This is a genomic window from Duganella hordei, assembly GCF_040369125.1.
GTDB lineage: Bacteria > Pseudomonadota > Gammaproteobacteria > Burkholderiales > Burkholderiaceae_D > Rugamonas > Rugamonas hordei.
Genome location: NZ_BPWI01000013.1, coordinates 1 through 57,671, shown reverse-complemented (window position 1 = coordinate 57,671; position 57,671 = coordinate 1). Strand labels below are relative to the sequence as shown.

42 protein-coding genes (1 of these 42 running past the window's edge) are annotated in these 57,671 nt (G+C 66.4%); 18 read left to right on the top strand and 24 right to left on the bottom strand.

Annotated features, from left to right (window positions below):
• Window positions 1-824: the final stretch of a putative bifunctional diguanylate cyclase/phosphodiesterase gene (locus ABWW33_RS24585; protein ID WP_353404127.1), read on the top strand. Its footprint begins 1,504 nt before the window's first position; the window shows 824 of its 2,328 coding nt (coding positions 1,505-2,328); its start codon lies beyond the left edge, outside the window; it ends in the stop codon at window positions 822-824.
• Window positions 825-864: 40 nt separating this feature from the next.
• Window positions 865-2,364 (top strand): methyl-accepting chemotaxis protein, encoded by a 1,500-nt coding sequence (locus ABWW33_RS24580; RefSeq protein ID WP_176655417.1) that lies wholly within the window; start codon window positions 865-867, stop codon window positions 2,362-2,364.
• On the opposite strand, the gene ABWW33_RS24575 is transcribed toward ABWW33_RS24580, so the two are convergent.
• The gene (locus ABWW33_RS24575) at window positions 2,329-3,837 is read right to left on the bottom strand and encodes a flavin-containing monooxygenase (RefSeq protein ID WP_353404125.1); all 1,509 of its coding nucleotides are present in this window, start codon (window positions 3,835-3,837) and stop codon (window positions 2,329-2,331) included. The genes ABWW33_RS24580 and ABWW33_RS24575 overlap by 36 nt on opposite strands.
• 45 nt (window positions 3,838-3,882) lie before the next feature.
• Entirely contained in the window at window positions 3,883-4,761 is an 879-nt protein-coding gene (locus ABWW33_RS24570; RefSeq protein ID WP_353404124.1) for a head GIN domain-containing protein, read from the bottom strand.
• A 127-nt stretch (window positions 4,762-4,888) separates the two neighbouring features.
• Between ABWW33_RS24570 and ABWW33_RS24565 the strand changes: the two genes are divergently transcribed.
• Complete coding sequence (locus tag ABWW33_RS24565; protein ID WP_353404123.1) at window positions 4,889-5,254, top strand: nucleotide pyrophosphohydrolase; 366 nt, start codon at window positions 4,889-4,891, stop codon at window positions 5,252-5,254.
• On the opposite strand, the gene ABWW33_RS24560 is transcribed toward ABWW33_RS24565, so the two are convergent.
• The 8 genes from ABWW33_RS24560 to ABWW33_RS24525 all read right to left on the bottom strand — a co-directional run bounded on the left by ABWW33_RS24560 (window position 5,251) and on the right by ABWW33_RS24525 (window position 16,352).
• On the bottom strand, window positions 5,251-6,174 hold the full coding sequence (locus tag ABWW33_RS24560; protein WP_353404122.1) for an alpha/beta hydrolase family protein: 924 nt from the start codon (window positions 6,172-6,174) through the stop codon (window positions 5,251-5,253). The two genes, ABWW33_RS24565 and ABWW33_RS24560, sit on opposite strands and share 4 nt — an antisense overlap.
• 135 nt (window positions 6,175-6,309) lie before the next feature.
• A complete protein-coding gene (locus ABWW33_RS24555) occupies window positions 6,310-8,769 on the bottom strand; it encodes a TonB-dependent receptor plug domain-containing protein (protein ID WP_353404121.1) in 2,460 nt (819 codons plus the stop codon).
• Window positions 8,770-8,833: 64 nt separating this feature from the next.
• Complete coding sequence (locus ABWW33_RS24550; protein WP_176655410.1) at window positions 8,834-9,364, bottom strand: RidA family protein; 531 nt, start codon at window positions 9,362-9,364, stop codon at window positions 8,834-8,836.
• Between the two features lie 13 nt (window positions 9,365-9,377).
• On the bottom strand, window positions 9,378-9,800 hold the full coding sequence (locus tag ABWW33_RS24545; protein ID WP_353404120.1) for a c-type cytochrome: 423 nt from the start codon (window positions 9,798-9,800) through the stop codon (window positions 9,378-9,380).
• Window positions 9,797-11,404 carry a flavin monoamine oxidase family protein gene (locus ABWW33_RS24540; protein WP_176655408.1) on the bottom strand — a complete coding sequence of 536 codons (1,608 nt, stop codon included), beginning with the start codon at window positions 11,402-11,404 and terminating at the stop codon, window positions 9,797-9,799. Before ABWW33_RS24540 ends, ABWW33_RS24545 begins: the two co-directional genes overlap by 4 nt.
• 389 nt (window positions 11,405-11,793) lie before the next feature.
• Window positions 11,794-13,665 (bottom strand): TnsB C-terminal domain-containing protein, encoded by a 1,872-nt coding sequence (locus tag ABWW33_RS24535; protein WP_353404119.1) that lies wholly within the window; start codon window positions 13,663-13,665, stop codon window positions 11,794-11,796.
• A complete protein-coding gene (locus tag ABWW33_RS24530; RefSeq protein WP_353404118.1) occupies window positions 13,665-13,811 on the bottom strand; it encodes a hypothetical protein in 147 nt (48 codons plus the stop codon). Before ABWW33_RS24530 ends, ABWW33_RS24535 begins: the two co-directional genes overlap by 1 nt.
• A 264-nt stretch (window positions 13,812-14,075) precedes the next feature.
• Window positions 14,076-16,352: a DEAD/DEAH box helicase gene (locus tag ABWW33_RS24525; protein WP_353404117.1), complete on the bottom strand. Its 2,277-nt coding sequence runs from the start codon at window positions 16,350-16,352 to the stop codon at window positions 14,076-14,078.
• A gap of 176 nt (window positions 16,353-16,528) precedes the next feature.
• Between ABWW33_RS24525 and ABWW33_RS24520 the strand changes: the two genes are divergently transcribed.
• On the top strand, window positions 16,529-17,512 hold the full coding sequence (locus ABWW33_RS24520) for an alpha/beta fold hydrolase (protein WP_353404116.1): 984 nt from the start codon (window positions 16,529-16,531) through the stop codon (window positions 17,510-17,512).
• Between the two features lie 104 nt (window positions 17,513-17,616).
• Here the strand turns inward: ABWW33_RS24520 and ABWW33_RS24515 are convergent, their stop codons facing one another.
• The 3 genes from ABWW33_RS24515 to ABWW33_RS24505 all read right to left on the bottom strand — a co-directional run bounded on the left by ABWW33_RS24515 (window position 17,617) and on the right by ABWW33_RS24505 (window position 19,141).
• Window positions 17,617-17,865 (bottom strand): hypothetical protein, encoded by a 249-nt coding sequence (locus ABWW33_RS24515; RefSeq protein WP_353404115.1) that lies wholly within the window; start codon window positions 17,863-17,865, stop codon window positions 17,617-17,619.
• A gap of 49 nt (window positions 17,866-17,914) precedes the next feature.
• Window positions 17,915-18,190 (bottom strand): hypothetical protein, encoded by a 276-nt coding sequence (locus ABWW33_RS24510; RefSeq protein ID WP_353404114.1) that lies wholly within the window; start codon window positions 18,188-18,190, stop codon window positions 17,915-17,917.
• A gap of 144 nt (window positions 18,191-18,334) precedes the next feature.
• A complete protein-coding gene (locus ABWW33_RS24505; protein WP_353404113.1) occupies window positions 18,335-19,141 on the bottom strand; it encodes an SDR family oxidoreductase in 807 nt (268 codons plus the stop codon).
• A 76-nt stretch (window positions 19,142-19,217) separates the two neighbouring features.
• Here ABWW33_RS24505 and ABWW33_RS24500 point away from each other — a divergent pair, with 76 nt between their 5' ends.
• From ABWW33_RS24500 to ABWW33_RS24485, 4 genes are all read left to right on the top strand, one after another.
• Window positions 19,218-20,840, top strand: coding sequence for a M28 family peptidase (locus ABWW33_RS24500; protein WP_353404112.1), 1,623 nt, complete (start codon window positions 19,218-19,220; stop codon window positions 20,838-20,840).
• 100 nt (window positions 20,841-20,940) lie between these two features.
• Window positions 20,941-24,399 carry a DUF6701 domain-containing protein gene (locus ABWW33_RS24495; protein WP_353404111.1) on the top strand — a complete coding sequence of 1,153 codons (3,459 nt, stop codon included), beginning with the start codon at window positions 20,941-20,943 and terminating at the stop codon, window positions 24,397-24,399.
• Between the two features lie 90 nt (window positions 24,400-24,489).
• A complete protein-coding gene (locus tag ABWW33_RS24490) occupies window positions 24,490-25,188 on the top strand; it encodes a dienelactone hydrolase family protein (protein ID WP_176655398.1) in 699 nt (232 codons plus the stop codon).
• A gap of 23 nt (window positions 25,189-25,211) precedes the next feature.
• Window positions 25,212-25,661, top strand: coding sequence for a thioesterase family protein (locus ABWW33_RS24485; RefSeq protein WP_176655397.1), 450 nt, complete (start codon window positions 25,212-25,214; stop codon window positions 25,659-25,661).
• Window positions 25,662-25,669: 8 nt separating this feature from the next.
• Here the strand turns inward: ABWW33_RS24485 and ABWW33_RS24480 are convergent, their stop codons facing one another.
• Window positions 25,670-26,158, bottom strand: a complete 489-nt coding sequence (locus ABWW33_RS24480; protein ID WP_176655396.1) for a DUF3016 domain-containing protein — start codon at window positions 26,156-26,158, stop codon at window positions 25,670-25,672.
• 259 nt (window positions 26,159-26,417) lie between these two features.
• On the opposite strand from ABWW33_RS24480, the gene ABWW33_RS24475 reads away from it, so the two are divergent.
• Window positions 26,418-28,340, top strand: coding sequence for a PhoX family protein (locus tag ABWW33_RS24475; RefSeq protein ID WP_353404110.1), 1,923 nt, complete (start codon window positions 26,418-26,420; stop codon window positions 28,338-28,340).
• A gap of 30 nt (window positions 28,341-28,370) precedes the next feature.
• Here ABWW33_RS24475 and ABWW33_RS24470 read toward each other — a convergent pair whose 3' ends face one another.
• A complete protein-coding gene (locus ABWW33_RS24470) occupies window positions 28,371-29,390 on the bottom strand; it encodes a PDDEXK nuclease domain-containing protein (RefSeq protein ID WP_353404109.1) in 1,020 nt (339 codons plus the stop codon).
• Between the two features lie 368 nt (window positions 29,391-29,758).
• Between ABWW33_RS24470 and ABWW33_RS24465 the strand changes: the two genes are divergently transcribed.
• The gene (locus tag ABWW33_RS24465; RefSeq protein ID WP_176655393.1) at window positions 29,759-31,264 is read left to right on the top strand and encodes a DUF3369 domain-containing protein; all 1,506 of its coding nucleotides are present in this window, start codon (window positions 29,759-29,761) and stop codon (window positions 31,262-31,264) included.
• Here ABWW33_RS24465 and ABWW33_RS24460 read toward each other — a convergent pair whose 3' ends face one another.
• From ABWW33_RS24460 to ABWW33_RS24450, 3 genes are all read right to left on the bottom strand, one after another.
• The gene (locus ABWW33_RS24460; protein ID WP_353404108.1) at window positions 31,265-33,208 is read right to left on the bottom strand and encodes a GAF domain-containing sensor histidine kinase; all 1,944 of its coding nucleotides are present in this window, start codon (window positions 33,206-33,208) and stop codon (window positions 31,265-31,267) included.
• A gap of 118 nt (window positions 33,209-33,326) precedes the next feature.
• The gene (locus ABWW33_RS24455; RefSeq protein WP_353404107.1) at window positions 33,327-33,875 is read right to left on the bottom strand and encodes an FxDxF family PEP-CTERM protein; all 549 of its coding nucleotides are present in this window, start codon (window positions 33,873-33,875) and stop codon (window positions 33,327-33,329) included.
• Between the two features lie 169 nt (window positions 33,876-34,044).
• On the bottom strand, window positions 34,045-34,545 hold the full coding sequence (locus ABWW33_RS24450; protein WP_353404106.1) for a hypothetical protein: 501 nt from the start codon (window positions 34,543-34,545) through the stop codon (window positions 34,045-34,047).
• Window positions 34,546-34,623: 78 nt separating this feature from the next.
• Here ABWW33_RS24450 and ABWW33_RS24445 point away from each other — a divergent pair, with 78 nt between their 5' ends.
• Both ABWW33_RS24445 and ABWW33_RS24440 read left to right on the top strand, forming a co-directional pair.
• Window positions 34,624-35,730 (top strand): porin, encoded by a 1,107-nt coding sequence (locus tag ABWW33_RS24445; protein ID WP_353404105.1) that lies wholly within the window; start codon window positions 34,624-34,626, stop codon window positions 35,728-35,730.
• A 524-nt stretch (window positions 35,731-36,254) separates the two neighbouring features.
• Window positions 36,255-36,647, top strand: coding sequence for a hypothetical protein (locus tag ABWW33_RS24440; RefSeq protein WP_176655388.1), 393 nt, complete (start codon window positions 36,255-36,257; stop codon window positions 36,645-36,647).
• 27 nt (window positions 36,648-36,674) lie between these two features.
• Here ABWW33_RS24440 and ABWW33_RS24435 read toward each other — a convergent pair whose 3' ends face one another.
• Entirely contained in the window at window positions 36,675-39,728 is a 3,054-nt protein-coding gene (locus ABWW33_RS24435; protein WP_353404104.1) for a CHASE domain-containing protein, read from the bottom strand.
• A complete protein-coding gene (gene queC, locus ABWW33_RS24430; protein WP_353404102.1) occupies window positions 39,729-40,436 on the bottom strand; it encodes a 7-cyano-7-deazaguanine synthase QueC in 708 nt (235 codons plus the stop codon).
• Window positions 40,437-40,524: 88 nt separating this feature from the next.
• Here queC and ABWW33_RS24425 point away from each other — a divergent pair, with 88 nt between their 5' ends.
• The 4 genes from ABWW33_RS24425 (at window position 40,525) to ABWW33_RS24410 (ending at window position 48,754) form a co-directional block, all read left to right on the top strand.
• Complete coding sequence (locus ABWW33_RS24425) at window positions 40,525-42,393, top strand: autotransporter assembly complex protein TamA (RefSeq protein ID WP_444551015.1); 1,869 nt, start codon at window positions 40,525-40,527, stop codon at window positions 42,391-42,393.
• Window positions 42,393-46,961 (top strand): translocation/assembly module TamB domain-containing protein, encoded by a 4,569-nt coding sequence (locus tag ABWW33_RS24420; protein WP_353404100.1) that lies wholly within the window; start codon window positions 42,393-42,395, stop codon window positions 46,959-46,961. Before ABWW33_RS24425 ends, ABWW33_RS24420 begins: the two co-directional genes overlap by 1 nt.
• A 260-nt stretch (window positions 46,962-47,221) precedes the next feature.
• Entirely contained in the window at window positions 47,222-47,968 is a 747-nt protein-coding gene (locus ABWW33_RS24415; RefSeq protein WP_218088001.1) for a spondin domain-containing protein, read from the top strand.
• A 9-nt stretch (window positions 47,969-47,977) separates the two neighbouring features.
• Window positions 47,978-48,754 (top strand): spondin domain-containing protein, encoded by a 777-nt coding sequence (locus tag ABWW33_RS24410; protein ID WP_176655383.1) that lies wholly within the window; start codon window positions 47,978-47,980, stop codon window positions 48,752-48,754.
• 12 nt (window positions 48,755-48,766) lie between these two features.
• Here the strand turns inward: ABWW33_RS24410 and ABWW33_RS24405 are convergent, their stop codons facing one another.
• Window positions 48,767-51,226 (bottom strand): S9 family peptidase, encoded by a 2,460-nt coding sequence (locus tag ABWW33_RS24405; RefSeq protein ID WP_176655382.1) that lies wholly within the window; start codon window positions 51,224-51,226, stop codon window positions 48,767-48,769.
• 148 nt (window positions 51,227-51,374) lie between these two features.
• Between ABWW33_RS24405 and ABWW33_RS24400 the strand changes: the two genes are divergently transcribed.
• Window positions 51,375-51,908 carry a CcdC protein domain-containing protein gene (locus ABWW33_RS24400; RefSeq protein ID WP_176655381.1) on the top strand — a complete coding sequence of 178 codons (534 nt, stop codon included), beginning with the start codon at window positions 51,375-51,377 and terminating at the stop codon, window positions 51,906-51,908.
• Window positions 51,909-52,006: 98 nt separating this feature from the next.
• The gene (locus ABWW33_RS24395) at window positions 52,007-52,561 is read left to right on the top strand and encodes a hypothetical protein (protein ID WP_176655380.1); all 555 of its coding nucleotides are present in this window, start codon (window positions 52,007-52,009) and stop codon (window positions 52,559-52,561) included.
• Here the strand turns inward: ABWW33_RS24395 and ABWW33_RS24390 are convergent.
• Genes ABWW33_RS24390 through ABWW33_RS24380 form a run of 3 tightly spaced genes read right to left on the bottom strand, consistent with a single transcriptional unit; the run spans window position 52,558 to window position 57,574 of the window.
• Entirely contained in the window at window positions 52,558-55,389 is a 2,832-nt protein-coding gene (locus tag ABWW33_RS24390) for an ATP-binding protein (RefSeq protein WP_353404099.1), read from the bottom strand. The two genes, ABWW33_RS24395 and ABWW33_RS24390, sit on opposite strands and share 4 nt — an antisense overlap.
• Window positions 55,390-55,392: 3 nt before the next feature.
• A complete protein-coding gene (locus ABWW33_RS24385; RefSeq protein ID WP_353404098.1) occupies window positions 55,393-56,208 on the bottom strand; it encodes a hypothetical protein in 816 nt (271 codons plus the stop codon).
• Window positions 56,201-57,574 (bottom strand): hypothetical protein, encoded by a 1,374-nt coding sequence (locus tag ABWW33_RS24380; protein ID WP_176655378.1) that lies wholly within the window; start codon window positions 57,572-57,574, stop codon window positions 56,201-56,203. Before ABWW33_RS24380 ends, ABWW33_RS24385 begins: the two co-directional genes overlap by 8 nt.
• Between the last annotated feature and the right edge of the window lie 97 nt (window positions 57,575-57,671).

Sequence of the window (57,671 nt, the reverse complement as noted above, 5' to 3'; positions counted from 1 at the left end):
ACGGCATCGCCTTCTTCGAGACCGCGATGCAGGCCGAGGTCGAACGGCGGCTGACCATGGAGCGCGACCTGGCGGCGGCGCTGGCGGCCGGCGGGCTGCAGATGCACGTGCAGGCCCAGGTCGACCGCGACGGCCGCGCCGTCGGCGGCGAGCTGCTGATGCGCTGGCAGCGGGCCGGCGGCGTCATGGTGCCGCCCAGTGTGTTCATCCCGGTGGCCGAGGAGTCGGGGCTGATCGTCGAACTGGGCGCGTGGGCGCTGCGCCAGGCCTGCGAGGCGGTGCTGGCGCTGCAGCGGGCCGGCCTGGCGATGCCGCTGTCGGTCAACGTCAGCCCGACGCAGTTCCGCCAAGCCGATTTCGTCGAGCTGGTGCAGCGCACGCTGGCCGAGACGGGCGTGCCGGCGGAGCTGCTGGTGCTGGAGGTGACCGAGGGCCTGCTGATCGACAAGATGGACGACACCATCGCCCGCATGCACCGGCTGGCGGCGCTCGGCCTGCGCTTTTCCATCGACGATTTCGGCACCGGCTATTCGAGCCTGGCCTACCTGAAAAAAATGCCGCTGTATGAGCTGAAGATAGACCGCAGCTTCATCATGGACACGCCCGAAGACGCCAACAGCCGCGCGCTGGTGCAGTCCATCCTGGCGATGGCCGGCCACCTGGGCCTGCGGGTGGTGGCCGAGGGCGTGGAGACGCAGGCCCAGGCCGACTTCCTGATCGCCCACGCCTGCAACTGCATGCAGGGCTATCTGTACGCGCGGCCGATGCCGCTGGCGGCGCTGATCGAACGATTGCAAGGCAACACGGCCGTGGCTGCCGCATAAGCCACTCACCACCACCACTCACTCATGGGGGAGTAAGCAAATGAAACTGAGCGTAGTACAAAAAATGACCGCACTGGGCGGCGCAGCGCTGGCCGGCATCGCGCTGCTGGCGGGCCTGAGCCAGTACCAGATGAACGAAGTCTACGAGGCCGCCAATTTCTCGACCGTCAATACGGTGCCCAGCCTGGTGGTGCTCGACAAGCTGCGCGACAGCTTCCTGCGCATGCGCGTCCGCGTCAGCCAGCACGTGCTCAACACCGACGAAAAGAAACTGGCGGAAATCGACGGCCAGGTCGCCGACATGCGCAAGGGCGTCGACGAGAACCTGAAAAAATACGAGGCGCTGCTGGCCGACGACAAGGACAAGGCGATCCTGGCGCGCGAGAGGGAATCCTGGGCCAAGGTGCAGCCGCAGATCGAGGCGGTGCTGGTCGAGTCGCGCCTCAACCACAACGACAAGGCGCGCGTGCTGCTCGAGCAGGCGCGCCCGGAAATCCAGCTGATGCAGGCGGCCATCGACAGCCACTTCGACTACAACGTCGACCTGGGCAAACAGGGCGCCGACGCGGCGGTGGCGCTGAAGCAGAAGGCGATGCGCAGCTCTATCATCATCTCGGTCTGCACGCTGGTGGTGGTGGCGCTGATCGCCGTGTTCATCACGCGCGTGCTGCTGCGCCAGCTGGGCGGCGAACCGGATTACGCTGCCGATATCGTCAACCGCGTGGCCTCCGGCGACCTGACGGTGCAGGTGCGCATCAAGCAGGGCGACACCAGCAGCCTTCTGGCGGCGATGAACACCATGGTCGGCAACCTGTCGCGCGTGGTCAGCGAGGTCAATGACGGCGCCGAGGCGCTGGCCAGCGCCTCGGAGGAAGTCAGCGCCACCGCGCAGTCGCTGTCGCAGGGCGCCAGCGAGCAGGCGGCGGCGGCCGAGGAATCGAGCGCCGCCATCGAGCAGATGTCGGCCTCGATCGCGCAGAACACGGAGAACGCCAAGGTCACCGACGGCATGGCCGGCAAGGCCGCGCAGGAAGCGGGCGAAGGCGGCGAGGCGGTGCGCTCGACGGTGGTGGCGATGCGCGAGATCGCCAAGAAGATCGGCATCATCGACGACATCGCCTACCAGACCAATCTGCTGGCGCTGAACGCGGCGATCGAGGCGGCGCGCGCCGGCGAGCATGGCAAGGGCTTCGCCGTGGTGGCGGCCGAGGTGCGCAAGCTGGCCGAGCGCAGCCAGGTGGCGGCGCAGGAGATCGAGCAGGTGGCCAGCGGCAGCGTCAACCTGGCCGAGAAGGCCGGCGCGCTGCTCGACACCATGCTGCCGAACATCAAGCGCACGTCGGACCTGGTGCAGGAGATCACGGCCGCGTCGGAGGAACAATCGACCGGCGCGGGCCAGATCAATTCCGCCATGAGCCAGTTGAGCCAGACCACCCAGATGAACGCCTCCAGCTCCGAACAGCTGGCCGCCACCGCCGAGGAGATGAGCGGCCAGGCCGAACAGCTACAGAGCTCGATGTCCTTCTTCAAGGTGCGCTGACGTGGCCAGGTAGGCCGGCGCGTCGAAGCGGCGCGTGATGCGCCGGTACTCGAAGGTGAAGCCCGGCCACAGCGCGCTGTTCCTGCCGCCGCTGGCGAGATACCAGCTGCGGCAGCCGGAGGCCCACGCCGTGCCCTTGAAGCGCGCCTGCAGCCGCTGGTTGTATTGGCGGCACACGTCGTCGCGCACCTCCAGCGCGCGCCAGCCCGCGCGCCGCCGCGCCAGCACCGCCTCGACGGCGTAGCGCACGCCCGATTCGATCATGTAGATCATCGAGTTGTGGCCCAGCCCCGTATTGGGGCCGGCGATCATGTACATATTGGGGAAGCCGGGCACGGTGGCGCCCTTGTAGGCGGCCAGCCCGCCGCGCGCGGCGTCGGCCAGCAGCGCGCCGCCGCGCCCGCGCACCGCCACCGCGCCCAGCGCATGCTCGACATCGAAACCGGTGGCGAAGATGATGGCGTCCACGGCGCGCTCGACGCCGTCGGCGCCGGCGATGCCGCGCGGCCGCACCGCGGCGATGCCGCAGGTGTGCAGGCCGACGTTGGCGCGCGCCAGCGCCGGATAGTAGTCGTTCGACAGCAGCATGCGCTTGCACCCCGGCCGGTAGGACGGCGCCAGCCTGGCGCGCAGCGCCGCGTCGTGCGGCAGCTGCCTGCGCAGGTGGCGGCGTCCCAGCCGCGCCGCCACGCCGGCCAGCCACGACGGTCCGGCAAAGACCAGGTAGCGCGACTCGTACTGCACATAGGTCAGCAGGCGATACAGCTTGCGCAGCGGCGGCAGGCGCCGCAGCAGCCAGCGCTCGGCGGCCGTGATGGCGCGGTCGGGGCGCGGCAACACCCATGGCGCGGTGCGCTGGTACAGGTCCAGTTGCGCCACCAGCGGCGCGATCTCCGGCACGAACTGGATCGCGCTGGCGCCGGTGCCGATCACCGCCACCCGCTTGCCGCGCAGGTCGTAGCCATGGTCCCACCGCGCCGAGTGGAACACCTTGCCGGCAAAGCTGTCCAGGCCCGGCAGGGCCGGCAGCGCGGCGCGCGACAGGCCGCCGGTGGCCAGCATCAGGTTGCGCGCGCTCAGTTCTCCGCGCGCGGTGCGCAGGCGCCAGCGGCCGCGCGCCTCGTCGTAGTCGGCCGCCAGCAGGCCGTGGCCCAGCCGCAAATGCGGCGCCAGGCCGTAGCGGCGGACGATGTCTTCCGCATAGGCCAGCAGCTCCGGCTGGCGCGGAAACTTGCGCGACCAGTCGGCGTTCTGCGCGAACGAGAAGGAATACAGATGGCTGGGGATGTCGCAGGCGGCGCCCGGGTAGCTGTTGACGCGCCAGGTGCCGCCGAACTCGGCGTTCTGCTCGAGGATGACGAAGTCGGCGATGCCCCGCTCCCTGAGCTTGATGCCCATGCAGAGGCCGGCGTAGCCGCTGCCGACTATCGCCACTTCGACGTCGGCGCCGTGGTCCGATTGATCGCTGTCCATCGGCCCACTTTACAAGCCGGGCCCTCCAGCGTCAACCGGCCGGGTTTATTGCATCACGCTGACGCGCTTGCCGCTGACGCTGCGCTGCGACGGGTTGCCGTACACGGTGACGTGGCCGGAGCCGGTGCTGTCGGCCACCAGCGACTGGCTGACAGTGGCCGACACGCTGCCCGAGCCGTGGGTGCTCAGTTCCGCGCTCTGGCTGGTCAGGCCGGCCAGGTCGGCGCTGCCCGAGCCGTACAGGCGCACGTTCATGGTCCGCACGTTGCCGCTGGCGTTGACGCCGCCGGAGCCGTGCAGGTCCAGGCTCAGCGAGTCGCCGCGCAGCCGGCCCAGGTCCAGCCGGCCGGAGCCGTTCAGGCTGGCGACGGCCGAACCGATTTCCAGGCCGGCCGCGTTGACGCTGCCGGAACCGTTCAGGCGCGCCTCCAGCTGGCTGACCGCGCCGGCCAGCTGCACCTGGCGCGAGCCGTTCTGGCTCAGGTTCAGCGCGCCGCCATTCAGGCCGCTGACCGCCAGCCGCCCGGAACCGTTGGAGCTGATCTGGCGCAGCTGCGGCGTGGTGTAGATCACCCGCAGCGGATTGCTGGAGCGGATGTTGCCCTCGACCCACACCCGCAGCGTGCCGCCGCTGGCGTCGGTCTTCAGCATCGGCAGCAGGTTGCTGTCGCCCTCGACCTGCAGCGACGGGGCGGAACCAACGCGCACTTCGACCTGCATCGGGCCGTTGATGTCGAGGCCGTCCGTGTTGCCGGCCTCGCGGCGCTCCACGGCGGCGACGCCGTTGCCCTCGACGGCGTTGCCGCCCCACGAGGTGTAGCGCGCGTTGCCGTTGCCGTCGTCCGGGACGACGATGACGGCGCAGCCGGCGAGCGTGGCGATGGCGAAGGCGGAGGTGACGGCGATGGCGATAACGGTGCGCATGATGGGAGGTCCCCGAAGTTATAGTGGGGCCACTGTAGCCGCCGGCGCCGGCGCGCGCCGGGCCGATGCGACAAACGGCAGAAAAACGGGGATGAAACGTCGAATCAGCGGTGCTACCATAGCGTCCATGACGACCTCTGCCCGCCCCGACAGCCTGACCGAATTGCGCGACCTGACCCGCCAGTTCTCCCGCGACCGCGACTGGGAGCAATTCCATACGCCGAAGAACCTGGCGATGGCGCTGTCGGTGGAGGTGGCCGAGCTGGCCGAGCATTTCCAGTGGCTGCAGACCGGCGCCGACGCCGAACTGGACGACGCCAAACGCACAGGCATCCGCCACGAGCTGGCGGACGTGCTGCTGTACCTGGTGCAGCTGGCCGACAAGACCGGCGTCGACCTGCGCGCCGCCGCGCTGGAAAAGATGGCGCTCAACGCGGCCAAGTACCCGGCCGCGCAGGTGCGCGGCGACGCCCGCAAATACACCGAATACTAAGTTCCAGCCAGGTTCTGGCGCGGCGCCATCCCCAGCGCCTTGCGGATCTCCGCCGACACGATGGCCCACGACGGCGACGTCGCCGCCACCTCGTCGTAATGGCTGCCGCCCGGCAGCAGCACCACTTCCGCCGCGTCGCCGGCCGCCCGCGCGCGGCGCGCGTAGTCGTGGCCCGCCCGCGGCGGCGAGACGGTATCGAACTCGCCGTGGATCAGCACCGTGCGCACGCCCGATGGCAGCATCTCCATCGGCGAGGTGTCGGCAAAGACGTCGGGCCGCGCGGCGCTCGGTGTGCCGGCCAGCTGCACCATGTCGCGGTCGCAGCTGGTCTTGATCAGCCGTTCCTCGTTGCGCAGGTCGGCCAGGCCGCCCAGGCTGATCACCACCGGCACCGGCAGCGGATCGGCCACGTATAGCGGGCTGGCGCGCGGCAGGCGCGCGCGCGACGCCGCCCATTGCGCCAGGTGGCCGCCGGCCGAATGGCCGACCAGCGCCACCCGCCGCAGGTCGAGCCGGTGCGCCGGCGCCACCGCGCGCAGGCGGTCCATCGCCGTGGCGACGTCGTGATACATGCCCGGATAGCCGCCGCCCTCTTCGTCGAAGCGGCGGTATTCGACGTTCCATACCGCGATGCCCTGCCTGATCAAATCGCCGGCCATGTTGCGCATCTGCGTGATGCCACCGAACTCCCTGGTCCAGCAGCCGCCGTGGACGATCACCGCGATAGGGAACGGGCCGTCGCCGGCCGGCTGGAACAGTTCCGCAAACTGCGACGGCGCCGCGCCGTAGGCCACGTGCAGGCTGGGTGCGGGGCCGGTCAGCGCCAGGTAGTCCTGCAGGGTCATCGGCGCTGCCGAGGCCGCGCCCACGCCGCCGGCGAGGGCCGCCGCCATCAGGCTCCCGCCCATTTTTTTCAGCATATTTTGTGCTCTCCCATGAAGCTGGTCGAACCAGACCGGCCAGAGACGAATGCTACACGCAAAGACCGGATCAAGACAAACGCCGAAAAAAAAGGCCATCCCGCAGGATGGCCTTGGCGCCGGGCCGCTACAGGCTTAGAACTTGTAGTTGGCGCGGGCGTAGTAGTAGCCGCCGTTGATGCCGAACGGCGAGAACGAAGGCAGTATCGTCACCGCCGCGTTGTCGCCGGCCGCGCGCTGGTCGGCCAGCAGCGCCGGGTTCACGCCGTTCGGATACTGGTTGAACAGGTTGTTGGCGCCGACCGCCAGCGACCATGCGGGACTGATCTTGTAACCCACTTCCAGGTCGGTGATGGCCCTGGCCGAGATCTCGGTCTTGTGATAGACCGAGCCGTCCTCGCTGCCGTACTCCGACGACTTGCCGTAGATCGCCTCGCGCAGGTTGACGGTCCAGTTGCCGATCTTCCACAACGCGCCCAAGTTGACGCGCACTTTGGGCGACGCGGTTTCCAGGTCCGAGATCGCGGTCTTGTCGAGCAGCGTCTGCGGCAGCAGCTGGGTCGGCGCCTGGTTGATCTTGGTCACCTCAACCTTGTTGTAGTTGGCCGCGATGCTCCAGTCCACCTTGCCGGCGGTGCCGTAGTTCTCGTTCAGCGTGGTGACGAATTCGAAGCCGCGGCTGCGGGTGTCGACCGCGTTGGAGAAGATGTTGATGCCGGTCTGGCTGACGGCGCTGTCGAGCACATTGCCGTTGGCCTTGATCGCCGCCACCACGGCCGGCGAGTTGGTGCCGCCGCCCGAGCCGTACAGCGCGCCGGAGCCGACGATGCGGTCGCGGATCTTGATCTGGTAGGCGTCGAAGGTGATGGCCAGGTTGCTGGCCGGGTTCAGCACCAGGCCCAGGCTGAAGTTGGTCGAACGCTCGGGCTTCAGGCCGTCCACGCCGACCAGCTTGGCGCCGGCCGAATTCGGCGCCAGCTGCACGAAGGCGGTGGTCGGGCCGACGTTGGTGGCCGAGTAGTATTCCTCGGCCAGGGTCGGCGCGCGGAAGCCGTTGGAGAAGGTGCCGCGCACCGCCGCCGCCGGCGTGATGTCGTAGCGGGTGGTCAGCTTGCCGACCTTGGCGTTGCCGAAGTCGCTGAAGTGCTCGTAGCGCGCGGCGAAGTCCAGCGTCAGGTCGGTGATCGGGTTGCCGGCCAGGTCGATGTAGGCCGCCTCGTTGGTGCGGCGGTGGCTGCCGGCGTCGGTCAGCGAGAAGCCCGGATACGACTGCGAGCCTTCCTTGTAGCGCGAGGCAGGGTCGCCCGCTTCGATCTCGTACTTGTCGATGCGGTGCTCGATACCGCCGGCCACGTTCAGCGGCTTGGCCCAGCCGACGTTGAACTCGCGGCTGGCTTCGAGGGTGGTGGTCAGCTGGCTGGCGATGAAGGCGCCGGCGCTGAACACGGTCGGCGAGGCGCCGGTGTCGTTGAACAGCGAGACGTTGCCCGAGTCGGCCACGCCGATCTTGCTGGTGTCCTTGCCGTAGGTGGTGCTCAGGTCCATGTTCCAGCCGCCGACCAGGCCCTTGATGCCGGCCGTCAGCGCGTAGTCGTCCTGCTTCATGGTTTCTTTCGGCGAGAAGCCGGTCGGATAGATCTTGGGCAGGCGGTTCGGCAGACGGTAGTTCTCGTAGGCGCGCGCTTCCTTGCGGCCGTAGGTGGCGATCGCGTACAGCTGGCTGTCAGGCGTGAGGTCGTAGCCGAAGTTCGCCGCCAGCACGTTCAGGTGGTACTGCGCGTCGCCCGAGATGTGGTTGACGTGCGGGTAGCCCGGCTCCTGGAACATGCCCGGGTAGGCCGCCATGTTGGCCGGATTGACGACGCGCGGGTCGATGCCGCCACGGTCGCTGTAGCCGTGGTATTTCGATTCGGCGGTCAGGCTCAGGAAGGCGTCCTTGAACGGCTCGACGCCGACGTTGGCCGAGGCGTCGCCGGTGCGGCCGCCGCCGTCGACGTAGCCGCCGCCGGTGGCGCTGGCGGTGCCGCCGTGGTTGTTCGACTTCAGGATGATGTTGATCACGCCGGCGATGGCGTCGGAGCCGTACTGGGCGGCCGCGCCGTCCTGCAGCACCTCGATGTGGTCGATCGCCGATACCGGAATGTAGTTCAGGTCGGCCGCTGCGCCGCCCTGGTATGGTCCGCCCAGCACGGCCAGGTTGGCGGTGCCGTGGCGGCGTTTGCCGTTGATCAGCACCAGCGTGTTGTTCGGGCTCAGGCCGCGCAGGCGGGCCGACAAGGTCAGGTTGGCGGTGTCGCCGCCGAAGGCTTGCGCCGTGAACGACGGCAGGTTCTGCGCCAGCGCCTGGATCAGGTCCGGCTGGCCGGTGCGCTGCAGCGAGGCGGCATCGAGTACCTGGATCGGCGAGGCGCTGTTCTCCACCTTGATGCCGCTGGAGCGGGTGCCGGTGACGATCACCGCGCCGGCCGAGGTGGCGTTGGCGGCATCGGCCGGGACGGCAGCATCATCGGCGGCGGCGTTGGCGGCGAACGCGGCGCCGAACGACAGGGTGGACAGCACGGCTGCGACGCCGATCTTGAGTGTGGCCTTATGCATATTTAATCCCCATTGAATAAAAAAGAAAGTAAGACCTGTATCCCCGGATGACCTGGATATCCGGTTATTTTTTGGCGGCGACCACTTCGATCTCGACCAGCCAGCCCGGGTTGCTCAGCGCCGCCACCTGCACCACGGCGCGCGCCGGCAGGTTGGGCTGGTTGGCCTGGGCGCCGAAATACTGCGTGTACGCTTCCATGAAGCCCTTGGTGTCGGCCTTGCCGCCCTTGGCCGGATCGCCGACCAGGAACACGCTCATCTTCACCACGTCGGACATCTCCAGCTTCATGCCCTCGAGGACTTCCTTGATCTTCTTGAGCACCGACTCCGACTGGGTCTTGGTGTCGCCGAAGGCGGCCAGCGAATCCGGGGCGGCGCTCTTGTCGACGATGGCCGGCACCTGGCCGCTGACGAAGTGGATGGTGGCGGTCGACGGCACGCTGACGGCCAGCGCGATCGGGAAATCGGAGCCGGGGATCTTGTGGCGCACGATGTCTGCGGCGGCTTTGGGCGCGGCCTTCGGTGCGGCCTGGGCGCCGAAGGACAACAGGCCCAACGCGGCCGGGATCAACAGGGTTGCGAGTGCTTTTTTCATGTGGTGTGCTCTTTCAATGTTTGTTGGATACCTGGCCGTTGCTGAACGGCTCGACCTGCAGCATGGCGCGCAACGCCGCCACTTCCGCCTCGGTCAACGGCTCGGCCTTGTTGCCCCAGCCGCTGCGTACGAAGCTCAGGACGGTGGCGATGTCGGCGTCGCTCAGGCTGTCGCTGAAGTCGGGCATGCCGCCCCGCCCTTTCAGCAGCACGGTGGCGACGTCGGTGCTTTTCCCCTGCACGAACTTGTTCCCTGCCAGCGCCGGGAAGGCGCCGGGTATGCCCTTGCCGGTGGCCTGGTGGCAGGCCGCGCAGTTTTTCAGGAACAGCGCCTTGCCGTCCGCAGCGCCCGCGTCCTGCGCGCGCGACGGCGCCGTGGCGGCCGCCGCCAGCAGCGCCACGACGGCCATCGCGGCCTTGATCAGCACTTCCTTCATGCGCTGGCCCTTTCATGGATCTTGGCGATCTGCTGCCATGCCGATTCGATGGCGCCGGCCTGCCAGCCGGTCAGGTAGCTCAGGTGTTCGCCGGCCAGCAGCACGCGGCCCTCGCCTTCGAGCAGCGTCGGGTAGGCGGCGGCGCGGGTCTTCTCGGTCCATTCGGCCCAGCCGCCCAGGTTGTATTGCACGCGGTGCCAGGCCACCGAGAACGAGGTCTCGAAGCTGTCGGTGTACTGCGGGAATATCTTCTGCCCGGCCGCCAGCGCGAAGTCCGCGCGCTCCTTCGGCGACAGCGCGCTGACCTCGATCGCCGCCGTCTGGTACTGGTAGTAGCCGAGCAGCACGCCCTTCTTCTTCTGGAAGCCGTAGGACGGCATCGAGATCGTGTTGATGCCTTTCAGGTCGGTCAGCACGTGGCCGCCGTAGATATGCTCGTCCTCCTCCCAGAAGCGGCGCTTCATCTGCAGGCCGATCTTGCCGACCGGCGCGTAGGCCACCGTGGCCACGGCCTTCTTGAACTTGTCCGAGAAGTCGGTGTCGATCTGGCGCAGCACCGACAGCGGCATCGCGCACAGGCAGTAATCGGCGCTGATGCTGGCGACCTTGCCGGTGCCGGTGTCCTTGAAGGTGACGGTGACGCCCTTGTCGTTCTGGCGGATGGTCTGCACTTCCGACTTGTAGCGGATGTTCTTGCCGACGCGCTTTTCAAACGCCTTGGCGATGGAGTCCATGCCGCCGACAGGCTGGAACATGGTGTTCTGCATCGGGAAGTCCTGCACCGCGCTGTAGACGTTGCCCAGCTTGGACGCCAGCAGGTCCTTGAAGCCCAGCGGATCGGACAGCGTGCCCGGGCCGGGCGAAGTGCCGGCGCCCGGATTGACGGCGAAGCCGCGGCCGGTGCGGCCCTTGTACTGCAGGTCGGCGCCGGCCAGCTGGCCTTCGTGCGCCAGGTAGTCCAGCAGCAGGCGCTTGTCGTCGGCCGTCAGTTCCTGGTCCAGCTGGTTGTTCTTGACCGACTTGGCCAGCAGCTCGGAGACGTGGCCGCGCATGTCGGCCTTGATCTCCTTGATGCGCATGCGCTTGCCGGCGAAGGGGCCGGCGTTTTCCGAGTAGACGAAGGAATGGTCGTTGTCGTTGACCATCACCTCCAGCGGCACCTCGAACAGGCGCGTGTAGTGCAGCGTGGACTGGTGGTGCAGCGGGATGCGCCATGGGCCGTGGTTGATGTAGTGGCCGTCGTCGAATTCGCAGGTTTGTTTTTCGCCACCGAGCTCGGTCAGGCTGAAGCCCTTGCGCGCGGTCTGGCAACGGCCGCCGGCGAAGGCGCGCGCCTCGAGGATCTGGCACTGGTAGCCCAGCTTGCCCAGCTCGAAGGCGGCGGTCATGCCGGCCAGGCCGGCGCCCAGTATCAGCACCTTCTTGCCTTTGCCGCTGCCGCTCAGCTCCGGCGGCGCGGACGCCGTCGAGCCTATGCCCATGCCCCATGCGTTCATGGTATTGAGCAGCAATCCCGTGCCGCCGACCGCCGCGGCGCGATATAGGAAATCCCTTCGCGTGAATGAACTAAACGATTTAAACGGTTTTACTGTTTTACTGTCCATCTGCTTCCTCACCAGTCTGCTGAAAGATCCTTGGGCGACTTGCGTCCCCATAGTTCCTGTCTAGCAAGTGGCGTGCCACGAAGTCACAACAAAATAAACAGTGTTCGTAACCACGGGAAGCCTTATGGCATAAGGCTCGGCGACATCAAACAATGTTTGTTCGGCGATGGCGAAAACATTGTTCTTTGCTCCAACGGGGCGCTTCCGGCGACAAACTTTATTTGTGCCGCATGGACTTTATTTTCGGCGTGGCGGTCACGCGCGCCAAGCGCGGCGCGGGCCGGTTGGAAACGGCTCCACCCTGCCGCACCAGCAAGTGGCACGCACCGGCATGTCGCAAAGTGGTCTGCACGGCGCTGGATCGCGCCGTTGGCTATCAAGCTATGGAATCAGTTAGCGAAGCTGGCGAAAGCCTGCGTAGTGGTACGTAGCGGCGTGTTGGCCGAGGTGGCGGGATTGGCGACGGTGCGCGGCAGGCGGGCGATTTCCGCCGCCGACAGCTGCTGGTGCGCGGCGCTGCCGTCGGCCAGGTGGCAGGCGTGGAACTGCATCGGCGCGTTCGGGTCCAGCAAATAAACCATGTCCATGTTGGACGGATCGTAGGCGATGCGCACGCTCCACTGCCCGCGCAGGCGCGCGCGCTCGAACCAGCGTTCGTTGATGGCGCGGGCGCAGGTGTAAATACTATCGAACAGATGGATGCCGTCGCCGGCGACGTCGGCTTGCGCCACCGGCATCAGGCTGCAGCGTATCAGGTGCTCGGGATAGGTCCGCAGGCTGCCGCCGCGATGGGCCACACCCCAGTCCCACAGCTGGCGCGGCGTGGCGCCGCCGGCATGCGCCAGTTGCTGCCGGTTGTTGTAGTACAGGATGCAGTCGACCACGATGCGGGTGAACTGCTGCAGGTCGAGCACGCCGTCCAGGCGGCACGGCAGTCCGTCGGCGTGCGGCGCCACCAGGCGGAAGCGCTTTTCCAGCACGGCCTTCCAGTCGTCCGGGCCGTGGTCGACGGTTACGCAGCGCAGGTTGAAGTTGTTCAGCAGCGCATCGCGCTCGGCGTCGCCGGTCAGCGCGCTGTTGGCGAACAGCGTCTCGGGCAGGTGGCGGCATGGCCACTGCGCCGCCTCGATGCGGCGGCCCAGCTGCTGGCTGTAGCGCTGCTTGTCGGCGCCGCAGTTGGCCAGCGCCAGCATCGCGTGCTGCCAGTTGGCCTGGCCCATGCCGATGTAGACGCCGGTGACCATGCGGCTGTACGAGTCGAGCGCCAGGTAGACCAGCGGCCGGCCGATGGCCTGGTGGCGGTCGGCGCGCGAGACCAGCTGCACCTCGGCGCGCACCGCGTCGAGGTAGAAGCCGGCGCCGGGACGGCCGCCGGCCGGCAGCGAGGCGAAGCGCGCGGACGCGGCATCGGGACCATTCGCGGCGGCGACGGCGGCGGCGGTGTTGGCGGCAATGTTGACGGTTGCGGCGGCGTTGCGGCGCACCACTTCGGGCGGGCGGTCGTCGTCGTGATCGAGCCAGTAGTTGAACTGGCCGAAGGTCGGCAGCACGGCGTCCTGGCTGCCCGCCACCGTCAGCACGCGGCCGCTGTCGGCGTCGATATGGCGCTCGATGAAGAAGTCGGCCAGCATCTGCTGGTAGGCGCCCAGCCGCGAGAACTTGTCGTGGCCGGCCGCGTAATGCGCGGTGGCGACGCGGAAGGTGCGGCGGATTTCCTCGTCGGCGTTCAGGCCCGGGCCCGCGTCGGCGCCGCTCTTGCGCGGGCGCCCCCGCTTGACGCCGGCCGACGCCTGGCGCACCTTGCCGCGCCCGCCGGAGTTGCCGTAGTCGGGCAGCAGCGCGTTGGGCGTCTGCCCGCGCTGCCAGTAGCGGCGCAGGTAGCGGTAGATGGTCGGGTGCGACACGCCGTGCGCCTCGGTGGCCTGGGCGATCAGCTGGCCGCGCTGGCGTGCCTCGTAGATGCCCGGCTCCAGCGCCACCAGCGGTTCGACGATGGCCCACGCGCGGGCGCGCAGTTGCAGGTGTTTGGCCGGCAGCAGCTCCTGGCTGACGACCATCAGGTAAGGGTCGGCCGGCAACACGCTGGCGTGGCCGGCACGAATGTCGGCATGCAGTACCGACAGCTGGATCAACTCGACGTCGGCCGAGCGGGCCGCCACGTCAAATACATAGGCGTGGCTTTGCTCGGGAGCGATCCACAGGATGCGGACGGTGCGCGGAGACGGATGCGTGTACTGCAGCAGGTCGTTCCGCAACAGCATCAGCGGTCCTTGTCAGAGAAGGAGGCAACGTTAAACGGCCGCGTATCGATGAAGATCGAATGCAGGCCGACCTGGTCTTGCTCGCGCAAGACTTGCGGCTTGATGGCGTCGACAAAAGTAATCCACAATTTCCTGAATTGAGTCATTTCAATACTCCCATGCTAAACGACGTGTCTCAGGTGGAGGCATCTCAAGGGATGCCTTTTATAACGATTGTGCTATCAGCCATGCAATAAGCGGGCCAGGCATGCCGGCGCGGCGGCGGCGCTATGGGAGCGCGGTGGGCAGGCGGTGCGCGGGTTGGTGTACGAGCAATATTTAAGGCTCGCCAAGCTTTGTTTTGGTGCAACGCAGCACCGTGCTCGTGCACTGCGCGGACGTGAAAACGGGGCCTTGCGGCCCCGTCGTGTTTAGTATTTCTTGCCGGCTGGCTTGGACTTGAACTTGTCCTTCTGCCCCGGCGCCGGCTTCTTCGGCGGCGTGGACTTGCCCGACTCCGGCGGCATGCGCTCGGCATGGCTGATCTTCAGCTGCGCGCCGCCGACCCACACCTTGCCCAGGTGCTTGAACAGCTCGGGCGGCATGCCGTCCGGCAGTTCCAGCATGCTGTAGGTGTCGAAGATCTCGATGCGGCCGATGTGCTTGGCTTCCAGGCCCGCCTCGTTGGCGATGGCGCCGACGATGTTGGACGGCGTGGCCGCATGGTTGCTGCCCACTTCGATGCGGAAGGCGCTCATCGGCAGGGCGATCTTGCCCGGTTTTTCCTTTTTCTTCTTCGGCGCGGCCTCGTCCAGCTCGGTGCTATCGACGCGGGCGGCCTTGGCCAGCGGCGAAGCGGCCGGCGCCGCCGGGGCGGCGGATGCGGCGGGCGCGGCCGACGGGGCGCTCCGGACCGGCGCCGGACGGGCCGCCGGAGCCGGGGCTGGCGCCGGGGCGCCGTCACCGCTGTCGCGGCTGATGCGCAGCTGCTGGCCGGCCACCTTGATGCCGGCCAGGTGCTCCAGCACGTCGCCGCTCAGGTCGTCCGGCATGTCGAGCACGCTGTAGTCGTCGTAGATCTCGATGCGGCCGATGTTCTTGGAGTCGATGCCGCCCTCGTTGGCGATGGCGCCGACGATGTTGCCCGGCTTGACGCCGTGCTGGTAGCCCACTTCGATGCGGAAGGTCTGCATGCCGGCGTCCGGCGCGCGCACGATGCGTTCCTTTTTCGGGAAACGCTCGCTGCGGTCGGCACGCTCCGGACGCTCGCCGCGCTCGAATCGGTCGCCCCGGTCGCCACGGTCCTGGCTGCCATGGCGTTCGAAGCCGACCTGGCGGCCCGGACGCTCGTCCCAGGTGGCGGCGGCGGTCTGCTGCTTCTTGTCGAGCAGCAGCGGCACGTCGCCGCGCGCCATCTTGGCCAGCGCGGCGGCGATCTCGATCGCCGGAATGTTCTGTTCGCGCTCGAAGTCCTCGATCAGCGACTGGAACTGTTCCAGCTCGCCCTGGGCCAGCGTTTCGCTGATCTGCGACTTGAATTTGGCGATGCGCACGTCGTTGACGGCCTGGATGGTCGGCAGCTCCAGCATGCCGATCGGCTGGCGGGTGGCGCGTTCGATCGACTTGAGCAGGTTCTTCTCGCGCGGCGTGATGAACAGGATCGCCTCGCCGCTGCGGCCGGCGCGGCCGGTGCGGCCGATGCGGTGGGTGTAGCTTTCCGGATCGTGCGGCACGTCGTAGTTGACCACGTGACTGATGCGCTCCACGTCCAGGCCGCGCGCGGCGACGTCGGTCGCCACCAGGATGTCGATCTTGCCGTCCTTGAGCTGCTGGATGGTGCGCTCGCGCTGCGCCTGCTGGATGTCGCCGTTGATGGCGGCGGCCGAGAAGCCGCGCGCCTGCAGCTTGCTCGCCAGTTCCTCGGTACCGAGCTTGGTGCGCGAGAAGATGATCATGCCGTCGAAGTTCTCCGCCTCCAGGATGCGGGTCAGCGCGTCGAGCTTGTGCATGCCCGACACCAGCCAGTAGCGCTGGCGGATGTTCTCGGCGGTGCCGGTCTTGGCGGCGACGGTGATTTCCTTCGGATTGCGCAGATAGGTGTTGGCGATGCGGCGGATCGCCGACGGCATCGTCGCCGAGAACAGCGCGGTCTGGCGCGACTCCGGCGTCTCCTGCAGGATGCGCTCGACGTCGTCGATGAAGCCCATGCGCAGCATCTCGTCGGCTTCGTCCAGCACCAGCGTCTTCAGCTTGGACAGGTCGAGCGAACCCTTGTCCAGGTGGTCGATGACGCGGCCCGGGGTGCCGACCACGACGTGCACGCCGCGGCGCAGAGCCGACAGCTGCGGGCCGTAGCTCTGGCCGCCGTAGATCGGCAGCACGTGGAAGCCGGGGATGTGGGCGGCATAGGTCTGGAACGCCTCGGCGACCTGGATCGCCAGTTCGCGGGTGGGCGCCAGCACCAGCGCCTGCGGCGTGGTCTGTTTGATATCGATGCGCGACAGGATGGGCAGCGCGAAGGCGGCGGTCTTGCCGGTGCCGGTCTGGGCCTGGCCCAGCACGTCCTGGTTGTCCAGCAGCGAAGGGATGGTCGCGGCCTGGATCGGCGACGGCGACTCGTAGCCGACCTCTTTCAGGGCCTTGATCAACGGCGCACTGAGGTTCAGGTCGGAAAAAAGGGCGATGGGGGATACGGGATTTGCAGACATGGCGTCACTCACAAGTATGTTCGAATCGCCTAATTGCGAAAGAAATTTGTGCGTAGTTTACTCTCTCTGGCCGGTTCGGGACCTTTTTTGCTTAAAACCGCCTGTTTAGACGCCAAAGCGCGACGTTCGCAAATGGCCTATATTGGCGGCATCCCCTGTTCCGGAGCGATTCCACCATGCGCAATCTGTTCATCCTCGCCGCCGCCCTCGCCGGCCCGGCGTCGGCCGCAACCTACGGTCCCGAACTGCAGGGCTTCGACTACCCCTATCCGCTGCGGCACTACAGCTTCAGCTCGCAGGGGCAGCAGCTGCAGATGGCCTACATGGACGTGGCGCCGTCCGGCGCGGCCAACGGCAAGACCGCCGTTCTCCTGCACGGCAAGAATTTTTGCGGCGCCACCTGGGAGCAAAGCATCGCCGCCCTGAGCGCGGCCGGCTACCGCGTGGTGGCGCCCGACCAGATCGGCTTTTGCGCGTCCACCAAGCCGGAACGCTATCAATACAGCTTCCAGCAGCTGGCCGCCAATACCGAGGCGCTGCTGCGTCACCTCGGCGTGTCACGCGCGGCGCTGGTGGCCCACTCCACCGGCGGCATGATCGCCACCCGCTATGCGCTGATGTACCCGGACAGCGTGTCGCGGCTGGTGCTGGTCAATCCCATCGGGCTGGAAGACTGGAAGGCGCTCGGCGTGCCGTCGCGCGGCGTCGATCAGTGGTATGAGCGGGAGTTGAAGCTGTCGGCCGACAGCGTGCGCGCCTATGAGAAGTCGACCTACTACGTCAACCGCTGGAAGCCGGAGTACGAACGCTGGGTCGACATGCTGGCCGGCCTGAACGCGGGACCGGGCCACAAGCAGGTGGCGTGGAACTCGGCGCTGATCTACGACATGATCTTCACCCAGCCGGTGGTCTACGAATTCCCGCTGCTCAAGGTGCCGACCACGTTGATGATAGGCGATGCCGACACCACCGCCATCGGCAGCGACATCGCACCGCCGGCGGTCAAGGCGCGGATCGGCCGTTACGACGTGCTGGGCAAGCAGGTCGTCAAGCAGATCCCGCAAGCCACGCTGGTGGAATTCCACGGCCTGGGTCACGCCCCGCAGATGGAAGACCCGGCCGCCTTCCACCGCGCCCTGCTCGAAGAGCTGGCCAAATAAAAAAAGAGACAGGTTGGACCCTGTCTCTTTTCTTGCGCCGCCCAGGCCCTGAGGGTCCGGGGCGGCACGTCATGCACTGGCGGGGGCCAGAACTAACGTCCAAATTACTTGCTGGCTGCCGGCTCCGAAGCTGCTGGTGCTGCCGGTGCCGAAGCTGCCGGTGCGCTGGCGGCTTTTGCAGCCTTGGCCTTCTTGTGATGCACTTTCTTGGCTGGTGCGCTCGCTGCCGGTGCCGATGCGGCTGGAGCCGGGGTCGATGCGGCGGCGGAGGCGGAAGCCGAAGCGGCTGGAGCTTGAGCGAATGCGGCACCTGCGAACAGGGTGGCGATCAGGGTGGCGATGACTTTTTTCATGATTCAGTTCCTTAGTGGTTTATATGGTTTAGCTAATTAATGCTTCGACTTACTTTGCTGCGACGGTGACTTTGCTGTCCGCCTTGGCGACCGGTGCTGGCACCGCGGCTTTGTGTTCTTTTGCCTTGTGATGGACTTTGGTTTTTTCAGTCTTGACTTCCGCTTTGGCCTCGGCCTTCACTTCAGGCTTGACTTCGGTTTTCGCTTCGACTTTGGCCACGGCTGGCTTGACTTCAGGAGCGGCGGCGGTGGCGGCGACTGGCGCTTGTGCGAATGCTGCGGTAGCGAACAGGCCGGCGATCAGGGAAGCGATAATTTTGGTCATGATGTATTTCCTTTTTCTAGTTTCGGCATCGGGACAATCCCGTGTCGCATGAGCAAAAAACGCGGTCCGCCTGCGCTGAGTTGACCGGCATTACAACCTCTTACCGACTCTTACACTCGCTTACAACTGACCTCAATGCGGACCTCAGCACGGCTTGACGTCGTCCTTGAGCGCCGCCAGCGCCATCCTCTCCACCAGGCCCGGAGCGATCAGCTTCATCCAGCGTCCCAGCTTGCCCTTGGCCGACATCACCACTTCGCGCTTGCGCCCCTCCATGCCGGCCAAGATCAGCGCCGCGCACTGCTCCACCGGCATCGCCTTGTCCTCTTTCAGGCTGCTGCTGCCCAGCGCCCCGCCGGCGGCGTTGAAGCCGCGATGGCGGATCTGCGTCGCCACCACGCCCGGATACGCCAGCGTCACGCTCACGCCCGCCGATTTGAGTTCCGCCCGCAGCGCCTCGAAAAAGCCACCCATGGCGAACTTGGTGGCGCTGTAGGCGGTGCGCCCCGGCACCCCGACCAGCCCCGCCAGCGACGACACCGCGACGATGGCGCCGCGCGACTGCTTCAGATAAGGCAGCGCCGCGTGCGTGCACCACACGCTGCCCCACAGGTTGATCGTCATCAGTTCCTGGTACCACGCCAGGTCCGCGACCTCCTCGAACAGCGCATGCGCCGAGCGGCCGGCGTTGTTGACCAGCGCGTCGATGCGGCCGTAGCGCGCCACGCAGGCCTCCACCAGCGCCGCGCACTGCGCCTGCACCGCGACATCGGTCGGCACCACCAGGGTCTGGGCGCCGGCCGCCATGCATTCCGCAGAAACCTGCTCCAGCGTGGATCGATTGCGCGCCGCCAGCACCAGCGCCACGCCCGCGCCGTGGCGCCGCGCCAGCTGCCGCGCCATCTCCGCGCCGATGCCGTCCGAACCTCCGGTGATGATGATGACCTTCATATGTCTCCCTGATTGTGTTGAACTACCGTGTAAGATAACCGGCTTCAGCATCGAATCACATCTTTTCGGAGTCAACATGCGTCTTCCCCTGTTCGCCATCGCCGCCACCCTCGCCCTGCAAGCGAGCGCCCAGCAAGCCCCCAAAGTGACGGAAGCGCCGCTGCGCGCCCACTTATCCTTCCTGGCGGACGACCTGTTCGAAGGCCGCGGCACCGGACAGCGCGGCGGCGACCTCGCGGTGCGCTATCTGGAGACCCAGGCCGCCATCATCGGCCTCAAGCCGCTGGCCGGCGGCGGCTACCGCCTGCCGGTGAAGATCGAGGGCACGAAGCTGTTGGAACGCAGCTTCGTGCGCTTCGACGCCGCCGGCGGCAAGAGCACGACGCCGAAGAACGGCAGCGAGATCGTCTTCGGCACCGCCGGCGGCAAGTCCGACGTCGCCATCGACGCGCCGCTGGTGTTCGTCGGCTACGGCGTCATCGCGCCCGAGGAAAAATGGGACGACTACAAGGGCCTCGACATGAAGGGCAAGATCCTGGTCATGATGGTCAACGACCCGCAGCCCACCGCCGAGGAACCGAACCGCTTCGCCGGCAAGGCCTACACCTACTACGGCCGCTGGCTGTACAAATATGAGGAGGCGGTGCGCCAGGGCGCCGCCGGCGTGCTGCTGATCCACACCACGCCGTCCGCCTCCTATCCGTGGAGCGTGCCGGCCAATGGCTTCAGCCACGAGCGCTTCCACCTGGCCGGCGGCGGCAATCCGGTCGAAGGCTGGCTGCAGGAAGACACCGCCCGCGCGCTGTTCGCCGCCGGCGGCTACGACCTGGACGCGCTGCGCGCCAAGGCCGAGCGCCGCGACTTCACGCCGGTCGACCTGAAGACCCGCGTGCACGCCGAAGTGCACAGCGCGATCCGCCAGATCGAGCAGTTCAACGTGGCCGGCATCGTGCCCGGCAGCGACGCCAAGCTGAAGGAGCAGGCCGTGGTCTACTCGGCCCACTGGGACCACCTGGGCATCGACGAAGGCACGCGCCGCGACGACAAGACCGACCACACCTGGAACGGCGCCATCGACAACGCCTCCGGCGCCGCCGCGCTGCTGGCCATGGCGGCCGAAGCGGTCAAGCATCCGGCCAAACGCACCCAGGTCTTCCTGTGGCCGGCCGCCGAGGAACAGGGCCTGCTGGGCAGCGCCGCCTACGTGCAGAACCCGGCCTGGCCGCTGGCCCGGACCTCGGCCGACCTCAACCTCGACAGCATGAACTTCGTCGGCCTGACCAGCGACATCGGCGTCGCCGGCGCCGAGCGCAGCAGCCTGTATGAGGCGGCCGGCACGGTGGCCAGGCAGATGGGCCTGAAGCTGGCGCCAGCCATTCCCGACCTGTCCGGCGCCTACTTCCGCGCCGACCACTTCAACTTCGCCCGCGCCGGCGTGCCGGCGTTCAACGTCGGCTCGGCGGTGTTCTCCGGCGACGGCCACTTCAGCTTTGTCAAGGATCCGGTCAAATCGGCCGCGCGGCTGGTCGCCTTCAAGCAGGACTACCACCAGGTCACCGACGAATACCACGCCGACTGGGACCTGTCGGGCATGGTGCAGCAGGCGCAGTTCACGCTCAACCTGGGCTACGCGGTGGCCAACGCGCCGGCGATGCAGACCTGGAAGGCGGGCGACGCCTTCGGCAAGGTCAAGCGCTAACCCTGAGCAGGCGCATCGTCGTCGGATATATGCCACACGGCAACGCCCGGGAAACGCCTATAATTCAGGCAGGAATTTTCCGGTGTGAGCGGTGTGGGATATGAAACTCAAATTCGCGTGGCTTGTTCTTTCGACCATGTTGCTGGGAGGCCTGGCGCAGGCCGCCACGCTCGACTTCAATGGCGGCGCCGTGGCTGGCTGCACGTACAACAGCCCGACCAGCACCTATACCTGCAGCGCGCTGCTGCTGCCCGTCTATAACGACAGCGTGGCCATCGCCAGCGGGTATACCGTGGTGGTCAACTCGGGGGTGAGCCTGGCCTACAACCAAAGCCTGCAGATGAGCGGCAGCGCCAGGCTGCAAACTTCCGGCAGCAACAACCTGGACCTGTCGCAGATCAACCCCAGCCTGCTCAACGCCACCGGCAGCCTGGCGGCGGGCGGCAACTTCCTGCTGGGCTCCGGCACCTTCGGCGGCGCCGTCAGCGCCAACGGCCAGGCCAGCGTGGCCACCGGCGGCGCCATCACCGGCAGCGTGACCGCGGCCTCGCTGCAGACCGGCTCCTCGGTCAACATCGGCGGCACGGTGGGCGTCAGCGGCACCATCGACCTCGGTTCCAGCACCACGATAACGGGCGCCGTCAGCGGCGCCTCGATCAGCACCAACTCCAACGTCAACATCGGAGCGCTGGCGGTCGGCGGCACCGTCAACCTGGGATCGGGCAACACCATCAACGGCCCGGTCGCCGGCAGCAGCATCAGCACCAACGCCAACGTGGTCATCACCGGTTCGGTCAGCGTCAACGGCCTGGCCAACCTCGGTTCGGGCAACCAGATCGGCGGCAGCCTGAGCGCCGGCTCGGTGCAAACCAATTCAGGCACGCGCGTCGGCGCCGGCATCACCTCGGCCGGCACCATCGACCTCGGCTCCGGCGCGACCGTGGTCGGCAGCATCAGCGGCACCACCATCACCAGCAACTCGTCGCTCGCCGTCACCGGCAACGTCAACGCCAGCAACTCCTTCACGCTGCCGTCCGGCAGCAGCGTGACCGGCAACATCACCGCGCCGACGGTGACGCTGAATCCGGCAGGCTCCACCGTCAAGGGCGATATCGTCGCCTCCAGTTCGCTCGAAGTCGGCAGCGGCAGCACCATCACCGGCAACATCTCGGGCGGCTCGCTGACCCTGCGCTCGGCCAACGTGACCGTCAACGGCAACGCCACCTTCACCGGCGACGTCGACATCGGCTCCCAAGGCACCATCAACGGCGACCTGTCGGCCCGCAACGTCACCACCCACGCCTCGGGCGACTATATCAGCGGCAACGCCGCGGTCAATTCGATTTACCTGGACCACGGCGCCACCGTCGGCAAGACCATCACCTGCACCGGCGCCGGCGCCAGCAACTGCAGCTGCGTGACCAAGCCCAGCTCGTACAACTACAACCCCACCTGCGGCGCCGCCACGCCCAGCGGCATCGACCACTTCCTGATCAACCACAGCGGCTCCGCGATGACCTGCCAGCCGCAGACGGTCACCGTCACCGCCTGCGCCAACAGCGCCTGCACGGCGCCGCACTACAGCGCCAGCACCCAGGTCACCTTGTCGCCGGGGAATCAGGTGGTGACCATCAGCGGCAGCGGCAGCGCCTTCGTCCAGCAGTTCACCGCCGGCCCCGCCACGCTGTCGGCCAGCGCCCCCGGCGTCACCGCCACCACCTGCGTCAATTCCGCCGACCCGTCCAGCAACGCGCCGTGCGTGATGACCTTCGACGACAAGGGATTGATGGTGACGGTGCCCGACCATCTGTCGATGGCGAGCAGCGTCAACGTCGTCGTGCAGGCGCTGCAGGCGCAGGGCAACAACCTGGGCTGCGTGCCGCTGCTGAAAAGCGTCACCGTGCCAGTCGGCTTCAGCTGCACCTACATCGATCCTGATCCCGGCACCGCCGCCACGGTGCCGGTGAAGATCACGGACCAGAGCGGTAGCGTCAAGGATGTGGCCTGCGGCGGCGCCTTGACCAACGTGACGCTGAGCTTCGACCCCAACGGCATGACTACCACCAGCCCGCCCCCCCTCTTTCAGTATCCGGAGGTGGGCAAGCTCAACCTGAAGGCCAGCTACACCGCCGCCAGCGGCTTCAACGCCTATGGCAACACCAGCGTCACGGTGGCGCCGGCCAAGATCAAGATCAGCGTGCAGCGGGTAAATAATATGCCGGTAATGGGGCCGGGCGTGTTTGCCAACGCCAGCGCGCCGTTCAATGTCACGCTGTCGGCGATTAACACGTCAGGCAACGTCACCACCAATTTCGGCAAGGAAAGCACGCGCGAGAGCTTTAAGCCTACCTATGCGATTGCCAGCACGAATCCGTACGGTGTTGTCACCACCGGACAGTTCGGCCCGATCACCAATGGCGTGTCCACCACGGCGTCCACTGGCCTCGGCGGCAACACCACCGGCCCGTGGAGCTACAGCGACGTCGGCTACATCACGATCTTGTCCACGCTTGCCAACAACACCGCCAACTACATGGGCAACCCGGCTGCCGGCTTCAACACCCAGGGGACGCTGCAGGTGGGCCGCTTCATCCCCGATCACTTCGACGTACTGCTGCCGCCCAAGGCGGTTGCGCCGGCCGCGCCGGTGTGGGGCGAATTGCCATCCAGCCAGAATACCGGCGTGACCATGAAATGCTCGCAGGCAGGCGGTATGAACAACCCCTGCCCGGCGCCGTACGACGTCAGCGGCAGCTTCATCTACTCGAAGCAGCCGTTCTACGTGCTGATCAAGGCCTACAACGGCGCGGCCACGCCGGCGCTGACGCAGAACTACAGCAGCGCTCCGCCGTCGCCGGCCACCGCGTTTGCGAAAGCCATCACGCTGTCCGCCTGGACTGCGGCCGGCGGCAGCACCGCATGGCCGGCCGGCACCCTGGTCAATGCCAATACCACTCCCCCGACCACTCCTGTCACCTTCGACAAGGGCGTCGGCATGGCGCTTGCCGCCAGCCTGCCCAACCTCGCCTTCACCAGCACGCCGACAGCGCCCAGCCTGGTCTACGTGCGCGCGATCGACGCCGACCTGGTCACGTCGGCACGCAGCAGTCCGGCCACGTCGACGGAAATCCCGCTGACGGTGGTCAGCGGCCGCATGCAGCTTGGCAACAACTACGGTTCCGAAACGTCCAGCATGCCGATGGCTGTGCAGTCGCAGTACTATTTGGCCGCAGCCGGCGCCTACGTGTTCAACGCCGCCTATACGGCCGACGCGCAGGGCATCGGCGCCAGTCCCGGCATCACCTTCACCAATTGCAAGAACGGCCAAGGCGTGGCGATCGCCTGCCCGGCGTTTACGGTCAAAAGCCCAGGCAGCCTGACTTTCAACAATGGCAAGGCCAGCTTCCTGATGGCCGCCCCCAACACGGCCGTCTCGACCGACGTGACGCTGAATCCCGCCAGCTGGTCCAACCTGTATCTGCCCGCCGTCCCCGGCCGCGCGACCTTCGGCGTCTACCGTTCCGGCCCGGTGATCTACATCCGCGAAGTGCATAACTGAGTACCGCTGCAGCGCCACGCAAAACGGAGTACGATGGCCGCTTTCTAAACCCGGGGTTCCTCACACTGACCCCGCATTAAAGGGAACACCATGGAAACCAACACCCAGTGGATCGATATCGCCGTCGCCGACGGCAGCTTCGGCGCCTACGTGTCGCTGCCGCGCGGCGGCAAGGGCCCCGGCATCGTGCTGTTGCAGGAGATTTTCGGCGTCAACCAGCATATCCGCAACGTGGCCGACCAGTACGCGGCCGACGGCTATGTGGTGATCGCTCCCGACCTGTTCTGGCGCAACGGCGCGCGCATCGAACTGGGCTATGACGACGCGGGCTGGAAGCGCGCCGTCGAACTGATGAACGCCACCGACTTCGCGCTGGCGCAAACCGACATCGCCGCCACCGTCAAGACGCTGCGCGCGCTCGACGGCGTGGAAGGCAAGATCGCCTCGATCGGCTACTGCTTCGGCGGCCGCCTGTCCTACCACACGGCCGCCAACGGCCTGGTCGACGCGGCCGTGTGCTACTACGGCGGCGGCATCCAGAACGCGCTGGAACGCGCCGGCCAGATCAAGGTGCCGATGCTGATGCATTTCGGCAGCGCCGACAGCCACATCCCGCTGACGGCCGTGACCAGCATCGCCGAACGCTTCGACGACAACGACCAGGTCGAGATCCACGTCTACGCCGACGCCGAGCACGGCTTCAACTGCAACCACCGTTCGTCCTACAACCAGCGCGCCGCCGCCCAGGCGCACGGCAACACGCTGCTGTTCCTCGGCGAACAACTCTGACAACCGACACAAAGGCAGGCGCCATGGCACGCTTAAAGCTGGACTTCCCCGAAGACCAATACTACTTTTCCACCCAGCTGACCGTGCGCGTCACCGACATCAACGGCGCCAACCACCTGGGCAACGATTCGATGATCTCGATGATCTCCGAGGCGCGCGCCCGCTTCCTGTTCGAGTTCGGCGTGCAGGACAGCGGCGCCGACACGGGCGGCGTCGGCATCATCGTCACCGACCTGGCCACCACCTACAAGACCGAGGCGCATGCGCGCGACCAGCTGCTGTTCGAGGTCGGCGTGATGGACTTCAACCAGTACGGCGGCGACATCACCTTCCGCATCACCCGTCCGCGCGACGGCAAGCTGGTGGCGATGGCCAAGTCCGGCTTTGTCTTCTTCAACTACAAGACCAGCCAGGTCACGCCGATGGCGCCCGAGTTCCTGGCCAAGTTCCCCAAGGTGAACCGCCTCGACTGATCAGCTGATCAGCGGGCGGCCACCTTCGGCACGATGTTCTTGTCGAACCATTCGTCCAGCATCTGCTTCTCGTAGCGCAGCGGGTCGCCGTCCGAATAGCGGTTGATGCGCTGCTGGTACATCATGTTGGAGATGTGTTCGTCGCCGCTGCGCAGCACCTGGCCGTTCTGCTCCAGCGTATAGCGCAGGTGGATGTGCGGCCAGTCGGCGCCGCCGTTCATCACGCGGATATCGTCGCCCGTGCGGCGCGGCCACAGCCGTCCGGCCAGGTCGATATCGAGGATCTCGACTTTCAGGTTCTGCCCGGCGGGCAGCTTCTTGTTGAGCGTCGCGAAATAGTCGCTGAAATCCTTCAGCGTGCGGTCGCGGTCGATGCTGTTGCGCGGCACGTCGGCAAACTCCTCCGGCTTGACAAAGGTGACGCTCACGTCGGCCCAGGCGGCGGCGCTGGCCAGCAGCACGGCGGCCGCCAGCACGGATTTGGTCATGGATCGCATTTGCTGCTCCTTCACAGTTGATGCTGACAATATAGACCTTTTCGCCGCCACTGGCCCGGGTGGAATAGGTTTGTTACCAAAGTTACCCCGCCATGCTCACGCCGCCGCTTTGTATCCTTTTGTATCGCCAAGTATCGCTTTGTCACGCCCCTGTCATACCAAATAGTTAAGCTTGCGGCCGTCGAGGTGCAGCCACCGCCTCGCATGATGCCGCGGCCGCGCGGCACATGGAACGGCCACAACTACAACAGGATTTATCATGACCGAGTCTCTCGATCTGTCCCGCCGCAGCATCCTCAAATTCTTGTCCGCCGGTCCCTTGCTGCCGCTGGCCGGCGGCAGCGCCACCGCCGCCCTGCTGGCCGCCTGCGGTGGCGGCGACACCGCCGCCGCCGCGCCGCAGCTGATGTCCGTGACCTTCTCCGGCATGGCCGCGCCGACCCTGGCCGACGCCGCCAAGATGGCCACCACCACGGTCGGCTCGACCCTGAACGCCACCTATTCGGACGGCAAGACCCAGCCCTACCAGCTGGCCTACCAGACCTTCTTCATCACCGGCGCCCTGGTCGCCAACGGCAGCGGCGGCACCATCCTGGCCGGCGGCTACTACGACATCAACAACAAGCCCATCGTCGACAAGACCGACGCCGGCCAGCGCCAGTTCTTCTCCGACTGCCCGGACGGCACCTCGCTGCTGAAGCTGGCCGCGCCCACCGTCGCCGGCGTCAAGGGCAACACCGTGTTCGCCGTGGTGCAGTTCGAATACACCACCCGCAACGTCAAGGGCGACTCGATGTACGGCATGCTGCCGTCGCCGATCGCGGTGCTGACGCTGGACCAGGACAAGACCACCGGCGCGCTGTCGCTGGTCAAGTACCACAACGTCAACACCAGCGGCGTCAACGGCCTGTGGATCACCTGCGGCGCCAGCCGCTCGCCATGGAACACCCACCTGTCGAGCGAGGAATACGAGCCGGACGCGACCGCCATCGCCAGCAACACCCAGTTCGCCAACTTCAGCACCAACCTGTACGGCGATGCCGCCAGGGCCAACCCCTACCACTACGGCCACATGCCGGAGATCACCGTCAACCCGGACGGCACCGGCAGCATCAAGAAGCACTACTGCATGGGCCGCATCTCGCACGAGCTGGTGCAGGTGATGCCGGACGAGCGCACCGCGCTGATGGGCGACGACGCCACCAACGGCGGCCTGTTCATGTTCGTCGCCGACAAGGCGCAGGACCTGTCCAGCGGCGCCCTGTACGTCGCCAAATGGAACCAGAAGAGCGCCGACAACGGCGGCTCGGCCACGCTGTCGTGGATCAAGCTGGGCAGCGCCACCAGCGCCGAGATCAAGGCCCTGGCCGACACGCTGAAGGCGGCCGACATCCTCAGCGTCAAGACCGCCGACCCGGCCGACGCCACCTACACCAAGATCCCGTTCAGCGGCAAGACCAACTGGGTCAAGATCGTGCCGGGCAAGGAAAAGGCGGCCGCCTTCCTCGAGACCCACCGCTACGCCGCGCTCAAGGGCGGCAGCATGGGCTTCACCAAGATGGAAGGCACGACGGTCAACGCCAAGGACAAGATCGCCTACTCGGCGATGAGCTACATCCAGGCCGCGATGACCAACGGTTCCGGCGGCATCTCGGTCAAGGGCCCGAACGCCGGCGTGGTCTACGCGCTGAACCTGAAGGCCGGCCAGGTGGACGACAGCGGCGCCGCCATCAACAGCGAATGGGTGCCGGTCGACATGGCCGCCGTGCCGGCGCTGGTGGGCGAGGACCTGGCCAAGGCCGACGCGCTGGGCAACCTGGCCAATCCGGACAAGATCGCCAATCCGGACAACATCAAGTTCTCGGAAAAGCTGCGCACGCTGTTCATCGGCGAAGACAGCGGCCTGCACGTCAACAACTTCCTGTGGGCCTACAACGTCGACACCAAGACGCTGACCCGTTTGCTGTCGACGCCGTCGGGCGCCGAATCGACCGGCCTGCACGCGGTGGACGACATTAACGGCTTCGCCTACATCATGAGCAACTTCCAGCACCCGGGCGACTGGGACGCGGCGCTGCACGCCAAGGTGCAGGCGACGCTGGATCCGCTGATCAAGGCCAACTACCGCGACCGCTTCGGCGCCGCCGTCGGCTACCTGACCGGGTTCCCGACGCTGAGCTAAGCGCCCCGTCCGCACCGGCCCGCCGCGCGCTCACGCGCCCGGCGGGCTTTTTTGCGTCCAGTGTTCCAGCTTGGCCGCAAGCAGCTGTTCGTCCGGCAGCAGCATCTGGTATTCGGCGGCGATAATCCTGTTAGGCAGGCCGTCCAGCGCATAGCGCGCCTCGGCCGCGCCCTTGGCCGCGCACAGGATCAGGCCGACGGGTGGATTTTCGCCGGGTTTGGTCCAATGCTCATGGGCATAGTTCAGATACAGATGCATCTGGCCGGCATCGGCGGCCTCGAACTTGCCGGTCTTCAGTTCGATGACAACGAGACATCGCAGACGGCGGTGAAAAAACAGCAGGTCTATACGGAACCAGGTATCGTCGAGCCGAAGACGGCGCTGGCGGCCGACAAAGGCAAAGTCATCGCCCAGATCCAGTAGAAAATCAGCCATGTGCTGGATCAGCGCCGCCTCCAGATCGGACTCGGAGTACTCATCTTTCAAATCCAGGAATTCCAGTACAAAAGGGTCTTTGACCGCCTCTTCCGGTGTCATGGCATCGGCGGCGCGTGCTTGCTTGCCTTGCGCCAGCATCTTGGTTTTATCCCGGGAAAGTGCGGTCCGTTCATAGAACTGGCTGTTGACCTGACGGTCTAACTGACGAACGGACCAACCGCCGCGCAGCGCCTCGGTTTCATAAAATAGGCGGGCATTCGGATTTTTGACAGACAACAGCCGTACGTAAGCAGACCATGGCAACCGCAATTCTCCAGACACTGTCTGGTGAATTTCCGGCCAGTACAAATAAAACTTACGCATCTGCAGTAAATTCTGCATGCTGAAGCCACGTCCAAAGCGCTTGCTCAAGTCTACGCCGAGGCGTTCAATCAGCTCCTCGCCATATGCGGCGCGTTCAGCTCCGCCCTGCTCGAACTCCACGATGCGCCGGCCTATTTCCCAATAGGCCGCAGTCATGACGGAATTGACGCTACGCGCGGCGGCCCGGCGCGAGGATTCCAGCAGCTCGACAATTTGTGCGTGTATGTCGGCATAGTTGGCGCTCAGCATTTTGGAGCCTCTCGCAGCATGAGAATAACCAAATCCTAGCGCCGGCTAACTGCAGACTTATAGAGCAAGCTCAAACGAACCCTATGTCTACGACAAAAACAAGCTGTTGTCCGCCGGGACAAAATATTTTGCCAAGAGATAGCAATATTGCCAAAAACGAAGTATTGTTTCGGTTGCACATGGCGTTACAGAAGACTAACGCTGCGCCGTCGCGAAATGGTGCGACGTACAATAGGTTCAGCCCGGTTGGCGTGGGAAGTGTTGTGCAGAGCAACAGGTATTTTTATTGCCTGTTGTTAATAACTGTGGGTCGGACTACAATCGAAAAAAAAATCATACAGTAGTGCCATTTTGCGGAACTCGCCCTTATGTCTTTCTTGTCTTCTGCTACACCCAAGCTAGCCCCTTGGAAAGTCCTGTTGGTCGATGACGAACCGGACATTCATGACATCACCAAGCTGACGCTGAGCCGCTTCCGCCTCGATGGCCGCGCGCTGAGCTTCGTGCACGCCTACAGCGGCGCCGAGGCCAAGGAAGTGCTGGCGCGCGAGGCCGATGTCGCGCTGGTGTTCCTCGACGTGGTGATGGAAAAGGAAGACAGCGGCCTCGAAGTGGCGCGCTGGATGCGCGAAGACCTCGACAACCAGTTCACCCGCATCGTGCTGCGCACCGGCCAGCCCGGCCAGGCGCCGGAAGAACGCGTGATCGTCAACTACGACATCAACGACTACAAGGAAAAGACCGAGCTCGACCGCACCAAGCTGTTCACCACCACCTTCGCCGCGCTGCGCGCCTACCGCGACATCATGAAAGTCGAGGAAGCCCGCCGCCAGCAGCTGAACTACCGCGAAGGCCTGGAGCGCGTGATCGCCGCCTCGGCCCATATTTTCCAGCAGCGCAACCTGAAGGACTTCGCCAACGGCCTGCTGCAGCAGGTGGTCGCGCTGCTGCGCCTCGAGCACAGCATGCTGCTGCGCCTGCGCGGCGCCACCGCCATCAGCGGCGAAAACGAGTACGAAATCCTGGCCCAGATCGGCGACGAGGACGGCTCGCTGCTAAGCCCCGACGTGCTGGCCCAGCTCGACGTCGCCAAGAGCAACAAGATCTCGCGCGTCGAAGGCGACACCTACATCGGCTACTTCCCCAACAACAGCGGCAAGGCGTCGCTGCTGGTGCTCAAGGGCGTGGAGGAAATCTCCGAGATCGACACCAAGCTCTTGGAAGTGTTCTGCTCCGGCGTCGCCATCGCCTTCGACAACATCCTGCTGACCCAGGAGATCACCGACACCCAGGCCGAGCTGATCCTGCGCCTCGGCGACGTGGTCGAGTCGCGCTCGAACGAGGCGGGCAACCACGTGCGCCGCATGTCCGAGGTGTGTTACCTGCTGGCCCAGGCGTCCGGCATGCCGGACGACGAAACGGCCGTGCTGCGCCACGCCGCGCCGATGCACGACATCGGCAAGATCGCCACGCCGGACGCGGTGCTGCTCAAGCCGGGCAAGCTCGACGCGGCCGAATGGGAAATCATGAAGCAGCACCCTGCGGTGGGCCTGTCCATCCTCGACGGCTCGCAGCGCCCCATCCTGAAGGCGGCCGCCGTGATCGCCCACCAGCACCACGAGAAATTCGACGGCAGCGGCTACCCGCAAGGGCTCAAGGGCCACGACATCCACCTGTACGCGCGCATCGTCGCCGTGGCCGACGTGTTCGACGCGCTGATGCACAAGCGTTGCTACAAGGAAGCCTGGCCGATCGACAAGGTGGTCGAGCACCTGCAGGAAGTGGCCGGCCATCACCTCGACCCGGTCTATGTCGACCTGCTGGTGCAGAACATCGACCGCGCCGTCGCCATCAACGAGCGCTTCCCCGACTGATTATTTGCGCTTGATCTTGGGGAAGCGCAGCTTGTAGTGCAGCCCCATGCCCGGCGCGCTGACCACCTTGACGGTGCCGCCCAGCGCGCCCGTCACCAGGTTGTACAGGATGTGCGCGCCCAGCCCGCTGCCGCCCGTGCCGCGCTTGGTGGTGAAGAAGGGATCGAACAGCTGCGCCAGCGTGCTGTTGTCCATGCCGGCGCCGTCGTCGCTGTAGTCGAAGTCGACGAAGTCGCCGTCGACCTTGCCGGTGATCCTGATCTTGCCCGACTGCCCCTCCTCGAAGCCGTGCACCAGCGAGTTGACCACCATGTTGGTGACGATCTGCGACACCGCGCCGGGGAAGCTGGCCATCTCGATATTGGCCGGGCAGTCGATCTCCACCACCACCGGCTTGCCCTTCAGCTTGGGCTGCAGCGACAGCAGCACCTCGTCCAGGTACTTGCGCAGGTTGAAGCTGCGGATGTCGTCGGACGACTGGTCCACCGCCACCTGCTTGAAGCTGCGCACCAGCGCCGCCGCCCGCTGCGTGTTGGTGGTCATGATGCGCAGCGACTGGTCGATGATGTCGAAGAACTGGTTCAGGCCGTCCTCGTCCAGCGTGCCGGCGGCCATGTCCTCGCGCGTCAGCTTCAGCTCTTCCACCAGGTGGCTGGTGGCCGTCACGCAGATGCCCAGCGGCGTGTTGATCTCGTGCGCCACGCCGGCCACCAGCCGGCCCAGCGAGGCCAGCTTTTCCTGGCGCACCAGCTCGCCCTGGGCGTCCTTCAGCGACGTCAGCGCATTCTCCAGCGCCGCGTTCTGTTCTTCCAGCGCGTCCTTGGCGCGGCGGATCTCGCTCTCGGCGCGCATGCGCGCGATCGCCACCGCCACGTGGCTGGCCATGAAGGCCAGGATGTCGAGGTCGGCCTGGGTGTAGATCACCGAGTCGTCATAGCTCTGCACGATGATCACGCCGTAGGCCGTGTCGCCCAGCAGCATCGGCGCGCCCATCCAGCTGGCGATGTCGACGCTGCCCAGCGGGTGCTCCAGCTCGCCGCTGGCGATCAGCGCGTTCAGCGCGCCGCGATCCAGCAGCATGGCCTGCTTGCGCTGCAGGATGTAGGAGGACATGCCGATGCCGAAATCGAAACGCTTGACCGGCGCCTGGGCATCCTTTTCATCGACAAAATACGGCACGCTGATTTCCCGGGTATCCGGGTGGTACAGCGCCATCAGGAAGTTCTGCGCCGGCACCAGCTCGCTGATGATCTGGTGCAGCCGCATGTTCAGGCGGCTGCCGCCGGTGGCGGTGGCCGACAGGTTGGCCAGCTCGTACAGCGCGCGCTGGATATTCTCGGCGCGGCGCCGCTCGGCCACCTCGTGCTGCAGCTGGCTGGTGCGTTCGGCCACCGCGCGCTCCAGCCGGTCCATGCTCTGCAGGCCCTGCAGCGCGCTCGAGACCTGGGTGGCGATCAGCGCGAACAGCGCCTGGTCTTCCTCGCTGAAGGTGTGCTGCTTGTCGTAGCTCTGGATCACGATGGCGCCCAGCGCCTGGTGGTTCTGGTCCAGCAGCGGGCAGCCCATCCAGTGCTCGGCGATGGTGCCGATGCCGAAGGCGGCGTTGTGTTCCCGCCTGGAGACGTGCTCGGCCGCCGTCATCACCATGTTCTCGCGGCTCAGGATCACCGCCGCCGTCGGCGACTCGCCCGGCACCAGCTCGAACAGCTCGTCGCGGCTGGGCGGCTCGTCGACCTCGTCGACGAAATACACGAAGCGCACCATGTTGACGGCGCCGTCGCGGTCGCTCAGCGCCACAAAGAAATTGGCCGCATACATGATGCGGCCCAGCGCCGCATGCACGGCCTGCAGGAATTCGCTGATATCGGTGCAGCTGCTGGACTTCCGCCCGATTTCAAGCAGCATCGTTTGGACGGCTTCCAGGCGGGTGAGGCGACTTTCCATCGGGTTTCCTATGTAGGGTTCATGCACATGGGAAATACTATCAGGTCGGGCCCGGTCTGCACAAAAAAAAACAGCCAGGCCGTCCGGACGGCCTGGCTGTTTTCTTGAGCGCGGACGCTTAAGCGGTGTCGCCTGACTTGCGCTGACGACGGGCCGCCACCACGCCCAGCAGCCCCAGGCCGCCCAGCAGCATGCCGTAGGTTTCAGGTTCCGGCACGGCCGTCACGGTGGTGCCGCCCGAGTAGACGCCGGCGCCTTTCGACAGCACGGTGCCGCTGATCTGCAGGTAGTAGCTACCTGCAGCCAGGGGGGCAGTGGCCAGGGTCCAATAGTCGGTGGAGCCAGTCAGTACCTGCGTACCTTTTTGCACCAGGCCGTTCGAATCGAACAGGGCCAGGCTCAGGATATCCAGGCCGTTCATGGCGCTGCTGGAGAAGGACGAGGTGTCGGTGGTCAGCAAGCTGGCGCCGGACAAGTTAAAGGTGAAACGGTCGGCAAAAGTGTTACCGGCGTTGCTGATGTTGATGTTATGACCGAAGAAAGCCGAGCCGCCGCTCAGGTCCAACGCCGTGTCCGGTTTGCTGATGTCCGCCGCCATCGCGGACTGGGACAGCAAGACGGCACCGGCCATGACAACTGCGCCAGCCAAGGTTTTTATTTGTCGCATAGAGATTCTCCTTAATAACAAGAAGTGCGGCATGAAAGTCACCGCACAGGAGATCAAAATGTAGCAGGCACGTCACTTTTAATCGGGGGCGCACGATTGGATCTTACATTTACTTACACGTTTATTTAACGAAATATTAACTTTAGTAAATAAAAAATGATGTAGAAAACTATGGTTTTTTGTAACTATTTTCGACCCAGGCCGACGCGCTGGACGGGCTCAGCTTGAACGTAGGCGCCACCCGCACCTGCGCCAGTTGCTCGCCGTACTGGTCGAACGCGCTCAGTTTGGCGTAGGGATCGTCCTCATCCGGCACGATGTCCAGCGTGACCTTGACCTGGCCGTCGTCGGTGCTGATGAACAGGTTCTTGTGCAGTTGGGCATGCAGCTGCTGTTCGTGGCGGCGCAACACTTCATTGGCGGTCTTGACCAGCGTGTTGAAGGCGTTGACGTCCAGCGGCTTGGGATTTTTCTTGTCGCGGCCCATGGTCCACGGACCGACCAGCGCCGGCTCCGGCTCGCCATCCTTGATCATCGCCACCGCCCAGCCCTCGTCGTCCTCGTTCTTGATCACGCGCGCGGTCCAGCCATTGCCCTGCCAGACGCGGTCTTGCTGGATCGGTGCGTCGTCGTCCTGCTGCTGATCCGGATCGGGGTAGTGATTACTCATGCTTATGGCTCGTGTCGAAATATGGGTGGGGGTGAAATAATAAGCGCCACGCTGGTTAACAACAATAGAAAGTCGTCAATGAAGCGCAATCTCGTCCCGATCCTGGTCCTGGTCCCCTCCGTGCTGGCGACGGCCGGCCCTGCCCATGCGCAAGGCGGCGACGTGCAGGTATATGGCCGCCTCAACCTCGGCCTCGAGAGCATGCGCAGCACGGCCGACGCCAGGGGCCAGGCCGTCAGCATGGTGCGCGAAAGCAACTACCGCTCGGTGCTGGGCTTTCGCGGCAGCGAGGACCTGGGCGGCGGCCTGAAGGCCATCTTCCAGATCGAAGGCACGCTGTCGCCGGACACCGGCGCCGGCAGCCCGGCCGCGCGCGACACCCGCGTCGGCCTCGAAGGCGCGGCCGGCACGCTGTTCGCCGGCAACTGGGTCACGCCGTACAACGGCGCCACCGCCGGCCTCGACCCGTATTACCCGACCACGGCCGGCTACATGAGCATCATGGGCAACGGCTCGGCCTCCACCAGCGACAACGTCAGCGACACCTCGTCCTTCGACCGCCGCCAGCAGAACAGCGTGCATTATTGGTCGCCGCAGTGGCATGGCCTGCAGTTGCGCCTCGCCCACGGCTTGAACGAGGAACACCCCGCCGGCGGCGCCAGGCCTGCGCTGACGTCGGCGGCGGCGGTCTGGGAGCGGGGCCCGTGGTATGCCGCCGCGGCATACGAGCGCCACTACGAATACCAGGGCAAGGATGGCAACGACAGCGGCGCCAAGATCGCGGCGGCCTACCGCTTCGGCGACACCCGGGTGGCGCTGATCGGCGAACGGCTCAAGTATGAAACCGCGGCCGGCACGCTGGAGCGCAACGCGGCGTATATTGCCGTCACCCACCAGATCGGCCCGCACGGCCTGCGCCTCGGCCTGGCGCGCGCAGGCGACGGCACCGGCAGCGCGCCGGACGGGCAAAAGGTCGGCTTCATCCGCAAGGGCGAGGACACCGGCGCCACCCACTACACGGCCGGCTACGACTACGCCCTGTCCCGGCGCAGCAGCCTGTTCCTGTTCTACACCCGGCTGGCGAACCAGCGCAACGGCAGCTATGACTTCGCCATCAACGGACTGACGGTCAGCCCGGGCGCCACCGTCCGCGGACTGGCGCTGGGCATGCGCCACGCCTTCTGAGCGGCCAGCACAAAAACCCGCGGGCGCGGTTTTTTGTGCAACCAGGACCGTGGTCTTAACAGGTCATGCAAGGCGGCCGTTCGGCGATCGGCGGCCGCAGCGGCGTGATGCGCGGATCGATGGCCGGTTCCGGCATCTGATAACTGAATGGCGTAATGATGATAGGCGGAATCGTCGGCGGTGCCGATGGCGGGCCCTTGGGTCCCCCGCCGGAAAGGTGCTGGACGCTACGCTGGCGCCTCGTACGGTTGCAAACCGAGGATATCGATTGACCCTCGCTCAATTCTAGCCAAGCCATGTTAAAGCCCTCCCTGCGCAAGTCAGGTTATCAGTATAGGCAGGGATAACTTTAAATCAAGGAACATTCGTCCCTCATCCCGCTCGTCGCCGCTGGATGTCGTTCCATCCCGCAAATTTGCCGGTCTGTCGCAATCCGCTGGCTGGCGCCGGGGCGCCCCGGTACAGTTCAACCATGCCAAACGGCAAACGAACAAAAAACGAATAAACCACCGACGAGGTCAGCCATGAACAGCAAAGCAAAAAAACTGGTTTTCGCAGCCTTTATCCTCCTGCTGGCCGTGGCCGCCTGGCAGTCCATCCTGGGTGACGGCATGCACGTCAACATCGACGGCGACGAGATCGACGGCCCGCTGGGCGCCCTGCTCGGCATCGTGTTCGCCGGCGGCGGCGTGCTGATCGCGGCGGTGGCCGTCACCTGCGCGGCGGTGTTTGTCGGCGTGCTGTTTGCCGGCCTCGGCATCCTGATGGTCAGCGCCCTGGTGCTGGGCGCCGTGGTGCTGCTGGCGGCGATGTCGCCACTGATGCTGCCGCTGCTGATCCCGGTCGGCATCTACTGGATCTTCGCCGGCCGCTCCCGCAAACAACGCCAGCGCGCCATGATGGAACACGCCGTCTGAACCGGCATCACGCATAGCACCACCGTTTCAATCGGAAGCGGCCGGGACCTGAACTCCCGGCCGATCCGCCTCTTGCTCCATCAGTTCCACCCGGTTGCGGCCGCCATGCTTGGCGCAGTACAGGGCCTGGTCGGCCCGCACCAGCGCCGCGTCGCCGCTCGCATCCTTCCCCGCCACCACCGCGATGCCGATGCTGACAGTGACAGTCACCGTCCCCCCGGCGTCGCCGTCGAGCCGCATCGGCGTCGCGGCCACGCGCTGGCGCAGCCGCTCGGCATACACCGCCGCATCGTCCAATCCCGTGCCCGGCAATAAAATCGCGAATTCCTCGCCGCCGATGCGGCCCGGCATGTCGATCTTGCGCTGGCCTTCGCGCATCAGTTCGGCCAGCTGGCGCAGCACGGCGTCGCCGGCCGCATGGCCGTGCTCGTCGTTGATGCGCTTGAAATGGTCGACGTCGAGCAGCAGCACCGCCGCGCAGCCGCCGATGTCGCGCCGCAGCCGGTCCTGCTCGTCGGCCAGCCGCCGCATGAACTCGCGCCGGTTCGGCAGGCCGGTGAGGAAGTCGGTGGTGGCCAGCACCCGCAGCTCGTCGTCCATGCGCCGACGCTCGGTGATGTCCAGGGTCGAGACGATGACGAAATCCAGGCTGTGCGTATGGCCCGGCATCACCAGCAGGGTCAGCTGGTTGAGGCGGGCCACGCCGTCGAGCCGCTCGAAGCTGCCCTCGCAGGCGAAGAAGTGCTGGCCCTGGGCCAGCGCGGCCAGCGCCATGGCAAAGCTGGGCATGGCGGCGGCGTCGAAATTCTGTGCCAGGCTCAGCTGCGAGATATCCTTGCGCCCCGGCGCCGCGCCGACCTGCTGCAGCGCGGCGGCGTTGACGTCGAGGATGCGCACCAGCGCGGCCAGCTGCCGCAGCTGGCTGACGTTGGCCTGCAGGTAGCGGCCGATGTCGTCCACGCCGGACAAGGTCAGCTCCGCCAGCGCCGCCCGCACGGCCGACCAGTCCTGCTCCCACAGCGCCACCGGCGCGTGGTCGTACAGGCTGCGGAAGCGGGCCTCGCCGGCGCGCAGCGCGACGGCCGCCTGGGCCTGCTCGATGGCGATGCCGGCCAGCCGCGCCGCCTGCTCGATCAGCGCGATATTGGCCAGGCTGGGCACGCGGGCGTCGCGGTGGTAGATGGCGAACGTGCCCAGCACGCTGCCGTTGGCGCTGAAGATGGGATCGGACCAGCACGACCCCAGCCGCGCCTGCAGCGCCAGGTCGCGGTACTCGATCCAGCTGGGCGCGGCGCGGATGTCTTCGATGACCACGCGGCTGCGGGTCAGCACCGCCTCGCCGCAGGCGCCCTTGCCGTCGCGGATGGAACGCCCGTGCACGGCGGCGTTGAAGAAGGCCGGCAGGCTGGGCGCCGCGCCGACCAGCAGCCGCTCGCCGGTCTCGTCGAGCAGCAGGATGCTGCACAACATTTCCTCGTTGTCCGCCTCGACGCCCAGCACCACGCTCTCGAGGATGGTTTGCAGCGGCGCGCCGGTGGCCAGCAGCTCGAGCACGTGGCGCCGGGTCTGCTCGCGCTGCTCGGCCTGGGTGCGCTCGGTGATGTCGCGGAACGACCAGATGCGCGCCGGCTCGCTGCCCAGCTGCAGGCCGCGCGTGTGCTGCTCGATCACGCGGCCGTCCCTCAGCTGCAGCAACTCGTGCCGGGACTCCAGCGGCGTGCCGCGCTGCAGCCCCGGCAAGGTGTGCTGCGGCGTGTCCAGCGGCAGGCCCTGGCCCGGGTGCAGCATCTGCCGCGCCATGTGCTCCATCAGCACGGCGCCGTCGCTTTGCCAGTCCAGGTGCTCGGGCAGGTTCCACAATTCGCGAAAGCGCCGGTTGGCGTTCAGCACCGAGCCCTTCAGGTTGTCCACCAGGATGCCGTCGATGGTCGAGTCCAGTATGCTGCGCAGCATCGCCTGGCTGCGCTGGGCGCCGTCGGCCAGTACCAGCAAGGTGGCCTGCCCCTCCCGCAGTTCGCCGGCCAGCACTTCGGCGCGGGCCAGCGCGCTGCGGGCCCGCACGCGGCCGCGTGCCAGCAGCCAGGTCAGGCCGGCCAGCAGCAGGCTGAGCGACACACCGGCCGCGGTGATCTGCAGCGCCTTGTCGTGCACCGCCACCGCGCCCGGCACGGCCGTCGCCCGCAGCGTCCAGCGGTGGCCGGCAATGCTGAACTGCTGCCGGCTGCTGCGCCGGCCGGCAGCGCCGCCCGGATGACTGTCGTACATCAGCGCCTGCGGCGCGATGCCGGCCCCGTCGAAGATTTCCACGTGCAGCGCGGCGGCGCGCGGTCCGCCCAGTCCGGCCATCAGGTCGCCGACGCGGAACGGCGCATAAACCCAGCCGTCGATGGCGGCGCGGCGCTCGGCCAGCGTGCCGGTTTGCTGCCCGTGGCGGTACAGCGGCAGCACCATCAGGAAGCCCGCCTGCGCCGGCTCGGCCGTCTCCTGCACCAGCCGTATCCTGCCGCTGACGGCGGGCCGGCCGGAATCGCGCGCCTGCTCCAGCGCGGCGCGGCGCACCGGCTCCGAGGCTGCATCGAAACCGAAGGCGCGCCGGTTGTTCTCGTCGAACGGTTCGAGGTAGACGATGGGCGCGTACCACTCGCGGATGCCCTCGGGTTGCACGCGGTAATCGGGATGGCCGCCGAGCCGGATTTTCTGCTCGTGCGCGGCGCGGCGCGCCTGCGGCACCAGCGCCATGTAGCCGATGCCGTGGATGCCGGGGAAATGCTGGTTCAGCTCCTGCCCGGCCAGGTAGGTGCGGAACTCCTCGCGCTCGACCTCGCTGGAGCTGGCGAACAGCCCCTGCACGCCGTACAGCACCTGCAGATAGGTTTGCAGGCGCTGGTCGAGGTTGTTGACCAGTTCGCGCGTGCGGCCGTCGAAGTCCGCCTGCGCATCCTGCTCGGCGTCCTGCTGCGCGCCCTGCCACAGCATGCCGGTCGCGCTCAGGCAGCCGGCCAGCACCAGCACCGGCAGGACGCCCGGCGTGAGCATTTCCTGCAGCAGCCGGCGCAGCCGTGCCTGGGCGGCGGGCGCCATCTACACCTCGGTGCCCGCGAACTGGCGGTAGCCGCGCGCGCGCAGGGCGCAGGCCGGGCAGGTACCGCAGCCGTAGCCCCAGTCGTGCAGCGCGCCGCGCTCGCCCAGGTAGCAGGTGTGGGTGCCGTCGCGGATCAGGTCGACCAGCGCCTGGCCGCCCAGTTCCCGCGCCAGTTCCCAGGTCTGTTTTTTGTCGCGCCACATCAGCGGCGTTTCCAGCTTCATGCGCGTGTCCATGCCCAGGTTGAGCGCCACCTGCAGCGCCTTCATGGTGTCGTCGCGGCAGTCCGGATAGCCGGAGAAATCGGTCTCGCACATGCCGCCGACCAGCACCGTCAGGCCGCGCCGGTAGGCCACGGTGGCGGCCACCGTCATGAACAGCAGGTTGCGGCCGGGGACGAAGGTGTTCGGCAGGCCGTTGGCCTGGGTTTCGATGGCGATGTCGTGGGTCATCGCCGTCTGCGAGATTTCCGAGATCAGGGACAGGTCGATCATGTGGTCATCGCCCAGCCTGGCGTTCCACTCGGGCGAGTGCGCGCGCAGGCGCTCGATGACGGTCGGACGCACGGTGAGCTCGACGGCATGGCGCTGGCCGTAGTCGAAGCCGATGGTTTCGACACGGGCGTAGTGCTTCAGTGCCCAGGCCAGGCAGGTGGTGGAATCTTGTCCACCGCTAAACAGGACCAGAGCGGAATCGGTAGGCAGCATTACTCTTCTTTCTTGCAACGTTATAAGTACGCCATCTTTTGAAGCATTCCGGTAACATGACAGCTAGCGTACACCCTGATGGAGTCTCATGTTACCGGCATCGCCAGCAAATATATTGGCAGGATCACGAATTTTGGCACAAGTTGTGGCAAAAGTATCCGGCGGCCTCGTTGCGGCGGTAGCCCTGGCCGGCCTGACTCTGCCCGTGGCGGCCGAGGAGCTGAAGTACGACGTCCGCATCGACGCCCCCGGCCCGCTGCGCGAACTGCTGGAGCAGAATCTCGACCTGGTGCGCTTTCGCGGCAACGCGCGCATGGACCGCGAACAGCTGCAACGCCTGGTGCGGGTGGCGCCGGAGCAGGTCAAGACGCTGGTGTCCACCGACGGCTACTACTCGCCGGTGGTGAGCGCGCGGCTGGAGCGCAAGGGCGAGAACGACACCCCCACCGTGCAAATCAGCGTGCAGCCGGGCGAGCCGGTCCGGGTCGGCGAGATCGACCTGGTGCTGCAGGGCTTTGCGCCGGTGCCAGGGCTGGCGGCCGACAAGCAGTTCGACACCCAGGCGCTGAAGGCCGGATGGACGCTGAAAAAAGGCATGGTGTTCCGCCAGGTCGACTGGGAACAGGCCAAGCGCGGCCTGCTGCGCCAGGTGGTGCAGACGCGCTACCCGCGCGCGCAGCTGACCGAAAGCCTGGCGACGGTCGATCCGGAAAACCATCTGGCGGCGCTGCGCGTGGTGCTCGACAGCGGCCCGGAGCTGCGCTTCGGCGAATTGCGCATCGAAGGCTTGAAGCGCTACCCGCCGGCCATCGTCAGCAACCTGAATCAAATCCATCCCGGCGACTACTACAGCGAAGCGGCGCTGCAGTCCTACCAGTCGCGCCTGCAGGACACCGGCTACTTCAGCAGCGTCGAAGTGAGCGCCGACACCAGCGCGATCCTCAACGAGCAGCTCGACGCGGCCGGCGCCACGCCGGCGCAAAACGCCGGATCGGCGATGGCGCCCTTGCCGCTGCTGGTGCGCGTGACCGAGAACAAGCGCAAGAACGTCAGCGCCGGCCTGGGTTTCAGCACCAACACCGGCAACCGCGCATCGCTGACCTATGACGACCTGTCGGTGTTCGGACTGCGCATGAAAAGCGCGCTGACGCTCGAGACCAAGAAGCAGACGGCGCGCAGCGACTTCTACTTCCCCACCACGGCGGACGGCTACAACGACAGCGTCGGCGCGTCGTTCGAGCGCAGCGACATTTCCGGCGAGGTGACCAGCGTGGCCAGCGTGGCGGGCAAGCGCGCCTGGGGCACGCCGCTGCTCGAACGCAGCCTGACGCTGGAGCTGCTGACCGAAACCAAGACCGTCGACGGCCTCCCGTCGACCACCAGCAAGAGCTTGCCGCTGACGTACGGCGTCACCTGGCGCAAGCTGGACAACCTGCTGTTCCCGACCAAGGGCTACGCGCTCAACGCGCAGCTGGGCGGCGCGCTGCTGCCCATCCTGACCGACGAAGCGTTCGTGCGCGGCTACGCGCGCGCCGTGTGGTACCGGCCGCTGGGCACGAGCACCAACCTGATACTGCGCGGCGAACTTGGCGCGCTGGCCTCGCGCGACAAGAACGGCGTGCCGGCGGTGTACCTGTTCCGCGCCGGCGGCGACCAGTCGGTGCGCGGCTACGCCTACCAGGAGCTGGGCGTGCGCGAGGGCGACGCCATCACCGGCGGACGCTATTTGACCACCGCCAGCGCCGAGTTCCAGTACTGGTTCAAGCCGTCATACGGCGCCGCGGTGTTCTACGACGCCGGCAACGCGGGCGACACGTTCAGCGCGCTGCATCCGAAGTCGGGTTACGGCGTCGGCGGGCGCTGGAAAAGCCCCGTGGGGCCGATCAACGTGGATGTCGCCTACGGCCACGCGGTGAAAAAATATCGCCTGCACTTCTCACTTGGATTTACCTTCTGATGGCTGACAACAACGACAAGCCGGCAGCCGAAGCACCCGCCGCGCCGCGCCGCCGCTGGCCGCGCCGCGTGCTGATTTCTCTGGCCGTGCTGGCGGCGCTGCTGGCCGGCGCCTTCTGGCTGCTGGGCCGCGAATCGACCCTGCAGCAGCTGGTGCAGCGCATCGCCAACGCCAGCGGCGGGCAGGTGTCGGTGAGCGGCGTCAGCGGCTCGCTGTACCACCGCATGCATATCGGCCGGCTGGTATATCGCAGCAAGGACAGCGTCGTCACGGCCGACAACATCGACATCAACTGGTCGCCGCTGCAGTATTTTTCCGAAGGCCTGGCGATCAGCGAACTGCACGTGGCCGCGCTGACGGTGCAAAGCCTCGGCCCCTCCGAGCCGGCCAAGATGCCCGAATCGCTGGTCGCGCCGTTCCGCCTCAACGTCTCCGACGCGCGGCTCGACAAGCTGACGCTGACCGGCGCGACCGGCAGCAACGTGATCGAGCGCCTGCGCTTCAAGCTGTCCGGCGACAAGAGCGGCTGGCACCTGCAGGACGCCAGCGCCTCCACCGCGTTCGGCATCGCGACCGCCGACCTGACCATCGGCGCCGACAAGCCGTTTGCCCTCAAGGGGCGGGGTCAGTTCCGGCATTCTGACACGAGCTCGTGTCAGAATGCCGGAACTGACCCCGCCCCTTGTGCTAATGTCGGCACTGACCCCGGGGTGGGGGCTGCGCAGCTGACGCTGGAGGCCGGCGGCAACCTGGCGCTGCTGACCCTGAAGGCGCAGGGTTCGGCCGGCGCGGCAAGCGGCGGCGGCACGCTGGCGCTGGCGCCGTTCGATCCCATCATCCTGCGCGCCATCGACCTCACCGGCCGCGACCTCGATCCGGCCGGCTTCAACACCGGCTGGCCGCAGGCGAAGTTCAGCCTCAAGCTCAGCGCCGCGATCACGCCCGACCAGAAGCTCTCCGGCCAGTTCGCCCTGCTGAACCAGGACAAGGCCGCGCCCATCGACCAGCACGGCCTGCCGCTGCAAACCTTCAGCGGCAAGCTGGCCGGCACGCTGACCGCCTCCGTGCTGGAAAACGTGCTGCTCGACCTCGGCCCTGCGGGCCGCTTCACCGGCGGCGGCAACATCCAGCGCAGCGGCCCGGAGGCCGGCATCGACGCGGCGCAATTCAAGCTGCACACCGACCGCCTGGACCTGAAGAACATCCACAGCGGCATCAACAAAACCAGCGTCGCCGGCGACATCGTCCTCGCCAGCACGCCCACCAAACAAAGCCTGACCGCCAACCTGGCCCAGGACGGCCTGCGCCTCGACGTGCAAGCGACACTGGCAGACGCGCTGCTGCAATTGCATCAGGTACGCCTGCTGGCGAAGAAAGGCAGCATCACCGCCACCGGCCAGGCCAGCCTGAAAGACAAGCAGGAATTCAGCGCCAAACTGCGCGCGGACCACTTCGATCCATCCGCGCTGAGCCCCGGCCTTCCAATCGCCGACCTGAATGCCGACATCAACGCCAGCGGCCACATCGCCCCGGCATGGCAGGTGGCGGCGAACTTCGAATTAAAGACCAGCAAACTGTTCGGCCAGGCGCTGTCCGGCAAAGGCAAACTGAATGCCGACGCACAGCACGTCAGCGGCGTCGACGCGCATCTGGCGCTGGCGCAAAACACCGCCGACATCAGCGGCAGCTTCGGCGCCCCTGGCGAACAGCTGCGCTGGAAAGTCGACGCCCGCCAGTTGTCGGCCGCGATGAGCGATCTGCAGGGCGCCGTCAGCGCCAGCGGCACCATCGCCGGCACGATGGCGGCGCCTCGCGCCAGCTTCGAAGCGGACGCCAAGGGCTTGGCGCTGGCCTCCGCCAAACACCCTGCGGCCGATAGCCTGATCCATGCGGCAGGCGACCTCGCGCTGACCGGCCCGAAGAAAACACCCGAGTTGAAAATAAATGGCACCATACAGCGCCTGAATCCAGCGGCATTCGGCACGGCGCAGGCAGGAGCCGTCAACGCCACCTTTGCCGCGAACGCCAGCCTGGCCGCCGACTGGCGCGCTGGCCTCGATCTGAGCCTGCAGCCGTCCACCTTCGCCAACTCACCGTTGTCGGGCTATGCGAAATTCAACGCCGCCAAGGGCAGCATCAGCAACGCAGATATCGATCTGCGGCTGGCGTCCAACAGCCTGCAAGCCAAGGGCAGCTTCGGCAGCGCGCTGGACAAGCTGGAATGGAAGCTCAACGCGCCGCAGCTGGCCGCGCTGGGTCCGCAGTTCGCCGGCGTGTTGCGCGCGAACGGCACGCTGTCCGGCACCAGCGCCAAGCCGGCGCTTGCGCTCACGCTGGACGGAACCAACCTGCGTACACCGGGGCAGCAGCAGATCGGCACGATACGCGGCAGCGCCACGCTGGGCAGCACCATCGCGGCACCGGCCACCACCACCACGGCCGCACCTGCCCTGGCCGCAGGCGGCACGAATGCCCGGGGCGCGGCGCCGCGCGGCACAGCCAATGCCGACGTCATGGCCGACGTGCCGCTGGTCAGCGACATCGAAATCACCCGCTACGTCTCGCCGTCGCTGACGCTCGACAAGGCGCGCCTGCAAACCAGCGGTACCCGCAGCGGCCACACGCTGCAAGTTGGCGCCAGCAACGCCGACTTCGACGCCGTTATGCGCGTCAAAGGCGGCTGGGCCAACGACAGCTGGACCGGCACCATCGACACGCTGCAAAACCGTGGCCGCTTCGCCCTGACGCTGGCCGCGCCGGCGCCGCTGAAACTGAGCGCCCCCGCCGGCAGCGGCGTGGCCGGCCTGCTGCATCCGGAGCAGATCGCACTGGGCAGCGCCACCATCAAACTCCCCGACGGCAGCATCCGCATCGACTATCTCGAGAAAACCGGCCCCGCCTGGCGCAGCAAGGGCCTGGCCGCCGGCGTGCCCGTCAACTACCTGGCCCAGCTCTCCGACGCCTGGCGCGAAAACGTCCGCAGCACAATGACCATCGGCGCCGAGTGGGGCCTGACCCTGCAGGCGGCCGGCAAGACCACGCCGCCCGTCCTCGGCGGCATGCTGCACGTCTACCGCGAGCAGGGCGACCTGACCATCACCGGCGCCGACCTGCCGCAGCCGCTCGGCCTGCGCACGCTGGACGGACGTATTGACGTCAACGACGGCACGCTGCGGCTGCAGCTGAACCTCGACGGCACCCGCGCCGGCCAGGCCCGCATCGACGGCACCGCGCAGCTGCACGACGGACGCCTGGACGAGAGCAGCGCCATCACACTGAGCGGCAACGCCAACATGGGATCACTGGCCTGGCTGGCGCCGCTGGCCGGCCAACCCGGCCTGGAAATCGACGGTACGCTGAAACTGGCCGTTACCGGCGGGGGCACCCTCGGCGCGCCGCAACTGAACGGCGACATCACCGGCGACAAGCTGGTGGTGAACTGGGTCGACCAGGGCATCAAGCTGCGCAACGGCCAGCTGCAGGCGCGCCTGAGCGGCGACCAGCTGCAGCTGCAAAAACTGGCCTTCGACGGCGCCGAAGGCCACGCCCAGGCCGACGGCTGGATACGCTACGCCGGCAACGAGGCGACGATGAACCTGAAACTCAGCGCCGACAAGCTGGAAGTGCTGGCGCGGCCCGACCGCATCCTGGTCCTCAGCGGACAAAGCACGCTGACGCGCGACGCCAAGCGCTTCCAGCTGGACGGAAAATTCCGCGCCGACCGCGCCATCATCGAGCTGGCCGGCGAAAACACGCCCACCCTCAGCGACGACGTGGTCATCGTCGGCAAGGGCGCGGCGCCGGTCAAGGCCGCGCAAGGGCAGCCGCTGAGCATCGACCTGGAGGCGGACCTCGGCGACAACTTCAACCTCAAGGGCAAAGGGCTGGACGCGCAGCTAGCCGGTACGCTGCGCATCCGCGTGGCCGACCGCCGCCCGCCGCGCGTCAACGGCAGCATCCGCGTGGTCAACGGCACTTATGCGGCGTATGGACAAAAGCTGGCGATCGAGCGCGGCGTGATCAGCTTCTCCGGCGCCTACGACAATCCCGGCCTGAACATCCTCGCCGTGCGGCGCGGTCCGGAAGGCGAAGCAATCAGCGAGACCAATGTGGAAGCCGGCGTGGAAGTGCGCGGCACGGCGCTGGCGCCGGTGGCCAAGCTGGTGTCGACGCCGGCCGTGTCGGACAGCGACAAGCTGGCGTGGCTGGTGCTGGGCCACGGCATCGACAGCACAGGCGGCAACGACATGGCGTTGCTCAGCGCCGCGGCGGGCGCGCTGTTCGGCGGCGGCCAGGGCAAGCTGGCCAACGCGCTGGGCGTGGACGAACTGGGCGTGGGCCAGGCGGCCGGCACCACGGCGGGCGGCGCCGCGACCGGCTTGCAGACGACGGTGGTCACGGTCGGCAAGCGGCTGTCGTCGCGCGCCTACCTGAGCTTCGAACAGGGCGCGGGCACGGCGACCAGTCTGGTCAAGCTCAAATACAAGCTGAACCCGCGCATCACGCTGCAGTTCCAGACCGGCACCAACAACGCGCTGGACGTGCTCTATACCTGGGCTTTCGACTAACTCGGATTGTGGTCCGGTACCGGGTCATCCTGCGGAACGGGATGCGGAACGGCCGGCGGCGTCGGGTCGTCCGCAGGGACGGGATCGGGGGCGCGGTGAGAGGTGGCATTCATGGTCAACACTCCGGGAGGTGGCTCGTCAACCATTCTACGCCGTTACAAAATTAAACAAAAAACAGTTGTAAGGTTTCGTCACCGGTCTCAGACCAAGCTGCAATTCCTTGCGCGAGGGGTTGCCTCTTAACCCAACCTGAGATCGATATGACCACCAAACCATCTACCGGCATGGCGCTGCGCCTTGCCCTGGCAAGCGCATTGGCGCTGGCCACTCCCGCGCTGTTTGCATCCGACCTGACCGTCAGCGTCACCAACCTGACGCGCGGCACCTGGTTCACGCCTTTGCTGGTCAGTGCCCATCCGGCCAGCTTCAAGGCATTCACCGAAGGCACGGCCGCCAGCGCGCAGATACAGAGCGTGGCCGAGGCAGGCGACACCACCGGCGTGCAGGCCCTGCTGCCGAGCGGCGCGGCCAAGGTGATCAATCCGAACGGCGGTCCGCTGAAGCCCGGCGGCAGCGTCACCAGCGCCGTGTTCCAGGGCGGCGCCGGCACCGCCAACACGCAGCTGACCATCCTCGCCATGCTGGTACCGACCAACGACGGCTTCATGAGCCTGAACGCGATCGACATCCCGACGGCACCGGGCACCTATACCTACAACGTCTCCGCCTATGACGCGGGCACCGAAGCCAACGACGAAAAGGCTGCGGCGGCGGGCGGCGTCAACCAGCCGGGCATGATCTTCCCGGCCTTCCTGAACGACGCAAGCGGCAAGCTGGCAGCCAACATCAACACCGGCGCCACCGGCTTTACCAACGCCACCAAGGAAGGCTTTGTGCACATCCACCGCGGCATTGTCGGCAGTGTGCCGGGCGGCCCGAGCGCCCTGGACAACACCGTCTACCGCTGGCTCAATCCAGTGGCCCGCGTTGTGCTGACCGTGAAATAAGGGGGCGACATGACGCATTCCTCACAACTCCGCGCGCCGCTGGCGGCGCTGGCGGCGGCGCTGCTGCTGGCGGCCTGCAGCGGCGGCTCTTCGATGCCGGAACCGGACATCAAACCGCCGCCGCCCGTGGTCGTCGCACCGACCACCGCCATCTATGAAGTCACGCTGGTCAACCTGACGGCGGGACAGCCGCTGTCGCCGATGGTGGCGGTGGCGCATAACGACGGCTTCAGCGTCTTCAATGTCGGCGAAGCGGCCAGCGTCGCGCTGGAGCACCTGGCGGAAGCTGGCGAATCCGCGCCGCTGGCGGCGTTGGCGAACGACTCCAAGTCGGTGTATGCGGCGGCGGTCGCCGCGGGCGGACCGCTGGTGCCGGGCGCAGACAACAAGGCAACCGTGACGCTGACGGTGCCGGTGGCCAGCCTGCCGACGCTGCGCCTGTCGATGGCCAGCATGCTGGGCAACACCAACGACGGCTTTGCGGGCCTGGCCGGCCAGTCGCTGGCGGCGCTCGACGTGGGCGCGTCCACCACCGTGCGGCTGCTGAGCTATGACGCCGGCACCGAACGCAACACGGAGAGCGCAGACACCGTGCCTGGTCCGGCCACGGCCAACTCCGGCGGCAAGCGCGAAGGCTTCAACGCGACGCGGGACGACGTGATCAACACGGTGCACCTGCATCCGGGCGTGGTCAGCAAGGATGACGGATTGCCGACATCGGCGCTGACGCAGGCGCAGCGCTGGGACAATCCGGTGGCGCTGCTGACCATCAAGCGTACGCAGTAAACCCTTCAGCTGCTACGTCGCCTTCGCGTGGCGGACGTATTTGTCCAGCCACGCGTTGGTCTCGTACAGCATGTGCAGGATCGATTCGCGCGCGCGGTAGGCGTGCGATTCGTTCGGCAGCATCACCAGCCGCGCCGTGCCGCCCAGGCCTTTGATGGCCTGGAACATGCGCTCGCTCTGCAGCGGGAAGGTGCCGGAGTTGCTGTCCTCGGCGCCGTGGATCAGCAGCATCGCATCCTTGATCTTGTCGGCGTTATTAAACGGCGACATCGCCTGGTACACTTCCGGCGCCTGCCAGAACGGCCGCTCCTCGGACTGGAAGCCGAACGGCGTCAGCGTGCGGTTGTAGGCGCCGCTGCGCGCGATCCCGGCGCGGAACAAGCGCGTATGCGCCAGCAGGTTGCCGGTCATGAAAGCGCCGTACGAGTGGCCGCCGATGGCGATGCGGTGGCGATCGGCCACGCCGCGCCGCACCACCTCGTCCACCGCCGCCTGCGCGTCCGCCACCAGTTGCGACAAATAGGTATCGTTGGGTTCATCGTCGCCGCTGCCGATGATCGGGAACGAGGGGTTGTCCAGCACCGCATACCCCATCGCCAAAAAGGCCGCCGGCCCCCAGTAGCTGACCGCGTTGAAACGGTACGGCGAACCGGTGGTCTGGCTGGCCGCGCCGGCCGATTTGAATTCCTGCGGATAGGCCCACATCAGCAGCGGCAGCGGACCGTCGCGCGCCGGGTCATACCCCGGCGGCAGCATCAGCGTGGCCGTCAGTTCGACGCCGTCGTTGCGCGGATAGCGGATCTGCTCCTTGCCGACATCTTTCAGCTGCGGCGTCGGATGCGGATAGTTGGTCAGCGCCGTCAACTGCTTGTGTTCCGGCTTGCTCAGGTCGCGCAGATAGTAGTTCGGCCGCTCGGTCGGCGATTCGCGCGTCGTCAGCAGCAGCGTGCCCTCGTCGTTCAGCACCGCCGCGACGTTTTCAAAATACGGCGCGGCGCTCTGGAACAGGCGCACCTTCTGCCTGGTGGTCAGGCTCAGGCGGTCGATGAACGGCCGGTCGCCTTCCGGCGTGGCGCCGGCGCCGTCCAGCAGCACCGTCGTATCGGGACCGATCAACAGGCGCGGGAAGCCGCAGGCGTCGGCCCGCATCACCGGCGAACCGGGGCTGCTGTAGCGGTCCTCGTACGAGCCGGCATAAATCAACTCCGGCGGCGCCGACAGGTGATCGGGCTGTATCATCCACTGCTTGTAGTCGCGCGTCTTGTGCCAACGCTCGTTGATCAGCGCGACATCGCTGCGTCCCCAGGCGATGCCGGCGTAGCGCATCGTCAGCCGCGCCAGCACCAGCGGCGGTTCGTGGAACGGCGCCGCGTGCATGTAAACCAGGTCGCGGATATTGTCGATCACCGGACGCGCGGGATCGCCGCCATCCTGCGCCTCGGTCCACACCAGCGTGGCCGGCGCGTCGGCGCGCCACGACACATGGCGCACGCCTTCGGACACCGCGTCGTTCCCCGGCGGCAGCCCCTCCTCCAGCGGCAGCGTCGCCACCGTGTGCAGCAGCTGTCCGTTCAAATCGCGCACATCGATACGCTCGCCGAAACTGGACGCGGGCACGATGTAGGAATACGGCCGCGTGATGCTTTGCGTGAGCAGGTACTCTCCGCCCGGCGCGATCGAGGTGCGCGAGTATTGGCCCGGCACACCGATCGGGCGTGCCTTGCCGTGCAGGTCCAGCAGCACCATCTGCACTGTCACGTAGTATTCGAACAGGCGCGCGTCGGCCTCGTTCTTCAGCAGGTCCTGATAGGTGCGCAGCTGTCGCATGCTGCCACCGGGCTCGCTGTCCTGCTGGATCGGGCCGAACGGAACGCCGTCCGATTGCGGCGGCTTGCCGATGCCGGCCGGACGCCAGTGCACCAGCAGCCCGCTGCCATCCGGCAGCCAGTTGAAGCCGCGCGTCAGCACCGCCGACAGGGGCTGCGACGACAGCCGCGTGGCCTTGCGCGCCGCGATATCGACCAGCCACAACTCCACCGCGCCGCGTTCGCCCTTGTACGCCACGTGCGAGAACGCCAGGTGGCGCTGGTCGGGCGACCAGCTCAGGTCCGCCAGCCGCAGCGCGCGCGGCAGGCCGCGGATGCGGCTTTCCTTCTGCGTGGCGATATCGAGCAGGCTCAGGTCCGTGCCGAATGAAAAACGGGAAGAGGAACAGGTGCGCGGATTGATGCGCAGGCCGGCCAGTTTCAACTCCGGCTGCGCCACTTCGGCGATGCCCGGCAGCGGCGGCGTCTGCACCACGGCGGCGAGGTTGCGTTGGGGGCTGAGGCTCAGCGCCGGCGCGCGCGGCGCGTCGACGATTTCCAGCAAGGCGGCGGGAGGCAGCCGGTAACCGCCCTCCTGTGCGCCGGCTTGCGGCGAGGCGGCCATCAGGCCGAGATTGAGGGGCAGCATCGGTAACGGTTTGTTCATGGAATTCCTTTCGGTCCAGAAGCGGGGCTGCTGCGGTTCAGTTTGCTTATGCTATCCCTGATTGTCAATCACTGCCGCTTATCTGGTGACAATCTGTAACGCTGGCGTACAATCGCTGTTCCTGAAATCACGCTGTACGGAATCGCTTATGGAAATGACTACTATCACCCTGTTGCTGCTGGTGCCGCTGGCCATCTGGCGCATCTACACGCGCCTGAAGCGGCTGATGGGCCGCACCAGGTCCGAACTGTGGCGCCACTACTTCGCCGCCGTGGTGATGTCCGGGGTGCTGGGGGTGCTGGCAGCGACGCTGCTGGGCAAGTGGGATGCCTTTGCCGCACTGGTGGTCGGCGGCGTCGTCGGCGCCGCGCTGGGCTACCGCAACATGCAGCTGACGCGCCTGGAAAACACGCCGGAGGGTTTCTTCTACACGCCGAACCGCCGTCTCGGCCTGCTGGTGGCGATGCTGTTCATCAGCCGCCTGATCTACCGCCTGTTCGAGGCTTACCTGCACATGCACGACCACCTGCCGATGGACCCGGATTTCGTCGGCAATCCGCTGACGGCCGTGCTGTTTGGCCTGCTGGCCGGCTTCTACGCCTGCTACGGCGTGCTGCTGATACGCTGGCGCCGTGCCACCAAGCCGGTGCCGCGCCCTATCGACATCTTCGACATCAAATAAGCGCCGCATTTTTAGCGACAGTGCTACTGTAATCGTGTTGTGCGCGGGATATTTGGTGGTATGCTGAATGTATCCGCAAGGCAATTATTTGCACTGTTATGAATACGTCCATATACGATAAGACCGCAAAAGGCAGGGAGGAGATCGCGACGCGCAAGTATCAGCTTGCGCCGCGCCTGCGTACCTTGCTGGTGTTGGTCGACGGCCATCGGTCGGAAGAGGAACTGCTGCGCAACGTGGCGGGGCTGGGACTGACCGCCAGCGCCATGGCCGAGCTGCTGGACGGAGAATTCATCGTGCTGTCGACCAGCTATGCGTCGCTGGCGCCGGTGCCGGAAATGCCGGCCGAGCCGGAGGCTCCCGCGGCGGTGCCCGCGTCTACGGCCGCACCCGGGCCGCAGCTTCCCAGCGCCGCGCATATAGAGCAATTCCGTTCACTTTATGATTTCTACAACAAGACCATCAAGAGCACGATAGGCCTGCGCGGCTTCACGCTGCAGCTCAAGGTGGAGAAGGCCAGCTCGGTCGAGGATTTCCGCGAGCTGCGTATGCCCTACCTGGAAGCGGTACAGAAAGCCAAGGGCAACTTCACCGCCGCCTCGCTCGCCGAGCAGCTCGATCAGCTGCTCGACGGTCCGTCCGCTCAGGCTTAAGCCACTTTCGCCACTTCGACAGGCCGGCGCTGCAGCACGAAGATAGGCGCCGCCCACTCCGTATCCTTCTTCTTTTTACTCGTGATGAGCGTCAGTTCCGAAGGATCGTAGACGTCGGTGTTGTGCGTCAGCGGCGTCGTCATCAGGTACTGCGCGTCGGTGTTCTTCAGGAACTCGCCGACCAGCTGGATGTTGCGGATATCCAGGTGGGCGAACGGTTCGTCGATGAACACGAAGCCGCCAGAACCGTCTTCCGACTTCAACAGGCCAATCAGCAGCACCAGCGACTTCATCACCTGCTGGCCGCCGGACGCTTCGCCGTCGTTCATGCCGATGATGCCCTTGCCGTCGAACTTGAAGCGCACGTGCAGGCCCGCCTGCGACAGCTGCGTATCGTCGTTCTCCAGCCGCACCGGATCCGAGTGCACCTCGATGCCCGCCAGCTCGCCCAGCTCCTTGATGTTCTTGGAGTAGGTCTTGATGGTGTAGCGCAGCCGCTCGATGTAGGCGCCGCGCGCATTGCCGGTCGCCTCGATCGCGCGGTTGTTCTGGTAGCGGCGTTCCTCGGTCTCGGACTGGCGGCCGTGCAGCTGCTCGTTCAGGCGCTGGTACTGGTCGATGACGGTGGCGTCCAGTTCCCAGTCGCTGCGCGCCAGGCTGGCTTCCAGCGCATGGATGCGCAGCACCACCTGGTGCGAGTTCTGGTGCTCGCTGACCAGGCGCGCGCGGCGGTCCGGACGGCGCCAGCTTTTCGGCAGGTGGCGCCAGGTCTTGCGCAGCGCCAGCAAGGCGCGCGCGTGATCGGAACGCTGCTCGATCTGGCGCTTGTTGTTCAGGCGCAGGCCGGCTTCCGATTCGGACAGCGCGAAGCGCGCGTTCTGCCACGTCGTGTCGGCGCGCGTGCGCGTGACGACGGCGTTCTTGATCAGCGATTGCAGCTCGCCCAGGCGGGTGCCGACTTCGTTGCGCTCTTCCTTCAACGGCACGGCGTTGCGCGCCGCTTCGTCGAATTCCTCCTGGCGCGCGGCCAGCTCCTTGGCCGCGTCAACGCCGGCCAGGCGCGTCTTCAGCGAACTGATCTCCGAGGCCAGCTTCGATACGATCAAGGTCAGCGCATCTTCCTGCGCCTCCAGCGCCGGCAGCGACTTCTGGATCGCTTCCATACGCTGCGTGCGGCCGGCGGAACCGAAGCGGTAGCGCGACGCTTCGACGAACAGCGAGCGGCCGCCGCGGCGTTCGCGGTGATAGGCTTCCGGCGTGATCCACTCGTCGTGGCTGCCGAGTTTTGCGCCGGCGTCGACGTTGTCCACGCGGGTGATGCGCGACAGCTGCTCCACCAGCCAGGACGGCACCTTGGCCGAGAACTTCACCACCGACATCAGCGTGTTGTCCTTGACCGTCGGCGCATGCACCAGGTCCGGCACGATGAAGTGGCGATAGCGCTCCTTCTCCGCCAGGCGATACGCGGCCGAAGCGTCGGACGATTTATCCAGCAGCACCACCGAGGCATAGCCGCCAAGGACGCCTTCGATCGCTCCCTGCCAGCGCGCATCGGTCACTTCGACGATATCGGACAGCATGGCGTGGCCGATGCCGGCGTCGTTCAGCGCGCGGCGCATGCCGCGTTGCGCTTCCGGTTCCGGCATCGCGGTCTTGCCCTGCAGCGCGGCGATGGTCGACAGTTCGCCCGCGATCTTCGAGGCGATGGCGTCACGCGACTGGCGCTGGCGGGCCAGTTCGATTTCTTTTTCCTGCAGCTGCTGCGCCACTTCGGCCAGGTCGGCGCCGGAGTCGGCGGCCAGCTTCTGCAGGCGCACCTTCTGTTCCAGCAGGCTGTCCAGCGGTTTCAGCTTGCCGTTGATCTGGTTCAAACGGCTTTGCAGCGCGGTCGATTCCTGCTCCAGCACCGTTTCGTGCTGCTGCGCCTCGGTCAGCGCCTTCGCCTGCGCGGCCAGCGCGTTGCGCTTGTCGGTCAGCTGCTGGTCGGCCTGCATCAGCGGCTTGCGCGCGTCGCGCAGCTGGCGGCTGACGTTGCCGTGCTTCTCGCGTGCCTCGTGGTACTCCAGCGTCGGCAGCACTTCCTCCTGCAGGTTGCGGCGCTCCTTGTTCAGGTCTTCCCACTGGTGGTAATTGGCCACGCGCAGACGCAAGCCTTCCAGGTTGGTCTTGGAAGCTTCCAGTTCGGTTTCAAAGCGTTTCAGTTCGACTTCGGTGTCGCGCTGGTGGCGCTTGGCCTCGTCGTACGCATCCAGCACCTCCTTGTCGCCGAAGACCTGGAACACCAGGTCCAGCAACTGGCGCGGCGCGTATTCGCACAGCTTGTCGGTCTCGCCCTGCTCGAGCGCCAGCACTTTCGCCATCGCCGGCGACAGGCCGGCGTTGGCGAGGCGCTTGCGGTAGTTCTCGACGCCGAGCCAGTCGTTGCCGGCATCGCCGATGTCTTCGATCTGCACGTTCCCCGGGCGCATGAGGTACTGGCGCTTCCAGTCGCCGCCGTTCTTCTGGATCTGGCAGAACAGCGTGACCTCGTCGTCGCTGAAGAAGCCGGAGCTGCGGAACGGGCGGTTCGACAACTGCTTGCCGACGTTCTTGTTGTCGACCACGGCGCGCAGCCAGGCGGTCTGCTGGCCGCTGTGGCGTGCGTAGTGCTTGTAGGTGCGGCCCATCGAGCAATCGAGGCCGAACAACGTGCGCAGCGCGTCCAGCAAGGTGGTCTTGCCGGAGCCGTTCTGGCCCGCGATGGTGATGATCTTGGCGTCCAGCGGGATGTTCTTGATGCGCTGCCAGTAATCCCAGTGGACCAGTTCTAGTGATTTGATGTGAAACATGGCTTAGTCCTCGGCTGGATGTTCGGGGTCGCCGGCGGCGGTGTCGGTGTCGGCCACGTCGGGCATGGCGTCGACCGGCGGATCGAACGCCGGTATGGCGTCGCTCTCGCTGTCTTCGATGCCGGCGGATGCCGTCGCTTCATCGTCGTTGGCGGCGATGGGCGGCGAGCTGCGCGGCACCGGGATGATCTGCGCCGGCGAGCGCTTGAACACGTCGGCCAGCGCGCCGTTGATGATGCGCTCCTTCAGCTGGTCGGTATCCATCATCAGGTCCAGCAGCGGGCCTTCGACGATGATGTCGCCGCGGCGTTCGATGAATCCCAGCTTGGCCAGGATGCCGAGGTTCATGTCCAGCCGGGTCTTCTTGCCCAGCTTGTCGCCGAAGTCGGCCAGCAGCGCCTTGTAGGCGATGCCGATCGACGTGTCCTCGGCGCGCGGCAGCGGCTTCTCGACGCCGAACATGTCGTTCTGGTCGTCCGACGCGTGCTGGTGGGTTTCCTGGCGTTCGCGCTTGGGCAGGATGATCTGCGCCCACAGCACGACCAGCAGGGCCACGCCGTCGCGCGACAGGCCGAAGTTATTGTTTTGCCAGACGTCGCGCGCGCCGAAGATCTTCGGCTCGATGGCGCGCGTCAGCGCCAGGGTCACATGGTCGGCGTAGACGTTGTCGAGCAGTTTGAGGCCGGTGGCCAGCAGGCGCGCGTCGACCTCGGCGCGGAACAATTCGTCCGACAGCACGCGCTTGACCAGCTTGTCGTCGCGGCGCAGGGTTTGATGCGTCAACAGGCGCGCGATCAGGATTTGGGAATCGTCATTCATCGGACTTGTCGCCTTCCGGATTCAGAATAAGTGAGAGGGAGGCTAACGACATCGCTGCCACATGCAGGTCGGGCAGCTGGACCATTTCGTCGCTCGGCATGAACTTCACCGGCAGGCGCGCCAGTTCGGCGGTGGCGCCCTGCAGGCGTGCTTCGTCGGCGTCGCCCAGCAGCGGCAGCAGCGAGGCGCGGTACGAGGCCACGGCGAAGGTCGCCGGCAGCAGCGAATCCTGCACCGGGATCGATTTCGGCGCCTCCTCGGCGATGCTGGGGAAGTTGCCCAGCGCGGCGAAGTCGGACAGGCGGGCCAGCCAGTCGTCCAGCTCCTGCTGCATCTGCGGGCCTTCGCTGATGGTGGTCGGCGCGTCGGTGCCGGTGGGCAGGCCGCCGGCGACGGCGGAGACCGCGCGGTCGGACAGCAGCTCGGTCTCGGCCACGTCGATCATCTCGGCCGGCGTGATAAACAGCGGCACTACCGGCTGGTCGATGGCGCCTTCGGCCAGCGACGCCAGGTCTTCGTGCAGCAGCAGCCAGCGCTTGATGTCGGTGGTCGACAGGCCGGACTGGCCCAGGTGCACGCGCTGGCGCTCGATCTGGTTCAGCGCGCGCGAGAACATGCCCTGCATGTTGAGCAGCGCCGATTGCGCGCGGCCGATCGCCTGCGCGGCGCGGTGGGTGGCGCTGTCGGCGTTTTCATCGGAGGTGATCGCGCGCAGGATCTCCGAGCCCTTCTCCACCCAGTCGCAGGCCATGTGCCACTTCGCCTGCGACGCGCGCAGGCGGAACTCGGAACCGGAGGCGATGGCGTCGGAGAACTCCTCGGTCAGGTCGACCAGGCGGCCCAGCAGGTGGTTCAGCTGGTCGACGGTGACGCCGCCCATCACCTGCGCGCCGGCCACCTGCGACAGCAGGAAGCCCATGTCGGCTTCGTCTTCCTCTTTGCCCAGCGTCAGCAGACCGTCGATGGCCGACAGCACGTTGCGCGCCATCGGCGTGACGCGGTACACGGCTTGCTGCGCGTCCCACGCCAGCAGCTGGTTGGAGCGCAGGCGCATCAGCACCGTTTCCAGCGACTCGGGCAGCAGGTAGGCCAGGCGGGTGTTGATGTCGGCGCGCGAAAAGGTGGACGAGGCGGTGTCCGCCGCCAGCTCGCGCAGCACCAGCAGGCGCACCAGCACGCCATCGAAGCCGCCGTGGAACAGCGCCGTGAACACCTGCAGCAGGGGCTGGGCGCGTTTCAGGTGGTAGACCTGCTCGATCTCGTCGGCCGAAATATTCGGCTGGAAGTGCGCCTGCAGGCTGTCTTGCTGCTGTTGCTGATCCAGCGCCGGCTCCGGCGCGGGCTCACTTGTCATAGGTTCTATCATTCTTTGCCATAAAACAGCGGGGGTCAGAGCTGCAAAGCGGGGTCAGTTCCGGCAATCGGACACGCGTGTCCGATTGCCGGAACTGACCCCGCTTTGC

Excerpts from the sequence above, each read along its gene's own strand:
- ABWW33_RS24440 (WP_176655388.1), top strand. The coding sequence starts at position 36,255 with ATGAACAGCAAAGCAAAAAAACTGGTTTTCGCAGCCTTTATCCTCCTG.
- ABWW33_RS24530 (WP_353404118.1), bottom strand. The coding sequence starts at position 13,811 with ATGACTCAATTCAGGAAATTGTGGATTACTTTTGTCGACGCCATCAAG.
- ABWW33_RS24435 (WP_353404104.1), bottom strand. The coding sequence starts at position 39,728 with ATGGCGCCCGCCGCCCAGGCACGGCTGCGCCGGCTGCTGCAGGAAATG.
- ABWW33_RS24555 (WP_353404121.1), bottom strand. The coding sequence starts at position 8,769 with ATGCATAAGGCCACACTCAAGATCGGCGTCGCAGCCGTGCTGTCCACC.
- ABWW33_RS24460 (WP_353404108.1), bottom strand. The coding sequence starts at position 33,208 with ATGGAAAGTCGCCTCACCCGCCTGGAAGCCGTCCAAACGATGCTGCTT.
- ABWW33_RS24540 (WP_176655408.1), bottom strand. The coding sequence starts at position 11,404 with ATGGACAGTAAAACAGTAAAACCGTTTAAATCGTTTAGTTCATTCACG.
- ABWW33_RS24485 (WP_176655397.1), top strand. The coding sequence starts at position 25,212 with ATGGCACGCTTAAAGCTGGACTTCCCCGAAGACCAATACTACTTTTCC.
- ABWW33_RS24465 (WP_176655393.1), top strand. The coding sequence starts at position 29,759 with ATGTCTTTCTTGTCTTCTGCTACACCCAAGCTAGCCCCTTGGAAAGTC.
- ABWW33_RS24445 (WP_353404105.1), top strand. The coding sequence starts at position 34,624 with ATGAAGCGCAATCTCGTCCCGATCCTGGTCCTGGTCCCCTCCGTGCTG.
- ABWW33_RS24455 (WP_353404107.1), bottom strand. The coding sequence starts at position 33,875 with ATGCGACAAATAAAAACCTTGGCTGGCGCAGTTGTCATGGCCGGTGCC.
- ABWW33_RS24495 (WP_353404111.1), top strand. The coding sequence starts at position 20,941 with ATGAAACTCAAATTCGCGTGGCTTGTTCTTTCGACCATGTTGCTGGGA.
- ABWW33_RS24415 (WP_218088001.1), top strand. The coding sequence starts at position 47,222 with ATGACCACCAAACCATCTACCGGCATGGCGCTGCGCCTTGCCCTGGCA.
- ABWW33_RS24390 (WP_353404099.1), bottom strand. The coding sequence starts at position 55,389 with ATGTTTCACATCAAATCACTAGAACTGGTCCACTGGGATTACTGGCAG.
- ABWW33_RS24580 (WP_176655417.1), top strand. The coding sequence starts at position 865 with ATGAAACTGAGCGTAGTACAAAAAATGACCGCACTGGGCGGCGCAGCG.
- ABWW33_RS24550 (WP_176655410.1), bottom strand. The coding sequence starts at position 9,364 with ATGAAAAAAGCACTCGCAACCCTGTTGATCCCGGCCGCGTTGGGCCTG.
- ABWW33_RS24525 (WP_353404117.1), bottom strand. The coding sequence starts at position 16,352 with ATGTCTGCAAATCCCGTATCCCCCATCGCCCTTTTTTCCGACCTGAAC.
- ABWW33_RS24475 (WP_353404110.1), top strand. The coding sequence starts at position 26,418 with ATGACCGAGTCTCTCGATCTGTCCCGCCGCAGCATCCTCAAATTCTTG.
- ABWW33_RS24395 (WP_176655380.1), top strand. The coding sequence starts at position 52,007 with ATGAATACGTCCATATACGATAAGACCGCAAAAGGCAGGGAGGAGATC.
- ABWW33_RS24500 (WP_353404112.1), top strand. The coding sequence starts at position 19,218 with ATGCGTCTTCCCCTGTTCGCCATCGCCGCCACCCTCGCCCTGCAAGCG.
- ABWW33_RS24450 (WP_353404106.1), bottom strand. The coding sequence starts at position 34,545 with ATGAGTAATCACTACCCCGATCCGGATCAGCAGCAGGACGACGACGCA.
- ABWW33_RS24480 (WP_176655396.1), bottom strand. The coding sequence starts at position 26,158 with ATGCGATCCATGACCAAATCCGTGCTGGCGGCCGCCGTGCTGCTGGCC.
- ABWW33_RS24545 (WP_353404120.1), bottom strand. The coding sequence starts at position 9,800 with ATGAAGGAAGTGCTGATCAAGGCCGCGATGGCCGTCGTGGCGCTGCTG.
- ABWW33_RS24425 (WP_444551015.1), top strand. The coding sequence starts at position 40,525 with ATGTTACCGGCATCGCCAGCAAATATATTGGCAGGATCACGAATTTTG.
- queC (WP_353404102.1), bottom strand. The coding sequence starts at position 40,436 with ATGCTGCCTACCGATTCCGCTCTGGTCCTGTTTAGCGGTGGACAAGAT.
- ABWW33_RS24380 (WP_176655378.1), bottom strand. The coding sequence starts at position 57,574 with ATGATAGAACCTATGACAAGTGAGCCCGCGCCGGAGCCGGCGCTGGAT.
- ABWW33_RS24535 (WP_353404119.1), bottom strand. The coding sequence starts at position 13,665 with ATGCTGTTGCGGAACGACCTGCTGCAGTACACGCATCCGTCTCCGCGC.
- ABWW33_RS24505 (WP_353404113.1), bottom strand. The coding sequence starts at position 19,141 with ATGAAGGTCATCATCATCACCGGAGGTTCGGACGGCATCGGCGCGGAG.
- ABWW33_RS24515 (WP_353404115.1), bottom strand. The coding sequence starts at position 17,865 with ATGAAAAAAGTCATCGCCACCCTGATCGCCACCCTGTTCGCAGGTGCC.
- ABWW33_RS24520 (WP_353404116.1), top strand. The coding sequence starts at position 16,529 with ATGCGCAATCTGTTCATCCTCGCCGCCGCCCTCGCCGGCCCGGCGTCG.
- ABWW33_RS24490 (WP_176655398.1), top strand. The coding sequence starts at position 24,490 with ATGGAAACCAACACCCAGTGGATCGATATCGCCGTCGCCGACGGCAGC.
- ABWW33_RS24385 (WP_353404098.1), bottom strand. The coding sequence starts at position 56,208 with ATGAATGACGATTCCCAAATCCTGATCGCGCGCCTGTTGACGCATCAA.
- ABWW33_RS24575 (WP_353404125.1), bottom strand. The coding sequence starts at position 3,837 with ATGGACAGCGATCAATCGGACCACGGCGCCGACGTCGAAGTGGCGATA.
- ABWW33_RS24410 (WP_176655383.1), top strand. The coding sequence starts at position 47,978 with ATGACGCATTCCTCACAACTCCGCGCGCCGCTGGCGGCGCTGGCGGCG.
- ABWW33_RS24570 (WP_353404124.1), bottom strand. The coding sequence starts at position 4,761 with ATGCGCACCGTTATCGCCATCGCCGTCACCTCCGCCTTCGCCATCGCC.
- ABWW33_RS24510 (WP_353404114.1), bottom strand. The coding sequence starts at position 18,190 with ATGACCAAAATTATCGCTTCCCTGATCGCCGGCCTGTTCGCTACCGCA.
- ABWW33_RS24470 (WP_353404109.1), bottom strand. The coding sequence starts at position 29,390 with ATGCTGAGCGCCAACTATGCCGACATACACGCACAAATTGTCGAGCTG.
- ABWW33_RS24560 (WP_353404122.1), bottom strand. The coding sequence starts at position 6,174 with ATGCTGAAAAAAATGGGCGGGAGCCTGATGGCGGCGGCCCTCGCCGGC.
- ABWW33_RS24405 (WP_176655382.1), bottom strand. The coding sequence starts at position 51,226 with ATGAACAAACCGTTACCGATGCTGCCCCTCAATCTCGGCCTGATGGCC.
- ABWW33_RS24565 (WP_353404123.1), top strand. The coding sequence starts at position 4,889 with ATGACGACCTCTGCCCGCCCCGACAGCCTGACCGAATTGCGCGACCTG.
- ABWW33_RS24400 (WP_176655381.1), top strand. The coding sequence starts at position 51,375 with ATGGAAATGACTACTATCACCCTGTTGCTGCTGGTGCCGCTGGCCATC.
- ABWW33_RS24420 (WP_353404100.1), top strand. The coding sequence starts at position 42,393 with ATGGCTGACAACAACGACAAGCCGGCAGCCGAAGCACCCGCCGCGCCG.